This is a genomic window from Pseudoalteromonas sp. P1-13-1a, assembly GCF_001401875.1.
GTDB lineage: Bacteria > Pseudomonadota > Gammaproteobacteria > Enterobacterales > Alteromonadaceae > Pseudoalteromonas.
Map to the genome: position 1 here is coordinate 1 of NZ_LKDV01000036.1, position 42,224 is coordinate 42,224.

38 protein-coding genes and 2 tRNA genes are annotated in these 42,224 nt (G+C 40.4%); 17 read left to right on the top strand and 23 right to left on the bottom strand.

Features of this window, described 5'->3' with window-relative positions; genetic code table 11:
- Positions 1-11: 11 nt before the first annotated feature.
- A tRNA-Phe gene (locus AN391_RS17200) sits at positions 12-87 on the bottom strand.
- A gap of 338 nt (positions 88-425) precedes the next feature.
- Here AN391_RS17200 and AN391_RS17205 point away from each other — a divergent pair.
- Positions 426-3,200: a hybrid sensor histidine kinase/response regulator gene (locus tag AN391_RS17205; RefSeq protein WP_055016534.1), complete on the top strand. Its 2,775-nt coding sequence runs from the start codon at positions 426-428 to the stop codon at positions 3,198-3,200.
- A 51-nt stretch (positions 3,201-3,251) separates the two neighbouring features.
- On the opposite strand, the gene AN391_RS17210 is transcribed toward AN391_RS17205, so the two are convergent.
- Positions 3,252-3,524 carry an oxidative damage protection protein gene (locus tag AN391_RS17210; protein WP_004587535.1) on the bottom strand — a complete coding sequence of 91 codons (273 nt, stop codon included), beginning with the start codon at positions 3,522-3,524 and terminating at the stop codon, positions 3,252-3,254.
- A gap of 33 nt (positions 3,525-3,557) precedes the next feature.
- Positions 3,558-4,619 (bottom strand): A/G-specific adenine glycosylase, encoded by a 1,062-nt coding sequence (gene mutY / locus AN391_RS17215; protein WP_055016535.1) that lies wholly within the window; start codon positions 4,617-4,619, stop codon positions 3,558-3,560.
- 161 nt (positions 4,620-4,780) lie between these two features.
- Between mutY and trmB the strand changes: the two genes are divergently transcribed.
- From trmB to arcA, 4 genes are all read left to right on the top strand, one after another.
- Positions 4,781-5,506, top strand: a complete 726-nt coding sequence (gene trmB, locus AN391_RS17220; RefSeq protein ID WP_055016536.1) for a tRNA (guanosine(46)-N7)-methyltransferase TrmB — start codon at positions 4,781-4,783, stop codon at positions 5,504-5,506.
- Positions 5,507-5,550: 44 nt separating this feature from the next.
- Entirely contained in the window at positions 5,551-6,576 is a 1,026-nt protein-coding gene (locus AN391_RS17225) for a methyltransferase (RefSeq protein ID WP_055016537.1), read from the top strand.
- Positions 6,577-6,729: 153 nt separating this feature from the next.
- Complete coding sequence (locus AN391_RS17230; RefSeq protein ID WP_055016538.1) at positions 6,730-8,334, top strand: HAMP domain-containing sensor histidine kinase; 1,605 nt, start codon at positions 6,730-6,732, stop codon at positions 8,332-8,334.
- A 490-nt stretch (positions 8,335-8,824) separates the two neighbouring features.
- A complete protein-coding gene (gene arcA, locus AN391_RS17235) occupies positions 8,825-9,541 on the top strand; it encodes a two-component system response regulator ArcA (protein ID WP_004587530.1) in 717 nt (238 codons plus the stop codon).
- A gap of 14 nt (positions 9,542-9,555) precedes the next feature.
- Here the strand turns inward: arcA and arcB are convergent, their stop codons facing one another.
- Positions 9,556-11,874, bottom strand: a complete 2,319-nt coding sequence (arcB, locus tag AN391_RS17240) for an aerobic respiration two-component sensor histidine kinase ArcB (RefSeq protein ID WP_055016539.1) — start codon at positions 11,872-11,874, stop codon at positions 9,556-9,558.
- 226 nt (positions 11,875-12,100) lie between these two features.
- On the opposite strand from arcB, the gene folE2 reads away from it, so the two are divergent.
- The 4 genes from folE2 (at position 12,101) to AN391_RS17260 (ending at position 15,502) form a co-directional block, all read left to right on the top strand.
- A complete protein-coding gene (gene folE2 / locus AN391_RS17245; protein ID WP_055016540.1) occupies positions 12,101-13,021 on the top strand; it encodes a GTP cyclohydrolase FolE2 in 921 nt (306 codons plus the stop codon).
- A 115-nt stretch (positions 13,022-13,136) separates the two neighbouring features.
- Positions 13,137-13,730, top strand: a complete 594-nt coding sequence (locus AN391_RS17250; protein WP_055016541.1) for a DUF2726 domain-containing protein — start codon at positions 13,137-13,139, stop codon at positions 13,728-13,730.
- 119 nt (positions 13,731-13,849) lie between these two features.
- Positions 13,850-14,557, top strand: a complete 708-nt coding sequence (gene mtnN, locus AN391_RS17255; RefSeq protein ID WP_055016542.1) for a 5'-methylthioadenosine/S-adenosylhomocysteine nucleosidase — start codon at positions 13,850-13,852, stop codon at positions 14,555-14,557.
- A complete protein-coding gene (locus AN391_RS17260) occupies positions 14,558-15,502 on the top strand; it encodes a regulatory signaling modulator protein AmpE (RefSeq protein WP_055016543.1) in 945 nt (314 codons plus the stop codon).
- Positions 15,503-15,557: 55 nt separating this feature from the next.
- Here AN391_RS17260 and tyrS read toward each other — a convergent pair whose 3' ends face one another.
- A complete protein-coding gene (gene tyrS / locus AN391_RS17265; protein ID WP_055016544.1) occupies positions 15,558-16,757 on the bottom strand; it encodes a tyrosine--tRNA ligase in 1,200 nt (399 codons plus the stop codon).
- A gap of 379 nt (positions 16,758-17,136) precedes the next feature.
- On the opposite strand from tyrS, the gene AN391_RS17270 reads away from it, so the two are divergent.
- A complete protein-coding gene (locus AN391_RS17270) occupies positions 17,137-18,450 on the top strand; it encodes a peptidoglycan DD-metalloendopeptidase family protein (RefSeq protein ID WP_055016545.1) in 1,314 nt (437 codons plus the stop codon).
- Positions 18,451-18,524: 74 nt separating this feature from the next.
- Here AN391_RS17270 and AN391_RS20710 read toward each other — a convergent pair whose 3' ends face one another.
- The 5 genes from AN391_RS20710 to AN391_RS17290 form a co-directional block, all read right to left on the bottom strand.
- Positions 18,525-18,701 carry a hypothetical protein gene (locus tag AN391_RS20710; protein WP_162838354.1) on the bottom strand — a complete coding sequence of 59 codons (177 nt, stop codon included), beginning with the start codon at positions 18,699-18,701 and terminating at the stop codon, positions 18,525-18,527.
- A 13-nt stretch (positions 18,702-18,714) separates the two neighbouring features.
- Positions 18,715-19,686 carry an aldo/keto reductase family oxidoreductase gene (locus AN391_RS17275; RefSeq protein WP_055016546.1) on the bottom strand — a complete coding sequence of 324 codons (972 nt, stop codon included), beginning with the start codon at positions 19,684-19,686 and terminating at the stop codon, positions 18,715-18,717.
- A gap of 138 nt (positions 19,687-19,824) precedes the next feature.
- Entirely contained in the window at positions 19,825-20,955 is a 1,131-nt protein-coding gene (locus AN391_RS17280) for a sodium ion-translocating decarboxylase subunit beta (protein ID WP_055016547.1), read from the bottom strand.
- Between the two features lie 11 nt (positions 20,956-20,966).
- Positions 20,967-22,745 (bottom strand): sodium-extruding oxaloacetate decarboxylase subunit alpha, encoded by a 1,779-nt coding sequence (gene oadA, locus AN391_RS17285; protein WP_055016548.1) that lies wholly within the window; start codon positions 22,743-22,745, stop codon positions 20,967-20,969.
- A gap of 9 nt (positions 22,746-22,754) precedes the next feature.
- Positions 22,755-23,000: an OadG family protein gene (locus AN391_RS17290; RefSeq protein WP_055016549.1), complete on the bottom strand. Its 246-nt coding sequence runs from the start codon at positions 22,998-23,000 to the stop codon at positions 22,755-22,757.
- A 529-nt stretch (positions 23,001-23,529) separates the two neighbouring features.
- Between AN391_RS17290 and AN391_RS20445 the strand changes: the two genes are divergently transcribed.
- The 3 genes from AN391_RS20445 (at position 23,530) to AN391_RS17300 (ending at position 24,572) form a co-directional block, all read left to right on the top strand.
- On the top strand, positions 23,530-23,703 hold the full coding sequence (locus AN391_RS20445; protein WP_002961939.1) for a DUF1328 domain-containing protein: 174 nt from the start codon (positions 23,530-23,532) through the stop codon (positions 23,701-23,703).
- 52 nt (positions 23,704-23,755) lie between these two features.
- Complete coding sequence (locus AN391_RS17295; protein WP_004587517.1) at positions 23,756-23,947, top strand: hypothetical protein; 192 nt, start codon at positions 23,756-23,758, stop codon at positions 23,945-23,947.
- A gap of 157 nt (positions 23,948-24,104) precedes the next feature.
- On the top strand, positions 24,105-24,572 hold the full coding sequence (locus AN391_RS17300) for a YcxB family protein (RefSeq protein ID WP_055016550.1): 468 nt from the start codon (positions 24,105-24,107) through the stop codon (positions 24,570-24,572).
- Positions 24,573-24,622: 50 nt separating this feature from the next.
- Here AN391_RS17300 and csrA read toward each other — a convergent pair whose 3' ends face one another.
- The 6 genes from csrA to ribA all read right to left on the bottom strand — a co-directional run bounded on the left by csrA (position 24,623) and on the right by ribA (position 30,692).
- On the bottom strand, positions 24,623-24,814 hold the full coding sequence (csrA, locus tag AN391_RS17305; protein ID WP_004587515.1) for a carbon storage regulator CsrA: 192 nt from the start codon (positions 24,812-24,814) through the stop codon (positions 24,623-24,625).
- An 89-nt stretch (positions 24,815-24,903) separates the two neighbouring features.
- Positions 24,904-26,121: an aspartate kinase gene (locus tag AN391_RS17310; RefSeq protein WP_055016551.1), complete on the bottom strand. Its 1,218-nt coding sequence runs from the start codon at positions 26,119-26,121 to the stop codon at positions 24,904-24,906.
- A gap of 6 nt (positions 26,122-26,127) precedes the next feature.
- On the bottom strand, positions 26,128-28,728 hold the full coding sequence (alaS, locus tag AN391_RS17315) for an alanine--tRNA ligase (protein ID WP_055016552.1): 2,601 nt from the start codon (positions 28,726-28,728) through the stop codon (positions 26,128-26,130).
- A 19-nt stretch (positions 28,729-28,747) separates the two neighbouring features.
- The gene (locus AN391_RS17320) at positions 28,748-29,200 is read right to left on the bottom strand and encodes a regulatory protein RecX (RefSeq protein ID WP_055016553.1); all 453 of its coding nucleotides are present in this window, start codon (positions 29,198-29,200) and stop codon (positions 28,748-28,750) included.
- Complete coding sequence (locus AN391_RS17325; RefSeq protein WP_055016554.1) at positions 29,200-29,988, bottom strand: BPSS1780 family membrane protein; 789 nt, start codon at positions 29,986-29,988, stop codon at positions 29,200-29,202. Before AN391_RS17325 ends, AN391_RS17320 begins: the two co-directional genes overlap by 1 nt.
- An 80-nt stretch (positions 29,989-30,068) precedes the next feature.
- Positions 30,069-30,692 (bottom strand): GTP cyclohydrolase II, encoded by a 624-nt coding sequence (gene ribA / locus AN391_RS17330; RefSeq protein WP_055016555.1) that lies wholly within the window; start codon positions 30,690-30,692, stop codon positions 30,069-30,071.
- Positions 30,693-31,021: 329 nt separating this feature from the next.
- Here ribA and AN391_RS17335 point away from each other — a divergent pair, with 329 nt between their 5' ends.
- Positions 31,022-32,134 (top strand): energy transducer TonB, encoded by a 1,113-nt coding sequence (locus AN391_RS17335; RefSeq protein WP_055016556.1) that lies wholly within the window; start codon positions 31,022-31,024, stop codon positions 32,132-32,134.
- Between the two features lie 45 nt (positions 32,135-32,179).
- Here AN391_RS17335 and AN391_RS17340 read toward each other — a convergent pair whose 3' ends face one another.
- Entirely contained in the window at positions 32,180-32,629 is a 450-nt protein-coding gene (locus AN391_RS17340) for a low molecular weight protein-tyrosine-phosphatase (RefSeq protein WP_055016557.1), read from the bottom strand.
- A gap of 33 nt (positions 32,630-32,662) precedes the next feature.
- Positions 32,663-33,169: a DUF3087 domain-containing protein gene (locus tag AN391_RS17345; RefSeq protein WP_055016558.1), complete on the bottom strand. Its 507-nt coding sequence runs from the start codon at positions 33,167-33,169 to the stop codon at positions 32,663-32,665.
- Between the two features lie 145 nt (positions 33,170-33,314).
- Here AN391_RS17345 and AN391_RS17350 point away from each other — a divergent pair, with 145 nt between their 5' ends.
- The 3 genes from AN391_RS17350 (at position 33,315) to AN391_RS17360 (ending at position 35,141) form a co-directional block, all read left to right on the top strand.
- Positions 33,315-33,950 (top strand): energy transducer TonB, encoded by a 636-nt coding sequence (locus AN391_RS17350; protein ID WP_055016559.1) that lies wholly within the window; start codon positions 33,315-33,317, stop codon positions 33,948-33,950.
- A gap of 65 nt (positions 33,951-34,015) precedes the next feature.
- Positions 34,016-34,531: an RNA polymerase sigma factor gene (locus AN391_RS17355; protein WP_055016560.1), complete on the top strand. Its 516-nt coding sequence runs from the start codon at positions 34,016-34,018 to the stop codon at positions 34,529-34,531.
- Complete coding sequence (locus AN391_RS17360; protein WP_055016561.1) at positions 34,518-35,141, top strand: hypothetical protein; 624 nt, start codon at positions 34,518-34,520, stop codon at positions 35,139-35,141. The genes AN391_RS17355 and AN391_RS17360 overlap by 14 nt, the downstream gene beginning before the upstream one ends.
- Before the next feature lie 84 nt (positions 35,142-35,225).
- On the opposite strand, the gene AN391_RS17365 is transcribed toward AN391_RS17360, so the two are convergent.
- The 5 genes from AN391_RS17365 to AN391_RS17385 form a co-directional block, all read right to left on the bottom strand.
- Entirely contained in the window at positions 35,226-36,884 is a 1,659-nt protein-coding gene (locus tag AN391_RS17365) for a P-loop NTPase fold protein (RefSeq protein ID WP_055016562.1), read from the bottom strand.
- Positions 36,885-37,171: 287 nt separating this feature from the next.
- Positions 37,172-38,548 (bottom strand): Na+/H+ antiporter NhaC family protein, encoded by a 1,377-nt coding sequence (locus tag AN391_RS17370; protein ID WP_055016563.1) that lies wholly within the window; start codon positions 38,546-38,548, stop codon positions 37,172-37,174.
- Positions 38,549-38,734: 186 nt separating this feature from the next.
- The gene (pbp4b, locus tag AN391_RS17375; protein WP_152967911.1) at positions 38,735-40,396 is read right to left on the bottom strand and encodes a penicillin binding protein PBP4B; all 1,662 of its coding nucleotides are present in this window, start codon (positions 40,394-40,396) and stop codon (positions 38,735-38,737) included.
- A gap of 9 nt (positions 40,397-40,405) precedes the next feature.
- Entirely contained in the window at positions 40,406-41,581 is a 1,176-nt protein-coding gene (locus AN391_RS17380; RefSeq protein ID WP_055016564.1) for an exo-beta-N-acetylmuramidase NamZ domain-containing protein, read from the bottom strand.
- A gap of 562 nt (positions 41,582-42,143) precedes the next feature.
- A tRNA-Arg gene (locus AN391_RS17385) sits at positions 42,144-42,220 on the bottom strand.
- Positions 42,221-42,224 lie beyond the last annotated feature (4 nt).

The window sequence follows — 42,224 nt, forward strand, 5'->3', positions numbered from 1 at the left end:
CTTAAAGTAAATGGTGCCTCGACCCGGAATCGAACCAGGGACACGAGGATTTTCAATCCTCTGCTCTACCAACTGAGCTATCGAGGCACTTATACAGTGCTGATTAAAAATAACAAAGTATTTTTAATGCAATTCCCACTCAGCGTTATCGGCTGAGCCATTTGGGCGTGCGGCGTATTAAACGAGTTTTGCCCTTACAAGTCAACTTTTTTTTTACTCTTTATAACTGTTTGAACGGTTTTCACACAACAATGCAAGTTTTTATATACTAATGTTTATTTATCCAGCAAAAATTTACGAAAAACCTTAATTTAATCAATTAAACCAGACTAAAAACGTAGTGAATTATTTTACGTAAATGATACGATTACTTTGGAAATGCGGTAAGGGCTTATCGTAATAACAAATACCAATGGGAACAATCAATGCAGAGTAAATTCTCTTCGCCTGTGAAAGGCTTACTGCCGCTTTTTTTAATAATTAATATTGCAGTAACAGCGCTTGCTATTGTTGCCTTCGCGTTTTATTCGCAAAACACACAACCTGCACCAGCAGCCAAACAAAAAGTAAGTATTACGCAACTTGCACAGCAACTTGATTTACCAATGGTAGATGCACTTACTATGTATGGGCAAGGTAAGGTTCGTCAGCTACTTGAACTTACCTCAATATTAGATGATGAGTTTGAATATACGCTTTATCGCTTTAATGCCACCTCAGAAACCCAACTTGTATATAGCAGCACTAAACCCGCTATCGAGTCAAAAAAAGTAAATGAGCATTTAGCTGAGCAAGGTGTATTACACCATATATTACTATTAAACGACCAACCCATTGGTGAACTAATAATAAAACAGCAGTTACCAGCGGTGCCATTAACGCAGCAAGACTCGCAAGTAATAGCCTATATTATTGCAATTGTGAGCGTGTTTGCCTTATTTGCATTAGCCTTACTATTTAATACCTATATAAATACCCGCTTGCGTAAAAGCAGCCATTTATTAAATGAAGAACTGCAAGCAATTACTGAAAATGGCAATTACGAAAGTAAAATAAGTGAAAAACTAGACTTAGGCTTATCTGGCGTTGCTAAAAACATTAATTTACTGCTTGGTAAAGTTAACTCAGTAATGTCTGAAAAAGAGGCTGCGCAAAAGGAGCTTCAAAAATTACAAACTGGCCTTGAGAGTGAAGTACAGCAAAGAACGATTGCATTAGAGCAAGCTACATTAAAGGCACAGCGCGCCAGCGAAACCAAAACCACCTTTTTAGCCACTATGAGCCATGAAATCCGCACGCCTATGAACGGCGTAATTGGCACTATTGATTTATTAAGACAAACAGAGCTTGATGGTGCGCAGCATCGCTTAAGTACCATTATCCGTGAGTCAGCGTTTTCATTACTAAGTATTTTGGATGACATTTTAGACTTTTCAAAAATTGAAGCGGGTAAGCTAAATATTGACCCTACGCCTTTTTCTGTTACCGATACAATTGAAGAGGTAGCTCGGGTACTTTCATCTGTTGCTAAAAAACGTCAATTAGATTTAGAGCTTTCTATTGCACCAGATATTCCTACTAATCTAACTGGCGATACAATCCGAGTTCGCCAAGTGCTGTACAACCTATGCAGTAATGCAATTAAGTTCACCAGCACCGATGACAAACGCCAAGGTCATGTAAAAATATCGGTAGAGGTCGCTCATAATACAGCGGATCATTTTACGCTACGTTTTTGTGTAACCGATAACGGCAAGGGCATGACCCAGGCGCAGCTGCGAGAAATATTTAATCCGTTTGTACAAGCAGAAAACTCAATTACCCGCGAATACGGTGGGACAGGTTTAGGGCTTTCGATTTGTAAAAGTTTAACAGAGCTTATGCTTGGTACTATTAATGTAACGAGCCATGCGGGTATTGGTAGCGAGTTTACCGTTGAGCTGCCATTTGGTACCTCTGGAAAAATTAAATACGCACATAAAAATGCACTCAATGGTAAACATGTGGTGGTTGTAAGTAACCATTTAGAGCGTGAAAAAGCGATGTACCGCTATTTATCGTTTATGGGCGCTAAAATTACTTACGTGCACGATCAACAAGAAATAGAAGCACAACAAGAGCACCGCGATATTATATGGGTTGTTGATGGCATAGACGATATGGAAAGGGTTAACTCTTTACTACGTCGTCTTATATACTCGCTTGAAGATAACAACCAGCAAGTTGTGGTGTTAAGTAAGCTTGATGAAGCTGCTATAAACCATAAAAATGTATTTTATATAAATGCTTCCCCGCTTTGTAAATCTAACTTTATGATGTCGATATTGGTGGCAGCTGGTTTGCATCAGCCTAAGCAAGTTAAAAAAACAAAAACACTCAACAATTATTTAAATGTTGAACAAGCACGCGATGCAAATAAACTCATTTTACTAGTAGAAGACAACCTACTAAACCAGCAAGTGTTAACTGATCAACTGCACATATTAGGCTATGGCGTGGAAGTAGCTAACAATGGTGAAGAAGGCTTAGATATGTGGCGTCAAAACAATTACTCGCTCATATTAACCGACTTACACATGCCAAAAATGTCGGGATACGACATGGTTGAAAAAATTCGTGATGAAGCAGAGTTATTAGAGTCTATAGACTCACAGCCTTATATTATTGCCGTTACCGCCAATGCGCTTAAAGGTGAAAAAGAACGTTGCCTTGCTGTTGGTATTAATGATTTTATTACTAAGCCTATAGAGCTTAATGCCCTAGAAGATACCTTAAAGCGTTGGTATGACAAACATAACAAAGACCAAACTGTTGTCATTCATCAAAAACCTGCTATGCCCATTAATATGGATGCGGTATCCACTTATGTAAATGGCGACGAAGCCAAGCAAATACGCTTTTTCAAAATGTTTTTGGAGCAAAGCCAAAGCTTAATTAAAAGCATTAATTCGGGTGTTATGGTTAATGACAGAGATGAAATCAGTGATGCCTGTCATCAACTTAAGTCTATTTCTAAAACAATTGGTGCTGAGGCCGTAGCACAATGTGCACAAGAGTTTGAAGAAAAGTGTAAAAATGCAGAGCTTGATACTGATGAGCTAATCGCACAAAGAGACACCCTTGAGATTGAATACTCTAAAGCTGCACAGTTTTTAAAAGAACAAGTACGCTCGGCAAGCACTGATGAGGAAACGCTATAGAATATAGCTATAAAAAAAGGGCTAATTAGCCCTTTTTTTATATCTGTACTTTTATTTTTCTGGCGGTCGATAACCTTCAATTTCTACGTCTTTGTCTTCAAACAAAAAACCAACCATTTGCTCTTCTAAAAACGTACGGTGCTCTGGGTCCATCATATTTAAATGCTTTTCGTTAATTAGCATCGTTTGCTTGTGCTGCCACTGGCCCCATGCTTCTTTAGAGATATTATTAAAAATTTTCTCGCCTAGTTCACCTGGGTATAACTGAAATCCAAGCCCTTCGGCTTCTTTTTGTAACTTTTGACAAAATACTGTACGTGCCATAATTGACTCTCTTAAGCGCTAAATGTAAATAGTTTAACCTATTGAGCTCATTTGTTTAACCAACTTTTTAGTTGGTGCGGCTAAACCCACCTCTATTGATTGATCGAGTGGGTACCACACGAGCTGTTTATCATTTACTACATCCGGTACGCTATCAATATTAAGAACATACGGGTTTATTGTCAGCTCAAAATGCGAAAACACATGAGTAAAAGGCACCCACTCTTCCAGCTCGGTTTTTAAACCTTGCTGATTTAAAAATAACACCATTTCGCTGTATTCATTAAACTCAAAAAAACCAAATAAACCGCCCCAAATACCGCTATTTGGGCGTTTTTCCATTAAAACCTTCTCGTCATGTTGAATAATCAGCTGATGACAACTTTTTTTAGGAACCACTTTTTTAGGCTTAGAATGAGGGAACTCTTTAACTTTTCCTGCGTTAAACGCACCGCAATCGTTATTTAGTGGACATGCTTGGCAGTCAAAGCGACTGCGCGAGCAAAGGCTGGCGCCCAAGTCCATCATGGCTTGGTTAAACTCAGTCACATTGTTTTTAGGGGTTAACTGAGTAGATAAATGCCAAAGTTGGTTTTCTACTTTTTTTACCCCATACCACCCTTCAATCATAAAATATCGGGCAAGCACTCGCTTAACATTGCCATCTAAAATAGGGTGGTGCTGTCCAAGCGACAGCGATAATACGGCACCGGCCGTAGAGCGCCCTATTCCGGGTAAATCCATGACTTCTTCTAGTGTAGTTGGAAATTTACCTTGGTATTTATCTCGCACTATTTTGGCCGTTTTATGTAAGTTACGTGCCCGTGCGTAGTAACCTAAGCCAGTCCAATGATGCAGCACTAAATCTTCGTCTGCATTTGCCAAAGCAACAATATCTGGGAAGCTTGCCATAAACTTTTCAAAATATGGAATAACCGTAACAACTTGCGTTTGCTGTAACATTACTTCCGACACCCACACTTTATAAGGTGTTTTAGCTAATTGCCAAGGCAGTGTTTTACGCCCATGAAGGTGATACCAATCAACCACTCGGTTAGCAAACTTGTCTGACTGCTGTTTATTTAAATCCAACATATACTACTTTTACTCATGCTCAATAGCGGCTCAGTCTATTGCAGTTAATAAAAAGATCAAGCGATGAAGGCGCTATAACACGCTAATACTTGTGATTAGCTGCGTGGTCAGGGATAATACGCAACCATTTTTAAACACATTGTTTTTGTCAGGCCAATAATATGAGTGAATCAAGTAACAACAACCTTGAGCAAGCTAAGCAAGAAGGTAAGTATATCCGCACAATTCGCAGTTTTGTAAAACGCGAAGGCCGCTTAACTAAAGGCCAAGCTGCCGCAATTGAAAAGTGCTGGCCAACTATGGGGCTTGAGCATAAAAACGGCCTACTCGACTTAGCCCAAGTATTTGGCAATAACAATGATGTAGTATTAGAAATTGGTTTTGGTATGGGCAAGTCATTAGTTGAAATGGCAAAAAATGCACCACACCTAAACTTTATTGGTATTGAAGTACATCGCCCAGGCGTTGGCGCATGTTTAATGGACGCTGATGAAGCCGGAGTTACTAATTTACGTGTATTTGAACACGATGCAGTAGAAGTACTCGCGGACTGCATTGCAGATGAAAGCTTAACAACGCTGCAATTATTCTTCCCAGATCCATGGCATAAAAAGCGTCATCATAAACGCCGTATAGTGCAAACAGAATTTGCTGAAAAACTACGTAGCAAATTAAAAATTGGTGGTGTTTTTCATATGGCTACTGACTGGGAAAACTACGCCGAGCACATGCTAGAAGTTATGCAAGCAGCGCCTGGCTATAAAAATCAGTCATCTACCAACGACTACGTACCGCGCCCGGATTCGCGCCCACTAACTAAGTTTGAACAGCGCGGCCACCGTTTAGGCCATGGCGTGTGGGACCTAATGTTTGAGCGCACAAAGTAATCCACACCTTTTACTAATCAATAATTTGTAAGGCAAAGCCATTTATGAGCGTATTAACCAACCCAAGTTTACTGTTACTTCGTAATAGCGAGGAACTAGTGGGAAAATCTATCTTGGTGGTCAACTTTGTTCAAGATGGCTTTTTAGCAGAGCTAAAACAGCTAAATCCTCAAAGTACCATCACCGCATTTAGTTATAACCATGCTAATGGGGAATTTGCTAAAAGAGTAGATGGCGTAAACGTGTGTGTTCATCATGAAATAGATGCCAACGATTATGATTTAGTCATTCTTTATTACCCAAAATCAAAGCCTGAAGTATTAATGGCCCTTGATAATATTCGCGCCGTTATTAACGAAAAAGCACAGCTACTTGTTGTGGGCGAAAATAAAAGTGGCGTTAAATCGATAGAAAAACAGCTCGCGGGCAAAGCAGGTTATAGTAATAAAATCGACTCTGCCAAGCATTGCATTTTATTCTCGTTTGAGCAACTAGAGACAACCACTGCGTTTGACATCAGCCGCTACCATAAAACGTTTACCGTAAATGTAGCTGGTGTAGAGTTTGATGCGATCAGTGTTCCAGGGGTTTTTAACCACGGCGCTTTAGATGCTGGTACAAAAATGTTATTAGAAAATGCCCCTACGACTAAACAAGGTAATGTACTGGATTTTGGCTGTGGTGCAGGCTTAATAGCCACTTTTTTAGGTCTTAAAAACCCAGCACTGACTTTTACTTGCAGCGATGTGAGCGCACTTGCAACTTATGCTACTGAGCAAACATTAAAGCTTAATAATATTAAAGGCAGCACTATTTTAAGTGATGGCTTAAAAAATATTAGCGGCAAGTTTGATTTAATAGTTAGTAACCCGCCCTTTCATACTGGCATAGCAACCGACTACACAATTGCAGAAGCATTTTTATCAAATGCTAAGCAACACTTAACTAAGTTAGGTAAGCTCAGCATAGTGGCTAATAGCTTTTTAAAATACCCGCCAATTTTAGAAGCGCAGTTTGGTAGCTTCCATACTGTGTACAAAAATAATAAATTTGCTGTTTACAGTAGCTAACTAATTACACTTATTAGGCTAAGTGTAATTAACACTTAGCCTAACTTTCGAATAAATATCAGAATTAATTTTACGATTTCCCTTCACTTTCTTCGGTTTTTGCTAAACTAAAGTTCTAAATGTAAATATCCTTGCTTAGGCGATGCAGCAATAATGCCAAAAAAAGTACACCAAAAAAGTATTAGAAAAGCGCTGATCAACACCATCATGCTTATCACTGCTATTTGTTTAACTTTATCGGTTTCGATTTCTACCTACATGGGTGTAAAAGAACAAAAGGAACTGATCATAAACAAGCTTGTGATCCTCTCTGATATTGTTGCGTTTGATGCATCGGATTCACTAGTAAATGACGATAGAAAAACAGAAGAAAAACGCTTAAAGTCATTTGAAAAAATCCCTCTTGTAAAAAACATCCACATTTACGCCATAGAAAAAACATCGAGCAAGCCTGTGTTTTTTATTAGTTTTAATGCTAAAAAAACCCCGCCGGTGCCCTTGCGCGTAGACAGCATTGAAGAGCTAAAAGAGCCTAGAGTTACCAACAATTATATTGAGCTGATAACACCTGTACTTAACAACGAGCAAGTAGTTGGCTACGTTTATATGCGTGGCAGCCTAGAAAGCCTAGATGAATTTATAAAACAAAAAATAATCATAGATGTTTTCCTCACCCTATTTATATTATTTTTTGTGTACTTTATTGCCATAAACACCCAAAAAAGTATTGCAAACCCTATTGAGCATTTGAGTGGGTTACTACAAGACGTTTCAAAAAACCATAACTACGATGTACGCGCCCCTGCGACTAAAGTAAAAGAGGTTACAGCCTTATCAAATAGCTTAAATATCATGCTTACACGTACGCGTAAGCAAATAGAGCGACATGAAAAAGACAAACTAGAAATAAAGCAACTCAACCAAAGCTTAGAAGAAAAGGTAAATCAAAGAACAATAGCCCTGCGTGAGGCAAACCAAGAATTACTTTCAACCCTTGAGCGAATGCATCAATACCAAGAACAAATAGTAGAAAACGAAAAAATGGCTTCGTTAGGGCAAATGGTAGCTGGGGTGGCGCATGAGGTAAACACCCCTATAGGTTTAGGTATCACGGGTTCAACCTTATTGCGCGACAAACTTGCCGATGTTCAGCTTAGCTTTGATAATAAATCCCTTACTTCTAACCAATTAAAACGTTTTATAGATGAAGGTATTGAAAATCTCGATTTAATTTATCGAAACTTAAATCGAGCAGCCGACCTTATTTCTAACTTTAAAAAGGTAGCTGTAATTCAAGATGACGGGGTTAAAACCCATGTAAATATCCATAAATTAATATCTGACGTGTTAATGTCGATTCAATCAGAGTTAATAACCTCCAAACCTAACGTTGTGATCAATTGCCCAAGTGACTTAACAATTGAAAGTAAATCAGAACCTCTACAACAAATATTTCAACAGCTTATTTTAAACTCAGCTATTCATGGGTTTGTGGGTAGTGAAAATAACGAAATCCAGTTTGATATAGAAATTACAGGTCCACAAATAAAGATCATTTATACAGATAACGGACAAGGCGTTGATAAAAATGTCAAAAATAGGATATTTGACCCATTTGTAACCTCTAAGCGCGGCCAAGGAGCCAGTGGATTAGGTATGCATTTGGTCTACAACCTTGTAACCCAAGCGCTAGGCGGACATATACTGTATGACCTAGATGCAAAACCCGGCGTACGCTTTGTTATTACAATTCCATAAAAAGTGTTTAAAAAAAGAGTATTTATTTACGCTTTTTACTTGAATTACTATTTAATGACCTTATAGAGAGAGCATGTGATATTTCACGTTTAATTATTTAACTTGATCTAATAATTGGACGATACAATTTATGAACTTTATTGCTTTTGCAGTATCACATACATTGATGAAAGGTTATAAAATGATATAATTCCGTTTTGAATTTGCGCGATTATTTTTAGTACCTTTAAGTGATTGGTGGATGTATCAATTATTAAAGGAAATGGCTTCGTTTTCATAATTCAAAAAGCTGCATCCGTTATATATCATTAAACAGTAGTTTTTGCACAATGCCTTTTGGTTAGTTTGGAACACCCCTACTGTTTTATTTTTATCCAACTTGTTTTTTCTTGTTAACATTTGGGTATAATCCTATAATCTCTAGTAATCGAATTATTTAGTTAAAATTCGATTTTTTGTAAATAAAATATTCCAAAAAGGTTAATTAATAATGCAAACGCCAGTCATTCTAATCGTAGAGGATGAAGACGTAACTCGACTAAACCTCGTGAGTTTATTTGAAGCTGAAGGTTACAAAGTTATTGAAGCCATTGATGGCGATGATATGCATGACAAGCTTACAAATAATGATGACGTCAATCTTGTAGTTATGGACATCAACCTACCGGGTAAAAACGGGCTAATTTTAGCACGTGAATTACGCCAAAAACGCAAAGTCGGTTTAATCTTCTTAACCGGCCGTGATAACGATGTAGACCGTATTTTAGGTTTAGAAATTGGTGCTGATGATTACATCACTAAACCTTTTAACCCTCGTGAATTGACTATACGCGCTCGCAACTTAATTACTCGTACTGCGCTAGGCGGCGAAGAGTCAGTGCTAGAAACTAACGGTGTAATTACATTTAACGGTTGGGAGCTTGACGAAAATAGCCGTTGTTTAACATCACCAAATGGTGATGCTAAGCGTTTACCTAAAGGTGAATACCGCGCTCTTCGTTTAATGCTTGACTCTCCTGGGCGTATTTTTAGCCGTGAGCAACTTATTAAACATATGACTGGCCGCGAGCTTCGCGCTAATGACCGTACGGTAGATGTAACGATTCGTCGTATTCGTAAGCACTTTGAAAGTGATAATTCTACTTCTGAGCTAATCAGCACCATCCATGGTGAAGGTTACCGCTTTATTGGTAAAATCGACGCTTAATTAGAGTAAACCGCTTACTCTAATAATTGTAAAAAAGAATGAAGGGCACTTTGTCCTTCATTTATTTTATCTGCCAGTATATCTAACCACTCTTTTAATACTTCATCTGATTCATCAAGCGCACCGTGTTCCATCTTTTTAGCATGTAACTGTACATCGTTTAATCCTACCGAGCCCGCAGCACCTTTAAGCTTATGCGCCACCGATTTATACTCTTCCCTATCACTTTGGTTTAACGCGCTTTGTAGCTCTTGCTGATATTGCGGGTTTAGTTTTTCAAACAAACCACTACTGCGCTTAAATACTTCAAGCCCCATAGAGTTTACAAAGTCTTCAATGGTTTCAACATCAAGCACACCTGCATTAATGCCCTCAAGCGCTTCTTTACTAACGGTTAGCAGTGGCTTGTCTGATTCACTTTGTTGAATATCGAACAAATCAGCGAGCATCTTATCAAGCTTTATTGTATTAATTGGTTTAGCAAGCGCCCCTTGCACCGATATACCTTCTAGGTCTTCTTCGGCACTACGTACATTCGCGGTCAGCGCAACAATAGGTAATTTATCAAAGTGGCTATCGGCACGTATTTGTCTTGCCACTTCATCACCATTTATATCGGGCAGTTGCATATCAAGTAGTACTAAATCAAGCTCGTCTTCGGTTTCTACAAACGAAAGTGCATCTTCACCGGTTTCGGCCCAAATCACCTCATGGCCGCGCTGCTCTAACAAGTTAGTCGCAATTTCGGCATTTAATGGCACATCCTCTACAAGTAATATGTATAAACTTCTACCTTCATAGCTTTGCTCGGTAGGCGCTACACATAAGCTAAGCGGTATATTTACTGTAAAGCAACTGCCTTCACCTTCTGTGCTGGTTACCGAAATAGTTCCTTTCATTGCACTCACTAACGCTTTGGTAACGGCTAAACCAATGCCTGAGCCAATCGCATTTTTACCGCTGAGGTCGGGCGCTTTGTAGTACATATCAAATATGCGCGAGAGTTGATCCTCTGGGATTCCTTGTCCTGTGTCTGATATTTTAAGTTCAAGCCATGGGCCATCACTTCGCTCTTCTCGGCTACATGTGAGCTTTACCTCGCCATGCTGGGTAAATTTAACGGCATTATTAATTAAGTTCCACACTACTTGGCGAAGACGCGTTGGGTCTAACAAGGCATAAACATCCAATGTGCCGTTTCGCTCAATTGAAAACTCAAGCTCCTTTTGCTCCGCAATTAATCCAGCAAAGTTCACTACATCGTTTATAAAGTCTGAAACGTTGATTGAATCGGTTGCTATATCTAATTGTTCGCGGTCTATTTTGTCTAAATCTATAATATCGTTAAAAATATTACCTAACGTTTCAGCGCTCGAAAACACTGTATTACACCAACTACGCTGCTGTTTATTAAGCTCTGTATCAAGTAGCATTCGGGTTAAGCCTACAATGCCATTTAATGGTGTGCGCAGCTCATGGCTAAGCGTTGCTATAAACTTACCTTTATCTTTATAGGCTGTTTCAAGCGCTTGTGCTGCTTCTTTACGGCTAGTTATATCACGCCCGAACGCCAATAAACCTATGTAGTCCCCTTGATCGTTTATAAAGGGTAATTTACGCAGCTCAAACCAACGGTTTTCACCATTTACCATGTATTCAACATCAATTGTCAGCGCTTGATGCGTTTGTTCTACTTTCTTATCCGTTCTGAGTACTTCTGCTAAAAAGTAGCTTGGAAAAATCTGCTCTACGGTTTTACCAATTAATTCAGCGCTGGTTTTGCCCATAACCTCTTCAAACATTTTATTACAGCCGGCAAACACACCATTGTTATCTCGGTAATAAAATAAATCAGGGGAGGAGTCGACAATAGAGCGAAGAAGCATGCCTTGTTGAGCAAGTTCTTGTTGAGTTTTTTTACGCTCCGCGATTTCACGGCGTAGCTCTTCAATAGCGCGATGCTTGGCATGAAACGCCATTTTTCGCTCATCTATTTCAATATTAAGGCGGTTAATATTATCTTTTAATGTTTGGTTTAATAGTTTTTCTTGTTTGGTGGCGCTGTCTAAATAAGCATATGAGGCATCTAATTGTCTAATCGAGTTGAGTAAAATACTGATCATAAAAGGAGATACAACCGCAGTAAAAAATACCACTGCTAAAATATCAACTAAATTAACCTCACCGAGTGCCACATAATAAAACATACTCGACAATATAAGCGACACGCCTAATAAAAGCGCGTAGCACATTGCCGCGGTTTTTAACTCACCAAAGCGAGTTATTAAACTAGAAAGTACTCGAGCCCAAGGGCTCAAAGAAGAATCGGTCATAGGTCAGTGTATCTCGTTACTAGGCATAAATAAAAAGTGCCTATTAATAGTCAAACGCATTTTGCAGCAGATTTTAGCATTTTTCTATTAGCTATATTCATGTTGTGCGACAAAAACAGAAAATTTTCATGTTTACTTTTGCCTACTCGTTAAACTCATCATTTCAGCAATAAATTATTTAGTGTAAAATGCTGCGCTTTATTATGACCAATAACGAGTAGCGCACATGCAAACCAATATGCCCGATATAGCTGATACGGCTCCCGCCTTACAAACAGGTAAGTTAGACTGGGTTGGTATGGGCGAAATAGAACTGCCATTTATTTTTGAATCGAAAGATTTAGCACCCGTTACCGTTAATGCAAAAGCGCGTGCCTTTGTTAATTTGCATAAAGAAGACGCTAAAGGCATTCATATGTCGCGTCTATTTTTGGCGCTTGATTTACTCTCAACAGAGCAACAAGTTAACCCACACACTTTAGCTCAAGCACTCGATACTTTTATTACCAGCCATAAAGGGTTAAGTGACAAAGCCCAAATAGAATTTAAATTTGAGTTACCACTGCGTCGTAAGTCGTTATTAAGTGGTAAAGCAGGTTGGAAAAGCTACCCAATTACCCTAACCAGTACCATTGAAAATAGCGTAATTAATTTTGAGCTAAGCGTTGATGTAACTTATTCATCTACTTGCCCGTGCTCTGCAGCACTTGCTCGCCAACTCATTCAAAATGCGTTTAGCGAAAAATTTAACCAAGAAACATTGAATCAAAAAGACGTTTTAGCATGGCTAGGCACAACGCAGGGTATTGTGGCAACGCCTCACTCACAGCGTTCGATTGCCAACGTTAAAGTAAAGCTAAATAACACGATTAGTGAATTTGATGTAGTCAATTTAATTGATACATTAGAAGCTGAGCTAAAAACACCTGTACAAGCGGCAGTAAAACGCGAAGATGAGCAAGAGTTTGCCCGCCTTAACGGTCAAAATTTAATGTTTTGTGAAGACGCTGCTCGGAAAATTAAAGCGGTACTTGAGCATAATAATTATAGTGATTACTGGCTGCAAATTAATCACTATGAATCACTTCATGCGCATGATGCGGTTGCTATTGCCGTCAAAGGTATTGAAGGCGGCTACAAAGCCTAATATCAGCGCTGTATTAATACTAAATACATACGGTAATTAACGCATAACACCAAATTTTTAGGCACGTAAATTGCTTTGTTTGAGCAGTGTCAATTTGTTGTTATGGAGTTACCGTATGGAATTCGCTTTATTATCAATTTTAGTATTAGTGGTTGGGGCCTCCGTGGTTGCGTCAAAATTTAATGATGATGGCGGAAACCCGTATCCTTTTACCCGCAAACAAACCGTGTTTACACAGGTTGAGGGGGCATTTTTAAATCTTTTAGAGCGTGCGGTAGGCGATCAATATAAAATTGTAAGCCGCGTCAAACTTATCGATGTCATCGACTGTAAGCAAGGGCTATCTGCTAAATCAAAACGTGCAGCCTTAGCTAAAGCTAAAAATAAACAACTCGATTTTGTGCTGGTCGATAAAGAAAAAATGACGATAGTGGCTGCAGTCGATTTAGTTAATAATGCCAACAAAGATGGCCACAAAGCTCAGCGCGACTGGTTTGTAAACGGTGCTCTAGAGTCAGCAGGCATTCCACATATTCGTATGAAAGTAAAATCAGGCTACCGGCCTTCTGAGGTGCGCGATGCAATTATGTTTAAAATAGGCAAACCTGCCGTGCAATCGGCTCGCCCAACTCGTAATCGCGTCAGCAAACCTGCGGTATTGTCACCTTCTCAGGCTAAAGCGCAAACCACTGCCTTAGCCGAAATTTAAAATAGAATTAAATACTCTCCTAAAAGTATTTAAAGCGAGCCGTAAAACAGCTCGCTTTTTTGTTTTTTATTGCTAACTTCACGTATAATCTACGTATTCAAACTCAGGAATCAAACACTATGAATGTCGGTATTATTGGCGCAATGGAGCCAGAAGTTAAAATTTTACGTGAAGCAATGCAAAACCCACAAGTGCTAACTAAAGCAGGGTTTACTTTTTACACAGGCGAATTGGCTGGTAACACAGTAACGCTTGTGCAATCGGGTATTGGTAAAGTGGCATCAACTATTGCAACCACGTTATTAATTGATAACTTTAATCCTGATTGTGTTATTAACACAGGCTCTGCCGGTGGCTTTGATCCCTCATTAAGTGTTGGCGATGTTGTTATTTCTTCAGAAGTACGTCATCACGATGTAGATGTAACTGCTTTTGGCTACGAAATTGGCCAAGTTCCACAAATGCCTGCAGGCTTTGCCGCACACCCAAAACTTGTTGAAGCTGCCGAGCAGACCATTGCCCAAATCAGCGAAGTAAAAACCTTAGTAGGCTTAATTTGTACCGGTGATTCATTTATGTGTGACCCTGTACGTATTGATAAAGCTCGTAGAGACTTTCCAACAATGCTAGCTGTAGAAATGGAAGGTGCATCTATTGCACAAACATGTTTTGCGCTTAATACCCCATTTGTTGTTATTCGTTCTATGTCTGACATTGCTGGAAAAGAGTCACCGCAGTCGTTTGAAGAATACCTAGAAACAGCATCAATCAACTCATCAAAAATGGTTGTTGCACTATTAGAAAAACTAACAAAAGTTACACTGTAAATGCTAAGCAATATTGTTCAAAACCATTTGGACTTTATTGCCTTTTTTGTAGCGCTCCTTGCTGAGCGCTTTTTCCCGTTAAAAAGCTGGTATCACCCTAATACAGTATTAACCGCTGTTTTTAGTGCGATAGGAAAACGGGTTTATAAACCACATGAGCCTAAAAACTACCTTTATTTAGCCGCCACTCTTGCCAGTACATTAGTTTTAAGCGTTATTCTTATTATTATTGTATTACTGCTTGAATTTGCCTTTTACCCTGAACTGCTCGCAGGTCTTATTTTATATTTGTGCCTTGAAAGCAAAGCGATTGAGAAAAAAGCCCTGCGTGTTGCCAAGCTCGTAAAACAAAACCAAAAATCTACCGCGCGAGAACTTGTAAAGCCGCTGCTTGCCCGAGAGGTTAATAAGCTCTCAGCGCCAGGTATCATGAAAGCCTTAATTGAAAGCTTAATTTTACGCACAGCTCGCAATTACTTTACCGTTATATTTATATTTTTATTGCTTGGGCCAATTAGCGCTTTAGCGTATCGGCTCCTCACTTTAATACAACACGCGTGGCGCGCCGATATATCACCTAACAGCCATTTTTTAAAACCGCTTAAAATACTTTTGTTTGTAATCGAATTTATCCCCGTACGCATACTTGCACTAACCATTGCCGCAAGCAAAGCCAGTAAACAAAGTATGCATTACATAAAGCACTATGGCAGACATTTTTATCAAACAAATACAGGGTGGATTTTAAGTGTGTGCTCCGCTTCTATGGGCGTACAGCTAGGCGGCCCTGCAGTTTATTTTGGTAAGCGCTTTAATAAAATGCGAATTGGTACTGATAGACTGCCATCTCCCGATGATGTGCCCGTAATAATTAATAGGTTAAATCAAGCACGTGTATTTTGGCTGTTAGTCATTATCAGCATTGAAATTGTAAAGCTTATTTAGTTTTTTAACGCGCACAAAAAACCAGCCTAAGCTGGTTTTTTTGTTTTAACTGCGCTTACGCAACAGTAATATTCGCAAACTTACGTTTACCTACTTGGTAAATAGCGGTTGTGCCTTTTGCTACCTCAAGCTTAGTATCAGTGATTTTATCTTCACCGTTAAGTTTTACTGCGCCCTGCTTAATCATACGCATTGCTTCAGATGTACTGGCTACTAAATTAGCTTCTTTAAGTAAGTTAGCAATTAAAATACCCTCATCTGCAATTGTAATTGTCAGCTCAGGGATTTCATCAGGTAGCGCTTTTTTCTGAAAACGTTTGATAAAGTCATCGTGTGCAGCTTGTGCTGCTTCTTCACTGTGGAAACGGGCAATTAATTCTTTCGCCAATTCAATCTTAATATCACGCGGGTTAGTGCCCTGCTCTACGCGTTGTTTTTGCGCTGCAATTTCTTCGATTGATAAGCTGCTTAGTAAATCGTAATAACGCCACATAAGTACGTCACTAATCGACATTACTTTACCAAACATATCGTTTGGCGCATCCGTAATACCAATGTAATTACCTAGCGACTTAGACATTTTTTGAACGCCGTCTGTGCCTTCAAGCAACGGCATCATTAATACTGTTTGCGGCTTTTGACCTTCTACTTTTTGAAGCTCGCGCCCCATTAAAAGGTTAAAACGCTGATCAGTACCACCAAGCTCTACGTCTGACTCAAGTGCAACCGAATCCCAACCTTGTACAAGTGGGTATAAAAATTCATGAATAGCAATGGGTTGACCGCTGCCATAACGCTTTTTAAAATCATCACGCTCTAGCATGCGCGCTACAGTTTGATTGGCAGCAAGTTTAATCATACCCGCAGCGCCTAGGTTTTCCATCCACTGAGAGTTAAAGGCAACCGTTGTTTTTGCAGGATCTAAAATCTTAAACACTTGCTCTTTATAAGTCTCAGCATTGGCAAGTACATCTTCACGAGTCAGTGGTTTACGTGTTACATTTTTGCCAGTCGGATCGCCAATCATGCCAGTAAAGTCACCAATTAAGAAAATAACCTCATGACCTAAATCTTGAAAGGTTTTCATTTTATTAATTAGTACAGTGTGACCTAAATGTAAATCTGGCGCGGTAGGATCGAAACCCGCTTTAATTTTTAACTTTTTGCCCGACTTTAGTTTTTCAACTAATTCGTCTTCAATTAATATCTCTTCTGCACCGCGTTTTATCTCTGCTAGAGCGGTTTGTAAATCCACTGTGTATTACTCCAAAATTCTGCCAACGAAGGGGCAACTAGATGACTTGCTACATAAGGGTTTAAAACAGATTTAAACCAAAAGCACTTATGTTGCTAACATAACAAATTTCTACCTAATTAAAACAATTTTTTATGCGAATAATGCAACTAAACTTAATAAACTTAGTCTTACTGTGCTAGGCAATTAGAAATGGTGTTTAAGCACTAATTTTAACGCACTTTAGAATCAGTTTAAATCGATAAACTTAAACAATCATAAATTGCTAATTTACTAACAATTGCGGGGCTTTTAGCTATATTTACTAGTATTCGTACCTTATTACGTATATCCTGCATTAATATCCATTTTATTTTCACGACAGCAGAAAAGGCACGTTATGGTTCACGTGGTTAACACGCTTCCCAAAAAACACAAATTGCTTATTCTAGGTTTGGTTTCTGCTATTGTTGGCTTAGCCTTTCTTCCTTCAGAAAAAGCGACTGCATCCAAAGACAATAGTGCAAATGCACTAGAAATTGGTAAGCGTTACGAGTTACAAGTTAAAGTTGAAGACAACGAAAAATTAACTGAATTAAATTCGCCAGAAGCAGCAGAAAAGCTGCCAGAATACGACTTAGTCGATCACCAAGTTAAAAACGGCGATAATTTAGCAATTATCTTCAAGCGTGCTGGTTTTTCAGCGCAAACCCTTCATAAGCTAATTAACACCAATGCTGAAACACGTAAGCTGACTAAAATTCACCCAGGTGAAATACTGAGTTTTGCAACAGCAGAAAACGGCGATTTAGCGCAGCTTCGTTATGTTATTTCAAAAACAGATACTTTGTTTGTTACCTTAAATGACGAAGGTAATTACGACACATCAATAGATAGCAAAGAAATAGAAACACTGAGCAAAACAGCCGGTGGCGAAATTTCTAGTAGCTTTTGGACCTCAGCAATTGCTGCAGGCTTAAGCGAGCGCCAAATAATGAACTTTGCTGATATATTTGGTTGGGATGTGGATTTTGCCAACGATATTCGTAAGGGCGATCAGTTTGGGCTAATTTACGAGTCGCATTATGTTGATGGCGAGTTTATTGGCACTGGTAAAATCATTGCTGCAGAATTCATAAACCAAGGCCAGCGTTACGCGGCTATTCGCCATACCGATGGAAACTTTTATACGCCTGAAGGCCGCAGCATGAAAAAAGCATTTTTACGTGCGCCGGTAAACTTTAAGTATATTAGCTCGAGCTTTAACCCACGTCGCTTACACCCAGTAACTGGGCAAGTAAGAGCACACCGTGGTATTGATTACGCAGCACGTACAGGTACACCGGTTGTAGCCTCGGGTAACGGTAAAGTAATTAAAGCAGGCTACAGTAAGTACAATGGTAACTACGTATTTATAAGCCACGGCACGCAGTATGTAACTAAGTACTTACACCTTAACAAAAAGCTTGTTAAAACAGGGCAAAAGGTTAAACAAGGTGACAAAATTGGTACCGTGGGTGCTACCGGCCGTGTAACCGGCGCGCACCTACACTACGAATTTTTAGTCAATGGTGTACACCGTAACCCTAAAACCGTTAAGTTACCTAAGTCTGAGCCGTTACCACGCTCTGAACTTGCTAAGTTTAAGCCTATTGCAGAAAACTTTATTGCACAGCTTGAACGCAATCGCGAACTACAGCTAGCACTTAAGTAACGTATAAGTTATAGATAATAAAAAGCCTTTGCTGGTTTACCCTGCAAAGGCTTTTTTGTATACGCTATAAACCATTAATACATCAGTACATAAATAAGCTGTACGACCAAAGAAACCATCACTAGTGGCCAAATATATTTGCTGTATTTAGTTGCGCCATCCAACCCCATTTTACCTTGGTACTTTTCAAGCAAAGGTATCAGTACTGCAAGAGCGACAAACAAGCAAATTAAAATAACAAATATATTCATTTCTAAACCTTATTTATGGTAACTCATGGCCTTTGGCGCTTACATACAATGCATACCAATGTTCGCGACTTAACTGCACGTTTAGCGCATCGCATGAAGCAGCAATACGCTCAACGTTCGTTGTGCCAATAATAGGTTGTATCATTGCAGGGTGGCGTAATAACCAAGCTAAAACAATCGCCTCAGGCGTTGTATCGTAAAGTGCAGCAAGCTTATTTACGAGTATGCTGGTATTTATATCGGCTTGCGATGCATTCGATAAATCCCCACCGGTGTATAGACCTTGGCATAAACTTCCCCAGCTTTGTATTTGAATATCAAAGTGTCGACAATACTCTACGCTGCCCGGTGTAAAGTTAAGATCTTTTCCATCTGCATTACCGGCATACACGCCTTCATCAACAAATTGGTGTTTTTGTAAACTTGCTTCTATTTGGTTAGCCACAATAGGCATATCTAGGGCATGTTGTAAAAAGTTCATTTGATGCTGCTGCATGTTCGATACGGCAAAATTACGTACTTTGCCGCTTTCTTGTAGGCAGCTAAACACTTGTGCAATTTCTTCCACTTCCATTAGCGGATCAGGGCGATGAAGCATAAGCACATCGAGGTAATCGGTGTTTAAACGCTTAAGTGAGCCTTCAACTGATTCTTCAATCCACTTGGCCGAAAAATCGTAACGCTTAGGGCCTTCATCATCTTCAAAGCGTATACCGCATTTAGATTGAATATACATATGCTCGCGCAGCTCTGGTCGTTCACTAAGTGCTTGGCCAAATACCTGCTCAGCTTTGCCAAAGGTATAAATATCGGCGTGATCAAAAAAATTAATACCGCCAGCTATGGCTGCATCAATACACTCGTGAGTTTGTTTTAAATGCTCTTTGGTTATGGCGTCTTTATTCCAACCGCCGCCTAGGCCCATACAGCCAAAAACGAGTCTACTAACATGAGGTAAATATTTTGCCAAAGGGGTGTGAAGCATGATGACTATCCTTATTAGTGTGCATAACCCTCACTGTAAACAAAAACACGTCTGCAAACAAACTTTAATACGTGCAGTTTTATAGGCATAAAAAAAGCGCAGTAAACTGCGCTAATCGGTTGGATTAAATCCTAAATACTAGCCAACAAGCGCCAGTAATATACCTGCGGCTACGGCACTTCCTAGCACCCCAGCTACGTTTGGCCCCATAGCATGCATAAGTAAAAAGTTATGTGGGTTATTCTCAAGCCCAACTTTGTTCACTACACGCGCCGCCATCGGGACTGCCGATACACCCGCAGCACCAATTAGAGGGTTAATAGGTGTTTTAGAGAGTTTGTTAAGGCCTTTTGCCATAAACACACCCGATGCTGTACCAATAGCAAAAGCAAGCGCACCCAGTACTAAAATACCAATGGTTTCTACTGTTAAAAAGTCATCTGCAGCAAGCTTAGAGCCAACCGCCAACCCTAAAAATATCGTGGTTATATTAATAATTTCGTTTTGGGCACTGTTACTAAGCCTATCTACTACACCTGACTCACGCATTAAATTACCTAAACAGAACATGCCTACTAAGGGAATAGCCGCTGGTAAAAACATAGCGGTTAAGCTCAGTACCATTAAAGGAAATACTATTTTCTCTTTTTTAGATACTTTGCGCAGCTCTGGCATTTTAATAGCACGCTCATCAGGTGTAGTTAATGCGCGCATAATTGGTGGCTGAATAATTGGCACAAGTGCCATATATGAATAGGCAGCTACTGCTATTGCACCTAGCAAATCAGGAGCAAGCTTTGATGCTAAAAATATCGCCGTTGGACCATCAGCACCACCAATAATCGCAATAGCCGATGCATCTTGAAGTGTAAACTCAAAACCCGGAATAAAGTTAAGTAAAATTGCGCCAAATAAGGTCGCAAAAATACCAAACTGAGCTGCCGCTCCTAGTAACAACATGCGAGGATTTGCTATTAGTGCACTAAAGTCAGTCAGCGCGCCAACCCCCATAAATATTAATAGCGGAAAAATACCGGTATCAATACCCACATAGTAAACCGAGTGCAAAAGTCCACCTGGCTCTGATAGCCCTGCAACAGGAATATTAGTTAATATCGCGCCAAAGCCAATTGGCAATAAAAGCAGTGGCTCAAAGTTTTTAGATATTGCTAAAAACAATAATAAACAGCCTACTGCAATCATTATCAAGCCAGGAAACGTAAAGTTAGCAATGCCGGTAGCATGCCAAAGGTTTAAAAGACCTTCCATTAAAGCTACTCCTACGCCATCGCTATAATTGCATCGCCCGTTGTCACAGCATCACCTTCAGATACTAAGACCTCAGCCACAGTACCTGAGTGCATTGCACGAACTTCGGTTTCCATTTTCATTGCTTCCATAATAACAACCACATCGCCTTCGTTTACGGCTTGGCCTGCTTTTACTTTTACTTTAAAAATATTACCTGCTAGTGGGGCATTCAGTGTTTCACCTGATGCAACCGATGCAGATTGTGGTAAATGCTCTGAGTCTTTAAGCGTTACCTCTTTAAGCTCACCACCTTGCGCAACCACGACATCATACACTTTGCCGTCAACTTTAACGCTGTATTGCTCAGCGCTAACACCTTTGTTACTTGCAGGTTTTGCAGCAGGCTTTGCGTTAGTGTCATCGGCGCTTGGCGCGGCTTCAAAGGCATCTGGGTTGTTACGGTTTTTAATAAACTTAAGGCCAACCTGTGGGAATAATGCATAAGTAAGCACATCATCTATTTGCTCATCAGCAAGTGTTAAACCTTGCTCTTGCGCTTCTTTTTGTAGCTCGGCTTCAAGCGATGCAAGTTCAGGGGCAATATTATCAGCAGGGCGACACGTAATTACATCCTGACCATCAAGCACTCGCTCTTGCAGCTCTTTGTTCATAGGTGCGGGTGTTAAACCATATTCGCCTTTTAAAACACCGGCGGTTTCTTTGGTAATTGTTTTATAACGCTCACCCGTAAGCACATTTAGTACTGCTTGTGTGCCTACAATTTGCGATGTTGGAGTAACTAACGGGATAAAACCTAAATCTTCACGCACGCGCGGAATTTCAAGTAATACTTCATTTAGCTTATCTGCTGCGCCTTGTTCTTTAAGTTGGTTTTCCATGTTGGTTAACATGCCACCAGGTACCTGCGCGAGTAAAATACGGCCATCAACACCTTTAAGGCTCCCCTCAAAGGCTGCGTACTTTTTACGTACGTCTCTAAAGTAAGCGGCTATTTCTTCTAGCTGGTTTAAATCTAATTCAGTATCGCGTGCGGTTCCCTCAACAATTGCCACTATGGTTTCTGTCGCTGAATGACCATAAGTCATACTCATTGAAGAAATAGCGGTATCAAGCATATCAATGCCCGCATCGATGGCTTTTTGATAAGTCGCTGTACTTAAACCGGTGGTTGCATGGCACTGCATAGCAATAGGGATTGAGACCGTTTCTTTAAGACCTTTAATAAGTTGCTCAGCATCATATGGTTTTAATAAGCCCGCCATATCTTTAATACAAATAGAGTGACAACCTAAATCTTCTAGCTGTTTTGCAAGGGTTAACCACATATCAAGCGTATGCACTGGGCTTACAGTATAAGAAATAGTACCTTGCGCGTGAGCACCTACTTTTACAGCCGCTTTAATTGCAGTTTCTAAGTTACGTACATCGTTCATGGCGTCAAAAATACGAAATACATCTACACCATTTTTGTGAGCTCGCTCTACAAACTTTTCTACCACGTCATCGGCGTAGTGGCGGTAACCCAATAAATTTTGTCCGCGTAATAGCATTTGCTGTTTAGTATTGGGCATTGCTTTTTTAAGGGCACGAATACGCTCCCACGGATCTTCACCTAAATAACGAATACACGAGTCAAATGTAGCGCCGCCCCACGACTCAATAGACCAATAACCGGCATCATCAAGCTTACTAGCAATAGGTAGCATGTCATCTAAGCGCATACGAGTTGCAAGTAAAGACTGATGAGCATCGCGTAAAACAAGCTCTGTTAATTTTAATTTAGCCATGTGTGCCTCTTATTTATTATTTGATTTGTACTGAGCAATGGCAGCACTAATAGCAGCGATGTGCTCGCTTTGCACACCTTGAGATTTTAAAGATGGTGATTTAACCGGTATTGCAACTTCAGCCACATCAAAACGAGCGACCAAGTTAGACATAAGTGTTACAGCACCAATCAATATTGAAAGAAATATAAACACACCCACCATGCCGGTAAGCATCAAGCTACCTGCGGTTGTGAGTACAGCTCCTATATCCATTTTTCTCCCCCTGCACTATATAGCGATATAAAAAATCGCTTTATTTAAATAATTATTCACCGAATGATAACAAAACTTTTAACTTTGTCCACCACCTGTCAATTGGTAAAACCAATTAAAATTAAACTAACATACAGTCACAATAGTTAACATAGCTAATAAAGGGTAAAATTAGCTTAGATATAGATGATATAAATAACCGTTATAGGCAAAGATTATATGGTTAAACCCAAAACAACTTAAAAGTCATAAAAAATAGTAAGTTAAATAACAGCGGAAAACCTACTGTGGTTAAAAATGTAAATTGGTCTTACCAAGAAAGCAAGAGGCAGCATATATAAAATATTTATTTTTTTACTCTCTTTACAATAGTGTGAATAAGTTACATCGTTAAACGTAAAACTTACCAATCCTAAATTTATAACCCTCGCTCAAAAAACTATAACACACTGAAAAATAACAAAATTAAACTCTGGCACGCAACTGGCATTATTACTTTCGAACGAATTTGATAACCAAGGAGAAAACAATGTTACGCTGGACAATTACATTTTTAGTTATTGCTTTAATCGCTGCAGTGTTAGGTTTTGGTGGTATCGCAGGTGCCGCAGCTGGTATAGCAAAAATTATATTCTTTATCTTTTTAGTACTTTTAGTGATTTCTTTAGTATCAGGTGCGCTGCGCGGTAAATCGCCCAGGTAGCTACTAACATACTTAAAACACTAATTAATTAACACATACAAGGAATTACATTATGAACTCTACAACTTTAAAAGCAGCACTAATCGCGGTATTTGCAGGTTTCTTTATGATGGGCTGTGAAGACAACCACGCAGAAGAAGCAGGTGAGCGTATTGATGAAGCAGTAACTGACGTGCAAAACTCTGTTGAAGATGCATGTGAAAATGTAAAAGAAGGCGTTAACGCAGAAGAAACTAACTGTTAATCTGCTTGGTAACGTAAAAAAACGGCTTTTAATAAGCCGTTTTTTTATGCGTAAACAAAAAGCTGCTTCTACCTCTTTAAGTATATAGCCAATATTAACGGGTGTGATTTCTACACTAGCTTGCTAAAATAGCGAAAACTATTATTTATTAGCAATTATGGCACTCACCACCACTTACACACTCGATAAACCCTACTACTACGAATGCTTTGACGAGTCCCACTCTTATAGTAAAGCAGCAAAGCCAAAATACTTTTTGCTGGCATTGCTGGTGTGCTTAGGTTTAATTAGTATTTACGTTATGGACGATCACTACCTAGGGTCATTTTTAATAATGCTGGGTGTTTTAGAATGCGTTGCCTTTTATTACCGTAGGCCTTGGTGGGTTACGCGCCAAATGCTTAGCCGTGCTTCGGGATCGACTGTTACCCTCACGTTTACCGATGACGCTATCAGCACCGAGAACCACTATAAAAGCCATACATTTAAGTGGGCAGAAATAACCCGCATTATTAAAACCAACCACGGTTACCTAGTACAGCATAATAAAGGTATGCAATATATTTCTAGCAGTGTATTAACTGATGAAATGCGCGACTTTATAAACAAAAAAGCCACTCAGTGAGTGGCTTTTGGTATAGCTAAGTGCATTACTCAGCTAAGTATACGTGTTGATTAAGCATTGCCCGGATTAGGATTAGACTTTTCAGCTTGTATACGCATGTAAATTTCTTCACGATGCACTGAAACGTCTTTAGGTGCGTTAACACCAATTCGAACTTGATTTCCTTTAACACCTAATACAGTAACAGTTACTTCGTCACCAATCATTAGGGTTTCACCTACTCTACGAGTTAGTATTAGCATTCTCTTGCTCCCATGTTCCAATAAATTATAAGATTCCGCTTGACCATTTTAATGAAAAATTGATTGAAAAGTAAGTAAAAACTCCCAAACTATCCATTTTCTGTTAAAAATTCTGAGTGTAACGCTCTTACTGCTAGCTCTAAGTACTTCTCATCAATTAAAACCGATACCTTGGTTTCAGATGTCGATATTAAAGCTATGTGTATGCCTTCTTGCGCCAATGCATCAAAAAATTGATGCGCTACACCACTGTGAGACTTCATTCCTATGCCAACAGCCGACACTTTTGCAACTGTTGTATCACTAGAAATGCTATCAGCCTGCAGATTTACCTGTTGTTTAGAAAGTAAATCGTGTGCTTGCAAATAGTCATTTGAATGCACAGTAAAAGCATAGTCTATTTTTTCAAAGTTATGATTAACTTGACTAATCATATCTATTTCGATGCCATTTTCTGCAAAAAGTTTCAAAATTTTTGTAAGAGAATGAACACAGTATGGTACGCCATGTACCTTTATCAAGCATTCGTCACGATTAAATGCAATCCCCGACACAACCTTAGTTGGCATATCGCTCTCCTCAAAACTTATTAGCGTTCCTTCATCGGGCTCAAAACTCGAAAGCACCCTTAGCGGCATTTTATGATTACCAGCCGACTCAACAGCACGAATATGCAATACTTTTGCGCCTAAACTTGCCAGCTCTAGCATTTCGGCAAACGTTACATGGCGCATTCGCTGCGCGTTTGGTTCTACACGAGGATCTGTAGTGTATACGCCATCAACGTCGGTATAGATCTGACATTCATCGGCTTTTATTGCCGCGGCTATTTCTACCGCAGAGGTATCGGTGCCGCCGCGTCCAAGGGTTGTAATATTCCCCTCTACATCGCGCCCCTGAAAACCGGCAATAATCGCAATTCGATTATGCTCAAGCTCATGCTTTAAACGCGTAGCAGCCACCTCTTCAATACGAGCTTTACCAAACATGTTATCGGTTTGAATATTAACCTGGTCGGCTAGTAGGCTTACAGCAGAATGACCACGCTTTATAATAGCCATAGCAAGGAGCGAAACAGAAACCTGCTCCCCGGTACTTATTAGTACGTCTAGTTCTCGGCTACTCGGGCGAGTATCTATTTGCTTGGCGAGATTAATTAAGCGGTTGGTTTCTCCCGACATGGCCGACAGAACCACAACCACTTGATGCCCTTGCTGCTTCGTTTTAACAACAAGGTCGGCGACCGCTTCTATTCGCTCAATAGAGCCAACCGAAGTGCCGCCAAACTTTTGGACAATAAGTGCCACGTAAGCTTAAACTTTCTCGCTTATCCAGGCAGCCACGCTCTCAAGCGCAGCGTTTAAGTTTTCAGGCTGAGAGCCACCCGCTTGTGCCATATCAGGACGGCCGCCCCCTTTACCGCCTACTTGGCCGGCCATGTGGTTTACAAGCTCACCAGCTTTAACTTTACCGGTTAAATCTTTTGTTACACCGGCAATTAGGCTAACTTTTTCACCACTGGCAACACCTAGAGCAATAACACCTGAACCAATCTTGTTTTTAAGGTCGTCAACCATGCCACGAAGCGCTTTAGATTCAGTCCCTTCAACGTTTGCCACAAGTAGCTTAACGCCATTAATTTCAACAATCGAATCAAGTAAAGACGCACCTGCTGCACTGGCTAGCTTATCGTTAAGCTGTGCAATTTGCTTTTCAAGGCCTTTAGACTTTTCAAGAAGCGCAGTTACTTTTTCAAGTACCGATGCGCTATCACCTTTTACCAGCGCCGCTACATCGTTAAGCTGTTTTTCTTGCTCGCTCACATAGGCTACTGCATCTGCGCCGGTTACTGCTTCAATACGGCGTACGCCCGCAGCAATACCGCTTTCAGATACGATTTTAAATAAGCCAATATCACCAGCGCGCTCTACGTGCGTACCGCCACACAGTTCAATTGAGTAATCGCCAATGGTGACTACGCGTACTTCATCGTCGTACTTTTCACCAAACAGCGCCATTGCTCCTTTTGCTTTAGCGTCATCAATCGCCATTAGCTCAGTGTTCAGGGCAAAGTTACGACGAATTTCATCGTTAACTACACGCTCAATTTCACGTAGCTCTTCTTTAGTTACCGCTTCAAAGTGCGAGAAGTCAAAACGTAAACGATCAGGCTCAACCAGCGAGCCTTTTTGGCTTACGTGCTCACCTAATAATTGGCGCAGTGCTTCGTGTAAAATATGTGTAGCTGTGTGATTTTTCTTGATGCGTTCACGGCGTGCATCATCAATAGTGGCATCTACTTTATCGTTAACCGCAATGCGCCCTTGTACGCTACCGTGGTGGGCAAACGCATTACCCAGTTTAGTGGTATTAGTCACGCTAAACTCGCCACCAGCAACAGTAATGGTACCGGTATCGCCTGTTTGGCCACCCGATTCTGCATAAAATGGCGTGTGGTTAAGTACAACAATGCCTTGTTGGCCGTCTTCTAAAATAGAAACCGATTCACCATTTGCAAACACTTCTACTACTGTAGCGCTGTGATGTGTGCTGTCGTAGCCTTTAAACTCAGTGTGTTTTTCTGATTTTAACTGCTCGTTGTAATCGGCACCAAATTTACCCGCTTGCTGCGCTGTTTTACGCTGTACAGCCATGCACTCTTCAAAGCCTGCATGGTCTATTGTCATTTGGCGCTCACGGGCTACATCGGCTGTTAAGTCAGCCGGGAAACCATAGGTGTCGTATAGCTTAAATACTAAGTCACCAGGAATAACATCGCCTTTAAGCTCGCTTAGGCTTTCTTCTAAAATAGCTAAGCCACGCTCAAGGGTTTTACCAAATTGCTCTTCTTCGATGCGTAGTACTTTTTCGATAATCTCTTGCTGCTTTGCAAGCTCTGGATAGGCTTGACCCATTTGCTCAATAAGCGCAGCTACTAATTTGTAGAAAAACGCGCCTTGTGCACCAAGCTTGTTACCATGGCGAACAGCACGGCGAATAATACGACGAAGTACATAACCACGGCCTTCGTTTGATGGCATAACACCATCAGAAATTAAAAACGCACACGAACGAATATGATCCGCCACTACACGTAGTGACTTATCGTTCATGTCTTGTGCGTTAGTTACGCTTGCCGCAGCTGCAATTAAGCCTTGAAACAAGTCGATTTCGTAGTTTGAATGCACGCCTTGTAAAATGGCAGCAATACGCTCAAGGCCCATACCTGTATCAACAGATTGTTTAGGCAGCGGCTCCATAGTCCCGTCGCTTTGACGGTTGTACTGCATAAATACTAGGTTCCAAATTTCGATAAAGCGGTCGCCATCTTCTTCAGGCGAGCCCGGAGGACCACCCCAAATGTGCTCACCGTGATCGTAAAATATTTCAGAACATGGGCCACACGGGCCAGTATCACCCATTGACCAAAAGTTATCTGAGGTAGCAATACGAATAATACGATCTTCGCTTAGGCCAATATCGTTGTGCCAAAAGCCAAATGCATCTTCATCGTCGTGGTAAATAGTAACAAGTAATTTTTCTTGTGGTAATTTAACAACCTCTGTTAAAAACTCCCACGCAAACTTAATAGCGTCTTGTTTAAAGTAATCGCCAAAACTAAAGTTACCTAGCATTTCAAAAAATGTATGGTGACGTGCTGTGTAACCTACGTTTTCTAAATCGTTATGTTTACCACCTGCACGCACACAACGCTGTGCACTTGTAGCACGCGTGTAAGGGCGAGTTTCGGCGCCTAAAAACACATCTTTAAAAGGAACCATGCCGGCATTGTTAAATAACAACGTGGCATCGTTACCCGGAATAAGTGAAGCCGATTGGACAATTTGGTGCTGTTTGCTGGCAAAAAAGTCTAAAAACTGTTGCCTAAGTTGTGCCGTAGTCATGTGCTGCATGTGAAAATCTCACCTGTATTTACTGTGCTTGCATTGCAAAATCAATTTCATCGTAGCTAAATCCTCGGTACATTAAGTAGCGCACGCGCTTGGCCTTATCTTTATACTCGAGGTTTGCCGGTGTAGTGGAATACTTTTTGTTGTACGCTTCCTGCGCAAGCTCAAACCAGTCTATTTCAAGCTCTTCAACCACTCTTTCAAGTAGTGAACGGTCAATCCCTTTGCCTATGGCTTCGCTTTGAATGCGCTTTAAGCCATGGCCTTTAAAAATGTGTTTTCTAACAAACCCTTCGCAATAGCGTTGCTCGTTAATAAAATTGTGCTCTTCGCACCAATTAAGCAGGGTTTCTATAAACTCATCGCTGGCTTCTTTTTGTTGAAGCTTAAAGGTTAACTCGCGGCGCGAATACTCTTGGCGCCCAAGTAACCACAGTACATAGTTTTTAAGTTTTTGTTTTAACTTATCATCCATTAAGCGTCAAAGCGCCCGCTTTGTTCACTGCTAAGTGGTTTAACATTACTATCGTCACTTGGCGGTACAACTGGCATAAAAATAGCCTGATAAGATACAAAGAAACTAATGTAGCAAATTGGCATTAAAATCAACAGCGGTAAGAACGATAAGAACATAGAAAGCGCCATAAATAACGCACAAATAATACCAAAAACACTCAATGCGAACAGGTTATGATAAAAAACCAGTAACGAATTTTTAAGCGCCGTTAAAATGCGTTTTTCTTTACTAAAATAAATCAGCGGTACCGCGTAAGCAAACGCCATTAAATACACCGCCATTGCCACTAAAAATAGCACTACACTTGCGCTCGAAATACTATTTAAGGTTTGCTCAAGCGCAATGTTAGGATCAAGCCCCTCTTGGCTCATAATAGCCACGGCATCAGCAAATAAGCTATTGGCTAACAAGGCCATTAAAATACCCGCTCCCATTTGGTAAAGCGCTAAACGTAGCAGCCCTAAACGGTTACCTTTTGCGCTAAAAGGTTTAAGTATGTCGGCCAGCATAATTTTACCGCCTTGCTGCTTGCTAAGTACCGCTTGATAAAAACCAGCGGTTAAAAAAGGCGTAGCAAGAGCTGCAACAACTTGCAGTAAAGGTAAAAATAACGACAGTAAGCCCACTATGCCTATTAATAAATGCATCACTACAAAGGTAAATGGCTGGGTTTTAAAAATATGCCAACCGGCTTTAAACCACTTTAGCCCGGCATCGGCTTTAAAAATTCGTAACTCGTTAGACATACTGGCTCTTAGATTAAACAAAACATGCCAAGTATAACTTGGCGTGTGGGGGGATTAACAGACACTACATGATTAAATAGTTAAGGTTTTTTAATTTTTTTAATATCTAACATATGCGCGCCATGTTTTATTTTGGTCTCTAGGTACGCTTTGTTACCTGTAAGGCCTGCTTTAATGTGCGCATGGGTGCCAATAACCGTGTCTACTTCAATGCCCGCATCTTTTAATGCATTAAGCTTTTTAGGGTTATTGGTCATTAATTTAACGTGGTTTAAATTAAGTGCGTTAAGCATTAATACCGCATCCGAAAAATCACGTAAGTCATCAGCAAAGCCTAAGTGATTGTTAGCCTCGTAGGTGTTCATACCTTGTGATTGCAGCACGTAAGCGTCAATTTTATTATATAAACCAATGCCACGGCCTTCTTGGCGTAAATACAATAACACGCCGCCTTGTTCGTGCATCATTTCAATACATTCGTTTAGCTGCTCGCCGCAATCGCAACGCGATGAATGAAACACATCACCGGTTAAACACTCAGAGTGCATGCGAATAAGCGGCACAGACTGCTGTGAGTCGGCATTGTTAAACACGAATGCAACGTGTTCTTGGCCGTCTTTTAAGCCACTAAAAGACACTATTTCTGCGGGAATATCACTATTTTTGCCAACATTTAGCTGGGCTCTTGCTCTTACTTGCGCCACGACAAATCCAAATAATTAAATAACTACGACACCATGAGGTGATAATATCACAAACGTTTAAATTTAGATCGTAGTACAACATAGTTTATGGCAAATATATGGCGACGGCAGCCACTGTTTTCAATATTTACTCGTAATAAAAGTACAGCCTTGAACAGCTACAGCACTTACCTAAAAAGGTGACAATCAAACTCTGCTTTGCTATTTTAAATTTACTTCACAATTGTGTTTTGAGCTTATTAATGTAAAAGCAAAGCGCGTAGACAATAATGACTACTATTCTCATTTGTGGTATTTTGTTTCTAGATTGAACACTAATAGGGATTGTTATGAAAGCACAACACCTCGCCTTAATAATAGGATTAACCTTTACGGCTTTTGCAGGCCAGAGCAAAGCAAGCCAAGTTAGCGATGATAAAGCCGCCTTTTCTGATGCATACCAAAGTTATTTAACGGCTGTTAAAAAAGATGAAAATATAGAACAAGCTGCCAAATTAGCCTACACGACAGGGCTTACGTTTTATGGTGACAAAAGCGATAACACCGCAAGCCTTGCTATTAATTATGCCAAAGCAATTACAGCGCCACGCACAATAAGCAGCAAAAAAAATGTAACCGAAATGCGTTACGAGCTGTACTCGCAAGCCTATTCAATACTGGCAAGTAACCACGGTGAAAATGCAATAGAAACAATCGATGCGCTAATTGGCAAAGCAGAAAACACCAGCTCAGCCTATCAAGCAGATAACGATTACGACCGTGTTATTAAAATAGCTAAAGCGCAAAACAACCCTAAATTTGTTGCCGACATGCAGTTTGAAGCAGCCTCATTGCTAGCCAAAAAATTTGCTCATAAAAAATACCATAAAGCTAAAACACTGCTTAACCAAGCCGATGACTACTACCGTAATAACCTAGACAACAACACCGTAGAGCGCATTAAAGCCGACTTTTTAATGGCGTCGTTTGCTCAAGGTAAGAAAAAATACAATGAAGCCATTGAACGACTAAACCATGTTGTATCGGTATTTGATAACAACTTAAGCTTTGATCACAGCGCTGAGCTTACTGCGCACTCAAAGCTTGTTAACCTTTACGAAAAAACGGGTCAAAGTGAGCAAGCCACCAAGCATTGTTTAGCAATTGCTAAAATGGTGCCGTGGAAAGAAACACAAGAGCAAACACCCATATACCGTGAAAACCCTGAGTACCCACAAAACAAAGCGCGCCAAATGCGAGACGGCATAGTGGTTGTTGAATTTGACGTAGATACCGCAGGCTTTGTTAAAAACCCAGAGGTAGTTAGCTCACAAGGGGGTAAAGAGTTTGAAAGGTCGGCACTTAGCGCACTTAAAAAGTGGCGTTATGCACCAAAATTTGAAAACGGCCAACCTGTAGTTGCAAGTACACAAGTACAGCTCGACTTTAAAATAGCCAGATAACACGCAAGGTATTAAATCGCGTCTTTTTTGTTCAGGTAGTTTTATTCAAAGCTTTGCGAGTATTTTATCGCTGGCGGCTTCTATTAAATCGAGCACATTTTCAAAGCCGTCATCGCCGCCGTAGTATGGGTCGGGTATGGCGCTTTGGCTTTGCTCGCCGTATTCTAAAAACAATGCCAGCTTGTAATGTAAATGCGCTGGGCACTTTGCTTTTAAGTCAGCTAAATTTTGTGTGTCGGCTGCTAAAATTAAATCAAACTCAGTAAAATCGCTGCTGCGCACTGGGCGCGAAAAAATTCCTTTAAAGCTATAACCGCGTTTTTCCCCCGCAGCCATTGAACGGCTATCTGGTGTTTTACCTTCGTGATAACCAATAGTCCCTGCCGAGTCTACTTTTACCTCTACACCTAATTTTTTAGCGCGCGCTTTTAACACCGCCTCTGCTGTTGGCGAGCGGCAAATATTACCTAAACACACTATAAGTACTTTTTTCATTAAGGCTCCTTTAGCTAATTTAACACCCTAGGCTTAAAACTGTTTTAATATAGACTCGTTATAGTCATCAGCATTTAAAGTCAGGTTATACTTACTCGCCACACTATCAAGCTCCGCTTGTTTTATAGCTAACTCGTCCATGGTAATGGTGTTATCGTCAAGCTGCCATAAAAGCCGCGAGCCCGCATAACTATAATGAATCGCTAACAGTGCATCGGCATTGCCCTCGCGCCCTGCCGCTTTTAGCTTTGGCATTTTGCGGGTTATTTTATTAAGCGATTGTTTTAGCTCCCACACATAAACAACTTCAGTCATAAAGCTATGTGTACGGTATTTATTTAACAGCCAGCCAATGGCTAAACTGGTTATAACAACACCGGTTAAATTCCAATGAAAATGGCTCCCGCTTTCATCAGGAAATAGCGCAATTAATGTTTGCGATATCGCCAAGCTGCCAACAGCCAAACCCGCTGCACAACCTGCAATTACCCGATTTAAATGCTTGCGGTAACGTGCTTTATCTATTTGTATGAGTTGCATAACAGCCTTAAAATTTATAAGTAAAAGAATACAAAACGCTATTGTAACTAAACCCCGCAATTTTTATAAAACTATTTAACCCCTTTTTGATTTGCCCCCCGTTATAGCTTTTAAATAACCCAAATAAGTTTACTCGGAGCGGCTTATGCACACACTTGAAGTACCCAATAACTCAGCATTTATTAAAACATCAACCGCCGTAATTGGCGGCGCAGTAATGACCTTTGCGGCTTTTGCGTTTATGCAATATTTAATATCTGGCGAGCAGCGCGCACCTATTAAACCCGGCGGCGATATTATTGTAGAGATTTTTCAAGTCCCAGAGGATTCACAAGTAAATCAAAAACCAAAAATACAGCCGCCACCGCCGGTACCAAAAATACCGCCTAAGGCACCACCAATAGATACCGCAAACGACCCTGTAATTGCTATAAACGAAGTAATGCCGGTCACTATTGACGATTTTGGTGATGATATAAATAGCACCATTAACCGCCCTACGGGAGATGCAACGCCCATAGTACGCATAAACCCTAAATACCCAACGTCTGCTGCTCGCGATGGCATTGAAGGCTGGGTACAACTTAGCTTTAGTATTTCACCGACCGGCGAAGTAATAAATCCAGTTGTAATAAACGCAGAGCCAAAACGCACTTTTAACCGCGAAGCAATAAGAGCTATTAAACGCTGGAAATATCGCCCCAAAGTAATAGAAGGTGTGGCACAATTACAAACAGATCAAACTGTACAGCTCGATTTTAAATTAGATAACTCTATTTAACGGACTAAACGCCTATGCTACTAAGTATTAAGTCATGGTTATTTGAAACGCCAAGCAAGGACTGCATGGCAAGTTACGCAAAAAGTGGCGACAACCGCCACTTAGAGCAGCTTATTGCCTTATACAGTAACGATTTATATCACTACCTAGTAACGCAATCTAATACGCATTTAGCATACGATGTAAGCCAACAAACATGGCTAAAGGTAATGGAAAAACGCCACCTTTACCAAGCGCAAACCACGCCAAAAGCGTGGTTATTTAAACTCGCGCGCAACACACTCATAGACGAATACCGCAAACAGCAGCGCTTTGTAGAACTTGACGAAAACACCCACCTACCCGCGCAGCAAAATGAGCAAAGTAGTCACATTAGCGATATAAGTTACCAGGCATTCGATAGTGCACTTAAACAGCTAAGCTTTGTACAACGCGAAGCCATTACCTTACAGCAAGAAGGCTTTAGCCTTACCGACATAGCGCTTATAACCCAAAGCAACCATGAAAGCGTAAAAACGCGGTTGCGCTATGCCAAACAAAACCTTAAACGTTTATTAGGAGCAAACAATGAACAAGCCTGATGAGCAGTTTGACCAAAAGCTCACACAACACTATAAAGAGCGAAAAACACGCACTACGCTCACTGCTTCGCAGCAAAAAGCGTTACTTAATAAAGCCGCGCACACAAAGCCTAAAAAGTTCGGCTTTACACTACAATTTGCCAGCCTCGCTTGTGCACTGGGCGTGTTTGCATTTATTGTGTTTGATAGCAGCAATGGCATTAACTACGCACCTAAAACGGTGCTTAACAGCTCATTTAAGACTATAGACATTCACGACTATTCAATTATTAAAACCCACGAAATAACCCCATCGGGCAGTTACACAAGCGCCATTACTGAGCAAAAACATGAACTCGATACACAACACGCTAATAGCTTGCGCTTACACCAACAACGCCACATAGAATACGGCACGCTCGTAAAGGTTGATAACGACTGGTTCATAGCCAGCTGTAATGACGAGGTACTGGTACAAATTAAGCAATCACTGCTCAGTGATTTAAAGGGTAAACATGCGGTAGAAAGTGGTCTAAATACGGGTGATATGCTGGCTATGGCGCATAACGGTAAAGGGCAGATTGTAGCACTTAAACATGCGGGTGCTGGAGTTAGGCAGTGTGGGGCTTAGGTGGTTTAGCTCAGTTAATGTTGGTGGTAATTTAGATAAATTACCACCGAGAACACAGAGGCGCTTCGCGCTGCACTGAGGTAGTTAACTATCGCCCATGTAATCTAATGGTGAGGAAAGCTCTATAAAATCACGATATTGCTCTTTAGTAATTTTGTTGTATGTATCTTTTACATAAATATATTTAATCAAAGACTTAGCCACTTTATACTGTTCAGAATCATTGCATTCCTGTAACTCTTTTTCAGCTTGCCCTAGTTTAGTTAATTTGCTTGTATCTGTTTTTCCGAACACATCGAAAATAAGTAAACTTTCATCAATAAAAATTTTACAAAAAAAGCTTTCAATATACTGTTTTAATTTAATTATGTTCTCCGTATCTTTGTAGCGATTAACTATACAGTTCGGCTCATTGCTATATAATTTTGAATCAATAAAAAATATAACATCTTTTTCTAAGTCTTCGGGTAGTATTTTTTCTGATAAATAATCAGATAACCTTATATTTTGTGTTTCACCTTTCTTATTTAATTTTGTTCTCTTAAATCTACCATTTATAATTTCTTCATAAAGCGGATGATCTTTTTCATAGATACAAAACAAAACAGCGAGTACGAGTACATCTACTTTTTTACCATTTGGTAAATTTACAATAATGGCAGTAATGCGTTCAGTAATTTGAATAGCTGTTCTTGGAGGTACTTGGAATGCATCTAATACAACTGAGATATTAGCTAAGGCAGTTTCTGGGGTTTCAGTACGAGGGAGTATTTCAATATTTTTACTTTCTAAATACGCAGATTCAAATTTAGTTGTATCGCTATGTACTGATAAAAAATCCTTTAAAAAAGGTCGTTTTAAACTGTAACGACTGTTAAAAAAACGGCCTAAATAAACCTTAGCGTCAAACCCTTCACCATATATTGATTTGATTGTATGTTGGAGTTGCCCTGTATCTGTTGCCACAACAAATACTATACCTTTAACATCGAAAATATGTTTAATCGTCTCTAGCATTTCGACTGCATAACTTGGGCGACAACGGTCTAATTCATCAATAAAAATAAAGATGGGTAACGACTTACCTTCCTGCTTTTCAAACTTACTAACCCAATCAGCTAACTTAGACTTTATTACTTCAATACTCTTATTTTTAGCTTCATGATCTTTAATCAGATTTTGTGCAAGCGCCTTTACTGCCGGCGAAAAGTCGCTACCAGTAGGTTTATTGGAACTTTGATTTTGTTCACTATCTATTTCATCATCAGAAAATAGTAATGTGTGTAGCTCATCTAAATCGATACCTGATATTTTTTTAGTTAAGCCTTGTGCAATTGCAGGTGCGACAGCCTTAAACATCGAAACGGCACTTTTAGGTATTGTTATATTAAACTTAGCCTGAAGTTTAAGCTGCTTAATGATACCTGCAATTACAGTTAAAAATGGATCGTCCGAATAATCTTGCTGCCATGCATCAATATAAACTACAGGGTAATCTACTATTAATTCTTGCGACCAACGCTTAAGAAAATAGGTTTTACCTGCCCCCCATTCAGCATTGAGATTTAATACATAATTTTTCTTTTGCTCTTCATCAGGCTTACTTTCGTCATAACCTTCTTGAGCTAATAATCTTGATAAGAACGTAGCGTAGCGAGCTCGATCTAATTTATCAGCAGGAAAATATTCTTCTAATGGAGGCTTAGTTGCTTTACTCCAATTAAATTCTTTAATCTCTTTCATTTAATTCCCTTTAAAATAATTCTTTTCATATAGTGCCACATATCAATAAGTAAACGTGAGGCCTGTGAAAATTTTTAATTATTTAGATGTACTTAGTTCGGGCTAACGCCCAACGCCCTAACAAACTAAGCACCTACAAAACAGTGTATATACTCGGCTTTAAAGCAGTGAAATAAATTGGCGAACCGTTGGGTTTCGTGTCACTCAACCCAACCTACGTGTAAACGAAAAAGCCTGCGATTAAGCAGGCTTTTGAGTGTTTGAAACTGTCTTATTCTAAAATACGTTTATAACACTATTATGCTTGTTACTAAGTACGCTATAAACGTCAGTGCGCCGCCAAATAGCGCGTACGGTAGCTGTGTTTTAACATGAGTAAGTAAGTCACACCCCGAAGCGAGTGCCGATACGGCGCTGGTGTCGGATATAGGCGAGCAGTGATCGCCAAATATGCCACCACCCAAAATAGCGCCGACTACAAGTGAAGGCGGTAAGCCAAGCTCTTGAATAAGTGGTATGCCAATAGGGATGAGTATGGCAAATGTGCCCCACGATGTACCCGTAGTAAACGACATAACCGCGCCGGTAACAAACAGCACAGGTACAATTAAGTAAATAGGTAAGTAGTCGCCCACTAGCGATGCAACAAATACGCCGGTGCCTAGCTCTTTTAAGCTTGCGCCCAGTGTAAGTGATAGCAATACAATGCTCACCAATGGTAATAACTCGCCCATGCCTTTAAAGCCGGTGTCGACGAGTTGATGGTGAGTAAATTGGCGCGAGCTGATCATTAAAATGTAGGCAACAATAATAGCAAGCACCGTTGCGTATAATACCGATTTAGAGCCGCTACCTTCTGCTAATACACCGTTACCAGTGTAAAACATAAAGCCTACCATGCTTACAATTAGGGTAAGCAGTGGCACTAGCATAAAGCGCGCTTTAGAGCCTTTTACTTCTTCTTTTAGGTCGGTTTTTTGCAGCTCTAGCTTTTGCTCGGCGTCTTTCATTGGGCCGTGCACTTTATCAAACGCGATGGTGTAAAACACAATAACTAGCGTGATAATGGCGTAAAAGTTATACCCTACGCTACCCCATAAAATAGACACAGCCGATTCGCTTAGCTCGTAATTGCCCAGTAAACCCAGCACAAATGCGCCCCAGCCGTTAAGCAATATTAAAATACATACCGGCGCACTGGTACTGTCAATAATGTAGGCAAGGCGCGCTCGGCTCATTTTAAATTTATCGAACAAGCCGCGCGATACAATACCTGAGGTTAATACACTTAGGTTTGATTCTATAAATACCGCGATGCCGGTAAACATGGTTAAAAAACCAACTTGGCGCTTACTTTTTGCAATGCCTTTGTTCATTAGCATATTAACGGTGGCTGCTACGCCACCTGATTCGCGAATGTAGGCCAGTAAGGCACCAATCATAATACTAAATATTAAAATGCGGGTGTTACCTGGCGAGCTGGCTACCGATATTATGCGCTCAATGGTATTTAAAAATGTAGCAAATAAGGTATTACCCTCGCCTTGCATAGCGAGTAAAAGTTCTGATGAAGCCACTGCCACCAAAAGTGCCATTATTACTTCTTTGCGCCAAAATACGATAGCGATAGCAATGAGCGGCGGTAATATAGAATACCAAGACATAAATTAACCTTTATTAATAGCGAAGTGCGTTCGCTTATTCACGTTGAAACGCTTATTTTGCAGGCCGTTTTAAAAATATGGCCTGAATTTGTAAACCGCTTAGCTTAATGGATTGGCTTAGTTAAGTCACCTGCAAATAAATCACTTAAGGCACTGCACTTAGGCCGTTTTAACCTAAACGATAATTTATTGATTTAGTAGTGCTTCGTAAATAAGCGATACTACCGAGCCATATTGCGCGGTCTCGTATTGTTTGCCCAAAAACTGGTAGTGTTTTTGCCCGCCTTTTATTGGTGTATGGCGCGCATTGGTCAATAAAATAATGGCTAAATCGTAGGTTGGATCAATAACCGTAACCGTGCCCGTCCAACCAGTGTGGCCATACGCTTGTGGGCTTGCGTAAGGACCAAAGTGCCAACGCCTGGCTTGGTTGTTACCTGCAAGCCTAAAGCCTAGGCCGTAGGTTTCGTTGTTTAATTGTGGCGTTAAAAACTGCGCTAAGCTTGATGCGCTAAATAACTGGGTATTGCCAAAACCACCTTGGTTTAATAGCACTTGGCAAAGCACCGCTAAATCGGGTGCATTACTAAATAAACCCGCATGACCTGCTACGCCATCAAACGAATAAAATGCTCGCTCGTCGTGCACTTCGCCCTGCAAAACATTGGTGCGAATATTATCAAAGGCAATACGCCCATCGCGGGTATTGCCGCTAAGCTCGGTGGCTGCAAATTCAGCGCGTTTAAAGCCCTTTTTAAGCGGGTTAAACACCGTATTGGTTAGCTTTAGTGGGGCATAAATGTGTTGCTCTAGGTAGTCATCAAGTGGTTGCTCGGTTATGCGCTCAACCAGTACGCCTAAAATCATATAATCAATATCTGAGTAAAGCGCTTGTGCGGGGTATTTATTACTTAGCGGTACTTGTGTAAGTAACAACTGCTTAGTGGTTTGGCTGTTTTGCGAAAAATATGCATCGCCGTTTTTAGCACTTTTACGATGAAAGTCAAACACCGGCGGGTAACCCGCGGTATGCGTGAGTAAGTCTTTTACTGTACGCAGCTCGCGGCCATCGCCTTTATATTCGGGTAAATAACTTTGCACGGGCTTGTTTATATTTAAAAGCCCTTCGCTTACTAGTTTCATTAGGGCAAAGTTAGTGGCAAATATTTTGGTGTTAGATGCTAAATCAAACAAAGTGTGTGTTTGCATTGGCTCTGGGCGTAGTAGCATTAAATCACTTTGTTGGTACTGCTTGGCATCGCCATAGGCGCTAAGCTTTATAAGTTCGCCACTTTTTACAACGGCCAATACCGCCCCTGGAAAACCTGCTTTTACGTCTTTTTCTATCAAGGCATCTACTTGGCTAAAGTCTATATTACTTTGCACGGCAGTATTTAACGTAGGAAACTCAAAGCGTAAAGTAAGGCTTGCGCCTTTAGGCTTAATATTTTCAACTTTAAATGTGTTTACCCCGTTATGAGTGCGCCTTGCGAGCGAATACTCGTATAAAGTATTCTCGGCTAGTTGGTTGGTAATATTAAGCTTTTGGTTGTTTATAAAAATATCGGCGCTTATCGCGTTATTATTTTGAATTAATAACTGCCCTCGCCCTTTGTACGCTTTAAAAGTACCCCGGTTATTTACGTATTCACGGCTACTTGGGTTCGCTTCAGGAAAAGTAACCACGACTTGTGCGTTTGGAAGCGTTACTAATTTACTTTGCTTAAGCTCACTCGATGTAAAGTCATTAGCCTTGTTGCTGCTACACGCTGCAAGTGTAAGGCCTATAAGTGCGACTAAAGCGGCTTTAAAATAAGTGCTTATTTTTGTATTTATTACTAACGCCATTTATAACCCTTAGTTGTACAGTAAATATGGCGCTCGTTGCTTTTTAAATGCCTCAAGCCCTTGCTGCCAACTTTGTTTTATTTGTGCCTCTGATTGCCCTGCTTCAATAGCTAAACGTAACTTATTAGTGCCAGCTAGTTTATCCATAAAATCAGCGCGTTCAAAAAAGGTAATATTATTTTTAGATAATTTACTATAAGCCGTTATTAAGTAACTTAAATTAAGCCCATGCGCATTTTCCGTGCGTAAATCGAGCCCTTTTACAGGGGTATTTTTAAATTTAGGGTTTGCTGCCGCGCCTTTAATAGATCGTGGTGTAAAACTAAAATCTCCAAGCGCAACGGGCGAGTAGCCAATTACCTGAAACGCAAAGTCGGTGCCTCTGCCAATACTTATAGGTGTTGCCTCAAAAAAGCACAGCGACGGGTAAAGCGCAATTGATTGATCGTTCGGTAAATTAGGGCTGGGTTTTACAGGTAAACTGTAGGATGTTGAGCGCGTGTAATGATCAACCGGGATCACCGTCAGCTTTAAATCAGCCGCTTTATTGATCCAGCTTTCGCCTTTGATCATTTTTGCAAGCTCACCTACCGTCATACCGTGCAACACGGGGATTGGGTGCATGCCTACAAACGATTTAAATTCGCGCTCAAGTATGGGCCCATCAACGTAGGCAATATTGGGGTTTGGCCTATCAAGCACAATAAATTCAATACCTTGCTCCGCTGCGGCCTCCATCATGTAATGCATAGAACTTATGTAGGTATAAAAGCGTACGCCCACATCTTGAATATCAAAAATAATAACATCTACATTGCTAAGGGCTTCGGCGCTTGGCTTTTTGTTTTTGCCATAAATAGAAATAAGCGGGATACCGGTTTTGCTATCAACTGCATCTTTAACATGGGCACCGGCATCGTGATCGCCCCTAAAGCCATGCTCAGGTGCAAAAATTTTAGTTATGTTTATATTTTTAGTGAGTAAAGCATCGACCAAGTGCGTGTTAGCAACAAGTGATGTTTGGTTTACCACAAGCCCAACACGTTTATTTTGTAGCTGCGGCAAATAATGTTTGTATTGAGCAGCGCCAACAACGGGGGAATTTTGCGCTTCGCTTTGCTTAGCGCTTACATTAAGTAAGCTGCTAAATAATAATACAAAGGTGATAAATACGGCTTTAAACATACAGCAAGATCCTTTTAAACTAGGCGTTCAAAATACCACAGCTTAAGTTAAAGAGCAGTGAATGGTTTTAGGCTTCTCATTTATTCCTCTTTTACTTCTCTTTGTGCTGTTACTTTTTAAGACTAATGATTCACAAAGAGGTTAAGAGGCGCTGCGCTTCTAACGTGAGCAAGCTCTACGTCTACGCTGAAATTTTTAGCAGGGGTGTTTGCTTGGCTTAACTGATAGCTGAAAGCTTTCTCAAAATTCAGGCACAAAAAAACCGACTTAATGTCGGCATATGTTTGAAAGTGGTGGGCGCAGGACGTCTCTTCTAAGAGTGAACCTCTGACCGCTTGGTTCGCAGTAAGCTACTTTATCTATATCTACGCTTTACTTTATTTCAGACACAAAAAAACCGACTTAATGTCGGCATATGTTTGAAAGTGATGGGCGCAGGACGTCTCTTCTAAGAGTGAACCTCAGACTGCTTGATTCGCAGTAAGGTACTTTATCTAAATACATGCTTTACTTTATTTCAGGCACAAAAAAACCGACGCTTATGTCGGCATATGTATGAAAGTGGTGGGCGCAGGAGGATTCGAACCTCCGACCGCCTGGTTCGTAGCCAGGTACTCTATCCAGCTGAGCTATGCGCCCACTT

Coding starts and splice junctions, on each gene's coding strand:
- AN391_RS17205 (WP_055016534.1), top strand. CDS start 426: ATGCAGAGTAAATTCTCTTCGCCTGTGAAAGGCTTACTGCCGCTTTTT.
- AN391_RS17210 (WP_004587535.1), bottom strand. CDS start 3,524: ATGGCACGTACAGTATTTTGTCAAAAGTTACAAAAAGAAGCCGAAGGG.
- mutY (WP_055016535.1), bottom strand. CDS start 4,619: ATGTTGGATTTAAATAAACAGCAGTCAGACAAGTTTGCTAACCGAGTG.
- trmB (WP_055016536.1), top strand. CDS start 4,781: ATGAGTGAATCAAGTAACAACAACCTTGAGCAAGCTAAGCAAGAAGGT.
- AN391_RS17225 (WP_055016537.1), top strand. CDS start 5,551: ATGAGCGTATTAACCAACCCAAGTTTACTGTTACTTCGTAATAGCGAG.
- AN391_RS17230 (WP_055016538.1), top strand. CDS start 6,730: ATGCCAAAAAAAGTACACCAAAAAAGTATTAGAAAAGCGCTGATCAAC.
- arcA (WP_004587530.1), top strand. CDS start 8,825: ATGCAAACGCCAGTCATTCTAATCGTAGAGGATGAAGACGTAACTCGA.
- arcB (WP_055016539.1), bottom strand. CDS start 11,874: ATGACCGATTCTTCTTTGAGCCCTTGGGCTCGAGTACTTTCTAGTTTA.
- folE2 (WP_055016540.1), top strand. CDS start 12,101: ATGCAAACCAATATGCCCGATATAGCTGATACGGCTCCCGCCTTACAA.
- AN391_RS17250 (WP_055016541.1), top strand. CDS start 13,137: ATGGAATTCGCTTTATTATCAATTTTAGTATTAGTGGTTGGGGCCTCC.
- mtnN (WP_055016542.1), top strand. CDS start 13,850: ATGAATGTCGGTATTATTGGCGCAATGGAGCCAGAAGTTAAAATTTTA.
- AN391_RS17260 (WP_055016543.1), top strand. CDS start 14,558: ATGCTAAGCAATATTGTTCAAAACCATTTGGACTTTATTGCCTTTTTT.
- AN391_RS17270 (WP_055016545.1), top strand. CDS start 17,137: ATGGTTCACGTGGTTAACACGCTTCCCAAAAAACACAAATTGCTTATT.
- AN391_RS20710 (WP_162838354.1), bottom strand. CDS start 18,701: ATGAATATATTTGTTATTTTAATTTGCTTGTTTGTCGCTCTTGCAGTA.
- AN391_RS17275 (WP_055016546.1), bottom strand. CDS start 19,686: ATGCTTCACACCCCTTTGGCAAAATATTTACCTCATGTTAGTAGACTC.
- AN391_RS17280 (WP_055016547.1), bottom strand. CDS start 20,955: ATGGAAGGTCTTTTAAACCTTTGGCATGCTACCGGCATTGCTAACTTT.
- oadA (WP_055016548.1), bottom strand. CDS start 22,745: ATGGCTAAATTAAAATTAACAGAGCTTGTTTTACGCGATGCTCATCAG.
- AN391_RS17290 (WP_055016549.1), bottom strand. CDS start 23,000: ATGGATATAGGAGCTGTACTCACAACCGCAGGTAGCTTGATGCTTACC.
- AN391_RS20445 (WP_002961939.1), top strand. CDS start 23,530: ATGTTACGCTGGACAATTACATTTTTAGTTATTGCTTTAATCGCTGCA.
- AN391_RS17295 (WP_004587517.1), top strand. CDS start 23,756: ATGAACTCTACAACTTTAAAAGCAGCACTAATCGCGGTATTTGCAGGT.
- AN391_RS17300 (WP_055016550.1), top strand. CDS start 24,105: ATGGCACTCACCACCACTTACACACTCGATAAACCCTACTACTACGAA.
- csrA (WP_004587515.1), bottom strand. CDS start 24,814: ATGCTAATACTAACTCGTAGAGTAGGTGAAACCCTAATGATTGGTGAC.
- alaS (WP_055016552.1), bottom strand. CDS start 28,728: ATGCAGCACATGACTACGGCACAACTTAGGCAACAGTTTTTAGACTTT.
- AN391_RS17320 (WP_055016553.1), bottom strand. CDS start 29,200: ATGGATGATAAGTTAAAACAAAAACTTAAAAACTATGTACTGTGGTTA.
- AN391_RS17325 (WP_055016554.1), bottom strand. CDS start 29,988: ATGTCTAACGAGTTACGAATTTTTAAAGCCGATGCCGGGCTAAAGTGG.
- AN391_RS17335 (WP_055016556.1), top strand. CDS start 31,022: ATGAAAGCACAACACCTCGCCTTAATAATAGGATTAACCTTTACGGCT.
- AN391_RS17340 (WP_055016557.1), bottom strand. CDS start 32,629: ATGAAAAAAGTACTTATAGTGTGTTTAGGTAATATTTGCCGCTCGCCA.
- AN391_RS17345 (WP_055016558.1), bottom strand. CDS start 33,169: ATGCAACTCATACAAATAGATAAAGCACGTTACCGCAAGCATTTAAAT.
- AN391_RS17350 (WP_055016559.1), top strand. CDS start 33,315: ATGCACACACTTGAAGTACCCAATAACTCAGCATTTATTAAAACATCA.
- AN391_RS17355 (WP_055016560.1), top strand. CDS start 34,016: ATGGCAAGTTACGCAAAAAGTGGCGACAACCGCCACTTAGAGCAGCTT.
- AN391_RS17360 (WP_055016561.1), top strand. CDS start 34,518: ATGAACAAGCCTGATGAGCAGTTTGACCAAAAGCTCACACAACACTAT.
- AN391_RS17365 (WP_055016562.1), bottom strand. CDS start 36,884: ATGAAAGAGATTAAAGAATTTAATTGGAGTAAAGCAACTAAGCCTCCA.
- AN391_RS17370 (WP_055016563.1), bottom strand. CDS start 38,548: ATGTCTTGGTATTCTATATTACCGCCGCTCATTGCTATCGCTATCGTA.
- pbp4b (WP_152967911.1), bottom strand. CDS start 40,396: ATGGCGTTAGTAATAAATACAAAAATAAGCACTTATTTTAAAGCCGCT.
- AN391_RS17380 (WP_055016564.1), bottom strand. CDS start 41,581: ATGTTTAAAGCCGTATTTATCACCTTTGTATTATTATTTAGCAGCTTA.